This is a genomic window from Chitinophaga sp. CCNWYY40 (assembly GCF_037483205.1).
Taxonomy (GTDB): domain Bacteria; phylum Bacteroidota; class Bacteroidia; order Chitinophagales; family Chitinophagaceae; genus Chitinophaga; species Chitinophaga ginsengisegetis.
The window spans coordinates 1-57,671 of record NZ_JBBHLF010000012.1; the positions used below are offsets into that span (position 1 = coordinate 1).

Here is a 57,671-nt window from a genome sequence, read left to right on the forward strand (position 1 = left end):
TGTAGAATTCTTTCTTTACAGATTAACTAAACTCTATGCCTAAATTTACACAATCCCCCAACTTTTCAACTTGATCCCATTTTTGTTTTTCTTAATCCTACATGCTTTGGGAATATATATAGGAAAACGCCTCAATACTACGTATATAGAATGCGCATAGCTGGACTATCTTCACTATGATTACTATTTATTTGTTAACCCTAAAAATTAGAAGATGGTATTTGCAACAATGACCAGCATGAAAGCTGCGTCCGGTACACAACCTCAGGAAGTTGTTACGCTACTTGGTTATTATACGCCGGGAGATGGTGGCGGTGGATCCTTCTATTGGGATACCAGTAGTGGATTATCGGGTAACGACGGCACCATTGTACAGGCGCCGGGAGGATACTGGGTCCGGTTGATGGATGAACCAGCATCTGTAAAATGGTTTGGAGTTAAAGAAGATGTCCAGGGACCTGATCTCACGGACAACACGCAGCGGCTGCAACGATGCCTTGATAGTTGTATGAGTATTTTGTTTGATACAGGTAGTTACTCAGTTAATGCAACGCTCAACGTTAAAAGCTACAGGCATATTGACTTGAACGGAAGCACTTTGAAATTTGTAAATGCCACTGCAGGTGGTGCATTATTAAGGATTCAGCAACAGATCAAGATTACCATCATGAATGGTACGTTTGTAGATAATACTGCGAACACGTCTCTAGGCATATTTATTATTGGAGATCCAAATGCTACAACCCAACTTCCTGCCAGTGCCTATGCCTCAGATATTGTCATTGACAGGATCAGTATGTTGTATTTTGCTAAAAGTGTGGTACAGGAAAATGCTACCAGGCGCGTTAATATATTGAACAGCAACTTTTATTGTCAGAATGGAGTAGAATATCGGGGCAAGACAGTGGAGAATGTAATAGATGGCACAGTGATCTATTGCTCAGCCAGTGTAACTGGCTGCTTTGGTATTGGACTTTTGGGCAGACCAGAAGGAGCTATCCTTTATCCGGAAGGGTTAACAATTACCAACTGCACCATTGATGCATTTTATAACACCTTCCATGTTGAAAATATTTATACGTTGCAGGTATGCAATAACTACCTGGGAGCCAATACCGTTAATGGGAATGCGACTTTCTATTTTACCAAAGGAGTGGCCAGCCACTGTGAGGATTTGTTGATCGAAAACAACATGATCTATGCCAGGGGAATTATTTTTAATCCTAATACGGCATCACCACAGCTATATCATGCCAGTATCGCCAACTGTATCTTTAGTGATCAGAAAGGAACCGGCGTAACGCTAAATAATTTTGCCGGTAATGTTGCCATTCGGGAATGTCAGTTTAAGGCTGCCAGCGCAACAACTACCAATGTAGCGATCGTTGCCAACAATAATAACCTTTACCTCGCTATTTCAGATATACAGATAGATAACACTTATACAACGCCAATCCAGATAAAAGGAACCGGCTCAAATAATTCTTCTATCGCTAATGTCAGTTATAGAGGAACCGGCGATCTATTATACCTGGAACAACCGGTACTACTGAGTAATAATAGATATGGAACGCTTTCCGATATTAGCTATGTTTACAAGTATCAGCCAATAACGGGCAGCTATAATCCTGGACAAAAAATAACAGGAGTTACCAAAAAATTTGCGAAAGGAGAGCAAGGACTTATCATTCTCAATGGTTATTGTACCTTAGCTACGAATAAATCAATTCTATATGTATCTGTACCGGCAGGAGTAACCTTAGCCTCAGGGACAGGATGGGCATCCAACTTCATTATGCTGCACGGCAATCAACATGTTTCTTTCAGTATCCCTTATTTTGTATTGAGTGATGTTGCAGGGGAGATCGAACTCACCAATTTTGATGAGAACACTGGCGCCGTTACATTTGATTATCATGCTTACTTTGGCGTGATGCAAGGATAGAATGGAAATCTCATTTTAGGATATACTACTTAGGATAATCGAAGATATAAGACCATTTTTCGATTATCTTAAGTAGTTACTTAACCCGCATCTACAGTCGACAATATGGTATGATAGGATTTAACACACATAGGGCTAATGATTAATGAAACATTGACTCAAAAATATATATAAGTCTTTGAAGCCAATGAGAAGAAAGCTCGATTTCTGTACTATATGGATCACTGGATGGGACAAGTCTAAAGTTGATAGGCTTGTCCCATTTTATTTTCCCTGAAAAGCCTTGTCCATAGCGTATATTACATGGGCAGTTTCATTCAGTCTTGCAGTTCCACCCCTTAAGATTGGACATGTTTAATTTCCGTTCCATAATTTTTTGATTTTAAGATAGTAGCATTGTAAGCTTCTGCCAGCTCTAGAAATACTTAATTTCTACTCTGTCTATTGTCTCACCCTTTCCATTGGGTGGCACCGCAAATCCACCAGGTTCATACCGTTTCGTTCCGCTTTTATAATACCAATTATTTAAGCCACTGATCATTTGTTTTATGTAATAAATAAATTCCTCTGTCTCTTTTTGGTATGGACTGAAATCCGGCAGATGATTTGATAATGTTACAAATTCATTTACAAGCTCATCATGAATCCTCATTCCTTCCTTGCAGGCTTCATCAAAAGGTATTTTATTATGATGCTGTAGTAATTTGATGATATTGAAAATTTCTGATTCTATTGCAAGCTCTTTGCCGATGGTTGCAAAATCGTTCTGAAGCGCAACAATGATTGATTGCAGCATAATAATACGCTGGATAACGGTATGTTTATAGATTTCATCAGGTAAAGCAAAACCAGTTGAGGGACAAATCAAATCAACAAATGGAATCATTCCTATGGAATTGGCGCGGATTAAATGAAAGAGAGGAATAGGAGGAATGCCTTTACTGATTTTGTATGGCGATTCTTCCATAATTCCATCAGTAACAAAACGATATTTATAATTCTTAGCTATCCGCTCAAGCCAGAAGTCTGGCATCCCAAGCGCAATCCACTCTTTTCTGTTTATTTGCATTTGACGAAATATTCCCTTTTCCTCCGGTCGGGGATCGTCCCCCATCATTACATCAAAAATCCGGTCTCTGAAAGCGGCTATTTCCTTTATTGGTAAAAGTTCTGCATAATCATCAGTTACAGTCATATAAATGGCAAAACGTGTTGCATGGAGAACCCTTTCCTTTTCGGTAGCAGCAGGTACCATATAGGGACCTACATCGACTAACCGCATCTTTCTGTACCTTGCCATCGCCTCTTTTGATAAGAATTGATAGTCCTGGTCATACCAATTGTTTTCTTCTTCATAGAAGGCCCCAGCAAAGGGACTTTGAAGGGTTTCCCAGGGATATATTGGCTTCGGCACACTAAATTGCTTGTTCATAATATGACTTTTAGTTTAAAATGATGAAAAGTTCGTGTTCATGTTCAATAAGTCGTTTACCAAGTCACTGCGATAAGTAAATTGGAAAAGCCTGTTCATTGATAATATTATGTTGGGTTTAGTTTTTCTTTTAGTTCTTTCGCCTCTGGAAATTCCATAGCATTGTAGCGGTCGAGCTTAGTGGATATATTTTTCCAGCCGCTCAGTACCATGCTCATATAATGTACCCAGTTGACCACAGCTTCGTGCCAGATTCCGAAATCGGGGAGCGAAGCTTGCAATGTTATAAATTCCCTGAGATCCTCATTATGAAGCCGCAGGTCTTCCAGGTAAGCCTCTTCCAATGAGATCTGGCGTTCGTTCTGGATTACCTTCACGATATTATAATAAATACTTCCTGTAGCTTCGTCTTTCATGACGGATTGCACTTCATTGAAAAAAGTCACCAGATGACACGCTAATGCCTGCAGGCGGCGAATTACAGGATGCTCATGGATTTCAGGAGGCAGAATAATTCCGGTTTCTATTTCTGTGAGCTGAAGGAAAGGGTATAGGCAGATGGAATCTTCTCTTAAGGTAATACATTCCGCTATTGTTGGGAACATTTTATTTTGTTTATACCTTAGTTCGGCTTCCAGTCCGAGAAAATACCTGCTGATCATCTGAGTAAAACGGGAAATCGATTCCTGTGGGATGAACTGTAACAGTTCCTGCCTTAATGAGGTAAGCATAGCTCCCAAAGGTATTGTTGCCTCTGCATTGCTTATTTCCCCATTCAGTATGGCAATAGATTGGATACGTACATTTTCAATGTCATTGGGTTCACTTTCTTCATAAAGATCATCATTATATAATGTCCAGAGCATTAGTCTGCAGATGGGTTTGAAACGTTCTACCGGTGCTGTGGGAAACCATTGGGCAGCAATATGTGCAGTTTTAGTTTTTTTGTACTTTTTCCGCAGATCAGGATTATTTTCATAAAGCCATAGGTATTCTCCGTCAATCCATTGATTTTCTGTAATTTCCTGCAGCTGATCTGCATTAGGATTCTTTAATGTTGGGAAGGGATACTTAAATTGGGTATTAAGTAGTTCAAGTGGGTTCATGGATTATTGTTTTTTAATTTTACATAAGCGTAATATTGATCCTGTAAAATAGGGGCGAGGCTGGACACAGAGAAGCGATGCCAGTTATGACCTATAAAAGATGTATTAGAAATTTAAGCACACATTCTTTAATAGAGCGTATATCTCTACGAATGCAGCTCAATCTTTAATTTTATCCCTTTAAAGTATCCTATAGGGGCGTAGTGATGGTTGTTGGAACTAAAGGGGTTTCACTTTCCGATTCCGGAGGGGAACAAAATTTTCATAAGTTGTAATTTTGAGGGTTTATGTATTTAGCGTTACTATACTAATTTAAATAATTTATTTAAAATAAGCTGTTTTTATTTAACACAAAACAGATGTCTAATGTAAAAATTTTTCAATGTGATTGTGAGAAGGGAGAGGAATGCGTATGCGCGCTGGCTTGGCACGCTGCCTTAATGCCAGAGCCATATTTGAAATTATATGAGGGGACGTTATACACAATTCAACACTGCGTCTTCACTTTGTAAAGCCGCCTGTTTGATGTAATCCATAAATTAGTGTAAACCCGCAGGGCGGGGTAAATTTTCCTTTCACACCAGTTTTATAAATTGTAGTAATTTTAGAGTCGAATAACATTTGTGGACAACCTGTCCACCGGAAGTTTTGATTTTGTCACCCCAAAAACAAAATTTATGAAACGTAGTTCTTTTTTAAAATTGGGACTTGCATTTGGTTCCTTTGTTATTTCTTCCTTCAAAATTCATGCAAGCGCTAAAACCAAACACCAGGACAGCAAAGGTTTCAAGGTTGATGCAGGAAAAGACAGATTCGATAAAAGCATTTCTCTTTTTGAAGGAGATACCTTTTACACTAAAGTATCCACCAAAGACACAGATGGAGGTATGTATGTTTTTGAATCAACCCGGATAAAAGAGGGTGGACCGATACTTCATACGCACTATTACACGGATGAGTGGTGGTATGTTCTGCAGGGAGAATTTCTTATCAAAGTAGGTGATAAAACGTATAATGCCAAAGCCGGGGATTTTGTATTTGGCCCGCGAATGATTCCGCACACCTTTGCGAAGATTGGTAAAGGAGAAGCTAAAGTGATGATATGCCATCAGCCTGCGGGTAAAATGGAAGAGTATTTTAAGAAAATCAGTGAAGGTGTAGCTACAAATATGTCGGAAGCAGAAAGAAATGATCTTAGAAAAGAACATGGATTTGAAAAAGTCGGACCTCCCTTATCCTATTTAAAACAGTAGAAAAGGATTGATAGATCCAAAAATTCAGAGGATTCAGATATTCAGAAAATTTTCATCTTAGAATAAAGTATCAACTATGAAACTCTCTTTTTTTCTGACATGTTGTTTTTTTATTGCAGCTTTTACATGCAAGGCCCAAACTTCAAAGGACCTAATTGGCAAATGGAAACTAGTTAAAGAAACTAAAGATGGGGTTGTTAAAACTCCAGAGGAGACATACCAGGTTTTTAATGAGGGTGGGGAATTTCAGGGAATCAATGGTAGTAAATCCCGTAAGGGTAAATGGAAGCTCTCTGAAGACAACAAGGAACTCACGATCAGTATCAGCATCGTTTCCTTAAAGTTTTCAGTTGATTACTTCGACGTTAAGAAGAGGATTATCACCAACGATAAAACCGGAGTGTTGGAATATGAAAAAGTTGATTAATATAATTTAGTGAGAAAATGGGCTTTCGGGAAGAGCCCATTTTTATTTAAAATTTTCATTGAGTGATTGGCGGTATTTAAGAGCAAGATCTCCGTTTGATCCTTGTTTTTACACTTCTTTTATTTTGCTCCCGGCTTCTTCAGGACTGATACGGATGTACTTATGGAAGTCATACCAATTCTTGTGACCACAAAGCCACTATGTACACTGCCGCTATACCTGCGAATATGATGTCGGAACCAGGAAGGTGTTACTGATTTTCGAAATGGTATTTGCATACTGGGGATCCGCTAATAATTTTTTCCATTCAGGATCAGCTACAAAAGCCGACCATCCTTTGTCGCGTTCTTCCATGTTGTTGCACGTGAGCATATAAGTGAGACGAGGCAGCTTGTCGCCGGCAATTACTTCACCAAAGAATACGGGGTTCAGTTTCGCCCTGGTAAAAATGGGGAATTCGCCGTCATTGAACATTTTAATTTTTCTTCTTACAGCATCTTCACTATAACCCTCATAGGTTCTTAATTCAAATATCCGGGATTCACCTGAGGGTACAACCATTGCAGGGAAACCATCAAAAGCAATCATCAAAGAAGAGGTAAAGCGGTTGTATATGGATTTATCAACGGGAATGCTGTTATATAAGGCACTGTTTTTAATATACTCAGCATCTGCTTTTACTTTTATATTTACCGACAGGTAATTATCCAGGGAAGCATAAGGTGTCAGTAAATAAAACTTAGCCGGTTCCGATGGCCTCCACTCCTTGAAAACGCCAACTGTTTTTACCCCGTACTTATTCAATGCAGGAATAAGCGCTGTCCTGAAATAATTTTCCAGTTGCTCCTTGTCGGCACCAAAGCGCATTTCATACTCACGCCATTCGTATACTTCTTTTTGTATTGCATACTTATCACCCACTATGGCAGGACTGAGGTTTGCTGCTAAACCTGCGGTAACCGCAAGCGAAGATTGGAGGAATTTCCTGCGTTGCATATTGGTTGTTTTAAAGTGTAAATTAGTTTGTGTGATAATCCTTCTGTCATCGCCGGTATTCCCTCAATCACGGAATTCAAGTTAAGGAAAGTTAGCAACAGAAGTTACTGAAAAGAATAATATTTTTCAAACCGGGCATTATCCTTCTAAGGAGAAGATCCCCTGCTTTGCACAGTAGTATCTACCCGGAAACAGGTAGATCTGCATCCTATTATTCAGGTATATTCTGGGCCTGCCGGATTATTTATTTTTGTATCGTCAGATAAATCTATCAGAACCATGCTTTCTCAATTTCGTAAATCGATCCTGATCTCCTCTGCTTCGTTTCTGCTGACAGTCATTGTTGGCAAGAGCCAGGCGCAGGATAAATTCGACAGTAAACTGCTGAAGAACGGTAAGTATACCCTCGCCTGTTATACTGTAAATAGCGGCAGCGAATCAGCAATCGGCACTTTTACCGTCGGTATCAATGCCTTCGGCGATAAGCTGGCACTAACTACCACCACTGCTCTTGCCGGACTGGAAGAGTGGAGAGATACCGCCGTATCTAACCTGAACAACTTTAAACCTATTTACGTCGCGTCGCATAGTACCCTGAAGGATATGGTGCTACACTTCGGAAATAACGTTACCGGCTATTATGTTGATAAGAAAACCGGGAAGAAGACCCAGATCCAGGAAGCTGGCAACCAGTACTTCGTAGATAGTTATACCTATCCGTTTATCCTGTCGTTGCTGCCACTGACTTCCGGCTACAGTACCGATTTGTCTGTGTATGAATATAAGCCCACAAATAACGGTAACCTGAAAAAAGCGGTGGTAGATGAAGTAAAGAACAGCACCTGGGTCAGTAAATACACCGGCAAACACGATGTATGGGAAGTAACCGTGGTAGAACCTACTACCGATGAAAGATCTGTTTCCTATATCGATAAGAAAACCCGCCGGCTATGGCAGATAGACATGTGGAGCAATGGCCAGCAGATTAGGATGGTGGATATGGAAACAGATTTCAACTCCATCAAGGCTCCCTTCGATAAAGCAGCAACGATGAAAATGGTGAAAGGCGGTAATTCCATTATCAACGGACAAGTGTTTGCCCGCGATTTTGATGACAACGGTACTATCTGGGCCAAAATGAAGGTAGTGAACATCCAGGCCAAGCAGGTAGCGCCCCGTGGTACACAGGTAATCCTGATCCCTTACAACGATTACTTCAAAGAATGGATCAAGGTAAACGAATCCCAACGTAAAAAGGGTCGGGAAGGTATTGGCCTGTTGGACGAAGCGGCCCAGTGTATCAAAACTACGACCGTTTACGATGATGAAGGGCATTTTGAATTTGTAAATCTCATGCCCGGCGAATACCTGTTATATACCGAGTTTGGATACGACCATTCGTACAGCCAGTCGGAAGTGGTTGGTTATACCGATCACTACATCAACGGTATGTTCCAGAGTACAACTGCCAATACGGTCAGCAGGAACTATAGTACCAACGCCGGCGCTGTAGTGAAAAAGGTGGTAACGGTAAGCAAACCCGGTGAAAAAGTGGAAGTGAAACTGAAGAAAACACGCGCCTGAGTGCAGGCAAAGATTATAAGCAAGAAAGGCCGGGTTCCCGGCCTTTCTTGCTTTATTGTATTGGCTTAACTGGCTTAGGAATTTCCCGTACTTCCACTGTGCCGTCATATAAAAGAATAGGGCAGGATTTCGCCAGCTCCAACGCTTGTTCCATCGTTTCCGCCTGAAGAACAATATTACTTACAACTTTAAGGTTACCGGAAAGAACGGTTTCTTTTTTTACTGATTTTCCTCCTCCCGACACCGTGTAGCTCTCTCCCGGAAAAGCGAAACTCAAAACATACACACTGTCGGCTTTCCATTGTGCGAGCAACTGCTCCCATTTGGGGCCTGCTACTTTTGCCTGTTCTGAACCATAAGTTTCGGGGACTCTTACCAATAAACTGTACTGTTTCATTGCATTATTTTTTGATGGTGACGCAGTAGTATTTGCCTGTGCATAAGTTTTACTTATGAATGCGAAGCAAATAATAACTGCTAATAAACCTGGTTTCATTTGTTGTAGATTTTGATACAAATGTCGGTCGGGAGGGCTCCCCATCATTGTAAAAAATCATTGATTTACGCATGGCGTGAGTGCCGGCGTGGGTGTAAATGGAATCGCCTGTCGCAAATACACCCTCAAAATGTCGCGTCTACGGGCTGTGTGATCTATTTAGCCAGCGTATTTTTGTAATGATAAAACAACAATCATTATTATAAAATTTAAGAGATGAAAATCATTATTTACCTCGCTGCATCTGCGAATGGATTGATCAGTAATAACAGGAATGTACCGGATTGGTTGTCGCCGGAATACGGAGCGGGTTTTATGGCCATAAGCCAGCGCACGCAAGCCGTGATCATGGGGAAAACAACTTATAATATTCTATCGCCGGATTACCTGCCGCTAAAAGAAGGTTCGCTGGTGGTATTAACGCATGATACAAACGCAACGCCGTCGCAATCCAATGTGTTGTTTACCAGCGATAGCCCGGAGAAAATCGTGGCAACACTCGCCTCTAAAGGGCACACCGAAGCGGTAATCATCGGCGGCACGCAAACAGTAAGCGCATTTATGAAGGCAGGATTGGTAAATGAAATAATCCTGGTGGTGGAACCGGTGTTATTTGGGAGCGGATTGCTGTTTGTTGACGATGCGGACTTTGAATATCAGTTGGCATTACTGGATGTTAAAAAATTAAACAACAACACCATTCAATTGCATTACGAGGTAAAGGATAAGCGGATTTAATTTAGCTACCACCCGGTGGCAAACAGCTTTCTTGCCGCTTTTATGCCACAATGCTGATATTGGTGATACGCCTGTGCCACCTGCTCATGAATGGTGGCAGATTTTTCCTGCTGTATCCATCCATTGATAACAGGTACCAGCGTATATGCTTCCGGAGACATCAGGTGTGTGGTCCAGATCAGGGGATGTGCGCCTGTTTGCCGGATAGCTTCGTAGAAGTAAGGCTTGCTTGCACAGGCAAAAATAGCGATGTCTCTTCGCTGGTTATCCGCTTTTTGAGGAACCTGGTTCAGCGCGAAATCCATTAGCCCGTTATGGCCTATAAATACAATTAGTCCCGCATAGCCACCGGTCCGGATAGTAGCGGTATCCACATTAATCCTTTCTTTATTCCGGCCTGCTGCATACTGCATAAAATCAGTGATGGTTTCTTTCATCTTGGCACCGTCATAAGCATCAGCGATGAGATAAACATGGGTTCTTTTGTGCCTGAAAATGATCCGTTCATATATATTGTTGTGCGGATGAGGGATTTGTTTGATGAATTGCCAGTCGGTTTGTTTTTTAAGAAAAGTCTTAACCCCGTATCCACAGCCCCAGTAGAGGTTATTCGCAGGATCCTGGCCATTCCCGATCTTTGCGGGTACTTTTACGATACCCTGATGTTTGTTATCGCAGAGCGCTACCAATACGTGGATCGATGCCGGTTGGCAATATCCTTTTAACCCGGTGAACAGGATACAGGAAAACATGATAAATCTGAGCATTGGGAAGTTTTCAACATAAGACGTAACAAATGCCGGATTCCATAAAGTATGGGGAAACCCCAGGCGATTCCTGTTTTTCGTATAGGTCAAATAACAAAGCGGCGTTTCACCAGGAAACGCCGCTTTGTCATTTGAGGTAGTTAACTGCCTACTTCTTTACAAGCTCCACCCGTCTGTTCTTCGCTTTGCCTTCCTCTGAGCTATTGTCTGCAATTGGCTGCAGGGAACCAAATCCTTCAGAACTCAGGCGGGACTTATCAATACCGGATGAAACCAATGCATCCAATACTGCTTTCGCCCTGTCTTTGGACAACTGGAGATTATGTGCATCGTTGCCGGTGTTGTCTGTATAACCGTTAACCGCAACCTTTAAACCGGGGTTTGCTTTCAACGCCTTTGTAATTTCTGCCACAGCATCTTTGCCGTCCGGCTTCAGCGTGGATTTGTCTGTGTCGAAGTTGATATATAGTATTGCTTTGCCTTTCTGATTGAGTTCTTTACTTATTTCATCGGCTTTCAGCATAGTAATAGTTTGTTTAAATCCTTCCTGCTGTAAGATATCGAGCTTGCCTTGTGCGGAATTGCCCGTCAGCTGGATATAGATATCACCTCCATTGGCCCGGCGGATGATATAAGTTTTGATATTCTCTTCTGTATAGCCGATAGAACCATCTTCTCCCAGGTAAGAAGCTCCCTGGCTGTAACGGTCGTATTCTTCCTGGGTAATTGACCCGTCAAATATCTTTACTCCACCGGCAGCTTTGATTGCTTCATCATAACTTTTCTCAAAGAATGGAAGAGACCAATCATTCTGTTTTATTTCGACAACATTACTTTTCCATATACGACCCTCTAACGGGGTCATTCTACCATCTATGGCGAAGAAAAGACGGTCAAACTTGCGTTCAACCGGTTTATTCATTGTGGTTAGTCCTTCCGGCAAAGTAAAAAAGGGGAAAGGGCCCAGTTCTTTCTCTGATACCGGAACGTCATTAATGTTAAAAGCGGTTGTTCCTTTTTCTTGCTTTTCTTCAGTGGGAGTAACAACATCTGTCTTCGGTGTAGAATCGGCAGTGGCGGCCTGTTGCTTTCCTTCATTATTGCAGGCGTATGCAAAGATCAAAGCGGAAATGCCGAAGAGTAATGATCGAATATTCATAATAGATACTTTTTAAAGATTGTATATGATGCAGGTTAATGATTCATTTTTAACGAAGCCCATCATCATTTTTTGACACCGGTAGATTTTTCATCATAGAGGTCGTTGCCTATCGGGTTATCCGCAAAGCTATTGGATGTATCCCCGAAAATATATACCCTTATCCGGTGTTTTTTTTCTCCCGGTTTCCAGGTATTTTTTGTGTGCATTTTTGCGATATGCCTTGTAGCGGGCGGCCGCAAGGCATATCGCAAAAATGCAGGTGTTTTAGAAAATGAAATTGGTGCTGAGGAAGTCGGAGCTGTGTTCATTCACAATATCTTCCAGCAGTTTTTTATTGGTGTCGTTCATCTTTGTAGCTACCAGTGAGCGGATGGAGAATGAACGAAGGGCATCATGCACAGAGAGCGTGCCTTCTGCGCTGTCTTTCCGGCCGGTGAAAGGGAACACATCTGGTCCGCGCTGGCACTGGCTGTTGATATTCACCCTGCTTACCTGGTTTACCAACGGATCAATTAACGTAGCCACTTCATCAGGATTGTTGCTGAAGATGCTTACCTGCTGGCCATGTGGCGACTCGATCAGGTAGTTGATCGTTTCTTCTATATCATCATAAGGCACTACAGGAATTACCGGTCCGAATTGTTCCTCGCGGTAGAGTGTCATCTTATCATTCACCGGGTATACCACTGCCGGGAATACAAAGGATTCGTTGGTAGCGCCACCGTTTTCATTAACAACGGCCGCACCGTGGGCGATGGCGTCATCCAGTACTTCACGGATATAGGCAGGTTTGCCGGGTTCCGCTACCGGTGTAAGTTGTACGCCTTTCTCCCAGGGCATACCGAATTTCATTTTGCTGATGGACTCACCGAGGCGGGCATTGAATTCGTCAGCAATAGAACGGTGTACAAATAATATTTTGATGGCGGTACAACGTTGACCATTATACGATAACGCACCGAGGATACATTCATTCACGGCCACCTGTATATCCGCGTGCGGTGTAATGATGGCGGCATTTTTGGCATCCAGGCTCAGTACAGCACGCAGCCGGTTCAGCTTGGGATGGTGCTTGCGCAGATCGTTGGCTACTTTACTGGAACCGATAAAGGCCAGTACATTGATTTTACCGGTAGCCATGATACCGGGTATCACGGCGGCGCCGCGGCCATATATGGTGTTTACCACTCCTTTCGGGAAAGACTCCATGAATGCGCGTAACAATGGGTAGTGCACCAGCGTACCATGTTTTGGCGGTTTGAAAAGGATGGTGTTGCCCATGAGCAACGCAGGAATCAGCGTGGTAAAGGTTTCATTCAACGGGTAGTTGAACGGGCCCATGCAGAGTACGACCCCTAATGGTGAACGGCGGATCTGTGCGATGGTGCCTTCCTTGATTTCGAAACGGGAAGAGCTGCGGTCTATTTCTTTGAGCGCATCTATAGTGGCGTTGATGTATTCTATGGTGCGGTCAAATTCCTTGATGGAGTCAGCAAAAGATTTCCCGATTTCCCACATGATCAGTTTTACGATCAGGGTGCGTTGCTCCGTCATTTTGCGGGCAAATACAGAAAGACAGTTGATGCGCTCATCCAGCCGCATCGTAGGCCATTCGCCGCGACCGTTATCATACGCCGAGAGGGCGGCATTCAGCGCTTCAAACGCCTCCTTTTCGGTGGTTAACGGGTAAGTGCCTATCAGTTTGCGTTTCAGGCCATCTGCCGTTGGAATGTTGATAGGGGAGTATACTTCACTCACCGGCCCATCCCATTGTTTCATTTCCCCGTTTACCAGGTATTCTCTCTGATGAATTTCAGAAATACGGAACTCTTCGGGTATTTCATTTTCTTCAACAAAAAGTTTCTTCAGCTCATCTTGAAAACTCATGTGTTAAAATTTTATGCGTACAAATTACACAAAACAGACCAGATAATAAACATAGAATGTTTCGATCGGGGTGTGTGGAAAATCTATAAGATAGATTTTTGGGAGATGAAAAATATTGGCTGTACCGGTGCTAACTTTTTTATTTTCAACGATTCACCTAATTTCGCCGGATGTTTTACAGGAGAAAATTAATACAGCGCATCATGGAAACAGGTCACCGCAAATCGTTTTATTATCCATTATTCACAGGAAAAGAAAAACATTTATAGTAGCTCCATCACCAGCTGCCGGCGAAACCATTTGCATATTTTATAAAACATCTTGCGCATGCCCTTGACAAAAGTTTTGATCACCGTTAAAAGTTACCCCACCGTATCTTCCCATTATGATGAACAGGTTAGCATCGCCGGTTTCAGGGAAGATGGTGTTTTTATCAGGATATATCCCATCCCTTTTTCAAAGAAAACCTATGAAGAACAATATCAGCTCTACGACTGGGTGGAGCTGGACCTGGTGCGGAACACCAGGGACTTCCGGCTGGAAAGTTTCAGACCGGTAACAATGGATGCGCCGGTAAAAAAGATAGGGCATCTGGGCACGGAAGAGCATTGGCAGGAACGGAAGGCCATTGTGCTGAAGAATGTATACCGCGACTTTTCCACGGTGATCATGGAAGCGAGACACGAAGCGTTTTATACTTCACTGGCTGTATTCAAACCTGCGCGGATACTGGATTTTGTGATAGAAGAAACGGAGCGGGAATGGAACAGCGACCGGTTGAAGATTCTACAGGAAGAGATGTACCGGGGCCAGGTATTTGAACAACCGGAAGATCCTTTTACCTTGATGGAAAAGCTACCCTGCAAATTTTCCTTCCGTTTTACCGATAGCAGAAATGAAGAAATTACCCTGCCGGTGGAAGACTGGGAGCTGGCATCACTGTATTGGAAAAGCCTGAAAAAGCAGCGTGGTGCTGATAAGGAACAGAAAGCCATTCATGAGGTCAGGAAGAAATACCTGCAGGAATATGCCAGGAATACCGATTTGTATTTCTTCCTGGGTACTACGCAAAATGCACACGCCGGTTCCAGGCAGCCGTTTACCATTGTTGGGTTGTTTCATCCTACTATGCCGCCGGCAGTGATACAGGGGAGTTTGTTTTAACGGTTGAATTCAACCGGTGTCCGTAATAGTGGTTATTGATGATGGATTTAAAAAAGTAAATTACACGGTGAAATAAAACAGCAATTATAATAACATGAACCCGCCTGACAATATTCAACTTATTGAGGGAGAAATAGCGGACTATTATTATGCTAATACCGGTATTTTATATTCCTACTCAAAAAGCACGCTGAGAACGGTGGAGAATATTTCACGCAATATTGCACTGGTAAAACAGATTACCGGGAATAAAAAAGTACCGTTGCTGATTTATCTTACTAATTCCCCTGTTCCCGATAAAGAGACCAGGAAGTTTTCAGCAGAACAGCTGCCTCATGTTTATACCGCTATGGCGATGGTTTCAAAACCAGGGTTATCAAAGCTGATCATGAATATTTTATTTAAGTTGAAAACGCCTCCTATCCCGATGAAGTCGTTTACGAATGATGCGGAGGCGAAGGAGTGGCTGCAGCAGTATCTTTAACGTGTTTGCATAAAAAAAGAGCCCCCGGTGACGGAGGCTCCTGTTATTCTTCTGATTAATTAAGCAAGATCAAACCTGTCGAGGTTCATCACTTTATTCCAGGCTGTTACAAAGTCTTTCACAAATTTTTCCTGACCATCCGCACTTCCGTATACTTCTGCATTAGCTCTGAGTTCTGCGTTAGCGCCCAACACGAGATCTGCACGGGTACCGGTCCATTTTACTTCGCCGGTGGCGCGGTTGCTGCCTTCATAAAGTTCCCTGTCTTCAGAAACTGCTTTCCATGCAATGCCCATGTCGAGCAGGTTTACAAAGAAGTCGTTGGTAAGCTGGCCCGGGCGTGTTGTGAAAACGCCATGTTTAGAACCATCAAAGTTAGTGTTCAGCACGCGCATACCACCCAGCAATACGGTTAATTCCGGCGCAGTAAGCGTGAGCAGTTGCGCCTTATCTATCAGCAATTCTTCTGTAGACACGGGGAATTTTGATTTGCGGTAGTTGCGGAAGCCGTCTGCAACAGGTTCCAGGAAGCCTACGGATTCAACATCGGTTTGTTCCTGGGAAGCATCCATACGACCGGGGGTGAAAGGAACTGTGATTGCATGTCCGGCATCTTTCGCTGCTTTTTCAACCGCAGCGGCGCCGGCCAGTACGATGAGGTCTGCCAGTGAAACCTTTTTACCGCCGGACTGGGCGCTATTAAATTCTTTCTGAATGCTTTCCAGTGTATCCAGTACTTTTTGCAGCTGTGTTGGATTGTTCACTTTCCAGTATTTCTGGGGAGCCAGGCGAATGCGGGCGCCATTGGCGCCACCGCGTTTGTCGGAGCCACGGAAGGTAGAGGCAGACGCCCATGCTGTAGAAACCAGCTCTGATACGCTCAATCCTGATGCCAGTACTTTTGCTTTTAAGGCTGCAATATCTTTTTCATCTATCAATGCATGGTCAACTGCGGGAATAGGATCCTGCCAAAGCAGTTCTTCCTGTGGCACATCCGGGCCCAGGTAACGGGCGCGGGGGCCCATATCGCGGTGCGTTAATTTAAACCATGCACGGGCAAAAGCATCTGCAAATTCATCGGGATTTTCCAGGAAGCGCCTGGATATTTTTTCATAAACCGGATCAAATCTTAAAGATAGATCGGTGGTGAGCATGGTGGGTAAATGCTTTTTGGCGCTGTCGTATGCATCAGGAATAATGCTGTCTGCATCTTTAGCTACCCATTGGTGCGCGCCGGCGGGGCTTTTAGAAAGCTGCCATTCAAAACCAAACAGGTTTTCGAAGAAGTTATTGCTCCATTTGGTGGGTGTTTTCGTCCATATTACTTCAAGTCCGCTGGTAATTGTATCGGCGCCTTTACCGGAGCCATAGCTGTTTTTCCAGCCGAGGCCCTGCATTTCAAGGTCGGCGGCTTCCGGTTCCTTGCCTACATGGGTAGCAGGTGCAGCGCCGTGGGTTTTACCAAAGCTGTGGCCGCCTGCGATGAGGGCAACTGTTTCTTCGTCGTTCATGGCCATGCGGCCAAAAGTATCACGGATATCTTTAGCAGCCGCAATTGGGTCGGGATTGCCATCGGGGCCTTCCGGGTTTACATAGATCAGTCCCATTTGCACGGCCGCGAGTGGTTTTTCCAGGTTGCGGGAGTGGATATTGCCATCTGCATTATCATCTGATGCTACTACGCCGTGATGTTCTTCCACACCGGCGGAACCATGTGCATAGCGTATGTCGCCGCCGAGCCAGGTGGTTTCGGAGCCCCAGTATACATCTTCATCCGGTTCCCATACGTCTTTACGTCCGCCGGCGAAACCAAATGTTTTGAAGCCCATTGATTCCAGCGCTATATTGCCGGTGAGGATCATTAAATCCGCCCATGAAATTTTGTTACCATATTTTTGTTTGATGGGCCAAAGCAGCCTGCGGGCTTTATCGAGGCTCACGTTATCGGGCCAGCTGTTAAGCGGGGCGAAACGTTGCTGTCCTGAGCCTGCGCCGCCACGGCCATCACCTACACGATAGGTGCCTGCACTGTGCCATGCCATGCGGATGAACAGGGGGCCATAATGCCCGAAGTCGGCCGGCCACCAATCCTGTGAGTCGGTCATAAGTGCATGAAGGTCTTTCTTCACTGCTTCCAGGTCGAGGCTTTTAAAGGCTTCGGCATAGTTAAAGTCTTCACCCAACGGGTTTGATTTGGAGGAATGCTGGCGCAGGATACTCAGCTTTAACTGGTTAGGCCACCAGTCCCGGTTCCTGGTGCCACCACCGCCAACATTGTGCTTCATACTGCCATTATGAAACGGACATTTACTGATGTCGTTTGATTCTGTTCCCATTTTTAGAAGTTTTTATGGTATTGAAAGAACACTTACCTGCACCTTTTAGTTGTGCATAATGATAAAGTTATGATATAGAAAGAATAATCACAATCAATTAATTTCTATATTTCAATAGTTAAAATCTATTTGTGGGTGGGTGACTTATTAACGGGGTGGGGGCTATCTATTACTTCGCGGATACTTCTCCGGTGCGTCGGACATGGGTAGCGCATGGACTATCCATGCACTATCTATACTGTTCGCATGCACTCCTCATGCACTCCTCATGCACTGTTAATGCACTCAGGCAGGCAGAGGCCGCTAGAAATTACGTTTAATCCTGCAGGCTTTTCAGGTAAGCCGGATAGTCTGTTTTCATCAGTAGTTCGTCGGCGTTCCGTTTGGTGATGATCACATTATGCATATCGGACCATGCGGTTCCCATAGCGTCCACTCTTTTCTTTAATTCTTCAAGCGTGATGTCCCTGCAATAAATAGTTGAACCGGGCTGCTGCTTCCATGATTGGGCAATAGTACCGATGTCGAAAGAATCGAAGCCTATTTCGTTGACCAGTTTAATTACTACTTCCTTTGCAGCGGTATCATCGCCTGAAACCGCCAGTGCGATGCGGTTTTGGGCGCCTTTGGGCTGGCCTTTGCTTTCCAGGCTTTCTATCACGATGGAATTAAATACTTTAACAATGGGAATGCCCAGTTGCTCCTGTACCCACAGGCTATCGATGCCGCCTTGAATAAGCGCCGGTATGATTCCGTCGCGCAGGGTGGGGTAATAATTTCCCGTGTCAATAACCACCACGTCATCGGGTAGATTTTTAAAAATGTTTTTGGGGAGATCGGGGATACTTTTTTGAGGGATGGCAACGATGATCACCTTTTTATTTTGGGTGACTTCTTCTACCGTAGCTGGGGTTGCCCCAATGTTTTCAGCCAGTTGTTTTAACGATGCGGGGCCGCGGGAGTTGGCGATGGAAACGGTATGTCCCAATGCAACCAGTTTTGATGCCAGCCAGCTTCCGATAGCGCCCGCGCCGATAATTCCTATATTCATAAGGTTGTATTTTATGCGGGGATATTTTCTTTGGGATTCGGCTGACCTTTGCCCGTAGTGATCAGGTTGCGCAAACTATCGTTGATATAGTGGGTCCATGCATCAAAGCAAATATTATAACATTCATAGGCCGGTACCAGTCCCCGGTGCGTGAAATGAAGTTGTGTTTTGTTTTCTTTTTCAGAGATCTCAAATTCAATTTTTGTACCGGTCCATTCTGTTTTATCTTCCGTGAAATTGAAGTAGTTGTCCAGTACCAGCCAAACGGCTTTTTTATCCGGGATCACTTCTATTAACTTCATGGTACACTTGTGAACGTCTTTGAACTGATAAGTAAATTCATCATTGAGCCGGGTGGTACCGCCTTCAATATTTTCGGACCACCATCCGCGAACATTGTTGATGGCATTGAATACTTCTGCCGGCGTCTGATCTGCCAGAAGTATAGTGTTAAAATCTGATGCAGTCATTTTGTTGATTTTTAATTGGATAACTTGTTATTTAATAAAGTCTCTAATTTTTTCAGTTTCGTAGTCCAGAACTTATCGAAGTAGGAGATCCAGTGCTGCAATTCCTTAAACCCATCCTGTTTCAGCGTGCAATACCGTTCCCGGCCAATATCCTGGATAGAGATAAAGCCTGCGTTGTGCAATATTTTAATGTGCTTTGAAACGGCGGGACGGCTCATCTCAAAATTGTCTGCCAGGCTGTTGATGGTCAGACTATCTTCTGAAAGCAGCATCAGCATCTTCCGCCTGCTCGGATCGCCGATTACCTGGAATACGTCAAGCGTTGGTGTTGTCATGTTGTGCCTTGTTTATACGTTCCGCGATTTTGTGAATATTCTTAAGCCAGCCATCAGTCAGTGCGTTGAGCATACTCAGGTTTTCTTCTTTCGTGAAACCGCTGTGCTCCAGGAAAAGCTCCGTGCCGTTGTCCTTTGCTTCCAGTTTCCATAGTACTACGGAATCCAGTGTGATTTTACCATCGCCGGGGCCGCACTTCCACGAATAAGAGAGCCTTTTAAAAGGAACAACCTCTAATACCTTACAGTAAAAGATCCCGTCGAAATCGAGGCTGGGTACCGGGTTTGTTCTGAACTGAAAGTCGAGTCCCACGATGGGCTGAAAATCATTCTTCATCAACCATTGCTCCATCAGCTCCGGTTGGGTAAGGTAGTTCCAAACCGTTTCAGCCGGATGCGGGAAGAAGAACTGGTGTTTAATTGTCTTTATCATAATAAGTAACTTTAAGGTTACATAAAAGTATGTGTAACTTTTGAGTTACGCAAATATTTTTTTAGAGATGGCAGAAGAGCGTGATAAACACCAGCTGTATGGCTGATATTTTTTTGGGTGTCGGACGAACAACATTTATTAAATCTTTGTTAGCAGGTAAGAATTCCAGCTAAACTGGCTTAAATTGATAACAGCTGAAAATTTATCACCAAATAAATAAAGCCAAACAAAATGAGTAAGATCACAGTAAAAGACGGTACCGAAATTTATTACAAAGACTGGGGAACAGGCCAGCCTATTGTTTTTCATCATGGCTGGCCTTTGTCCGGTGACGACTGGGACGGGCAAATGATGTTTTTCCTGGAGCAAGGCTACCGGGTTATTGCTCATGACCGGAGAGGTCATGGAAGATCCAGTCAAACCGCCAATGGCCATGATATGGATACCTATGCGGCCGATGTAGCGGAGCTTACAAAGGCGCTTGATTTGAAAGACGCCATTCACGTTGGGCATTCTACAGGCGGCGGGGAAGTAATCCGTTATGCTGCAAAATATGGTAAAGGCCGTGTGGCAAAAGCGGTCCTCATCAGCGCAGTAACTCCGCTGATGGTGCAAACAGCCAGCAACCCCGACGGCGTACCATTATCCGTATTTGATGAGATCAGAAAAAATACCGCCACACAACGTACCCAGTACTTCCAGGATTTTACGCTGCCATTTTATGGGTACAATCGTGAAGGAGCAAAGATATCGCAGGGTGTGAGAGACAATTGGTGGCGCCAGGGCATGATGGGAGCTATCAAAGCACATTACGACTGTATTAAAGCTTTCTCTGAAACAGATTTTACGGAAGATCTTAAAAGCGTGGATATTCCCGTGCTGGTACTGCATGGTGAAGATGACCAGATCGTTCCGTTCCCGATTTCCGGAGCAAAGGCGGTGGGCCTGTTAAAAAATGGCAAACTCATTTCCTATCCGGGATTCCCGCACGGTATGCCCACTACTGAAGCTGCCACGATCAACAAGGATCTACTGGCATTTATCAAATCATAACATAGTAAGATATCAGCACCATACAGGTCAAAAAGCGTGATACATTCATTCGGATTGTATCACGCTTTTTTGTTTGCTGGTTTGCGGGAGCCGGTAAAATTAGTTTGATATTTTTCCCGCAAAGGATTATCTTGTTATCTTAACATCTAAAGCCACTTTGCTGCCGGGTACTTTTTCATATGATGAGGAGAAGCTAGTTATAGAGATCTCGGAGGGAGATGAAGAGGCCTTTACCCGTCTGTTTTACCATTACGGTGCTATTATTCATCCCATTGTACTTAAAATAGTAAAAGATGAAGCCGCTGCTGAAGATGTGGTAGCCGAAGTATTTCTAAAGCTCTGGATAAATAGAAAAGGGCTGACCGCTGTTACCAACCTTTCCGGCTACATCTACCGCATGGCAACTAATTTCTCCATCAATCACCTGAAACGTAATAAAACGGAGGCGCATGTATTACAGGATATGTACCTGGATGTACCGAGCCATGAAGCCACCGCTGAAGAACAGTTTACTGTACAGGAACTGAGAAAGTCGATCCACAAAGCGGTAGACGGGCTACCCGAACAGCGCCGCAGGATCTACGAGTTAAGCAGGGAAAAGGGGCTGTCGCGAAAAGAGATTGCCGACCTGCTCCAGATTTCAGAGAATACCGTAAAAAACCAGCTGCGTATTGCATTGCGGCATATACAGGAGTCTATACTAAAAGATCAGGGAACTTTAATAGCAGGCATCTTTTTTATGGAGATCATCATGCATTAACGTCATATTCCCAACGCCTATCTACCTGCCTGTTTTTAGCACGGCGCCTGCAACAAACACTTCCTATGTATTATTCTTAAAAAAAAATGTAACCCGGAGGAGTACCGGTATTCATTTTTTGTGTCTATTACTAAGAACGACCTGGCCCGCCGGGATAAAACGTACACTGTGATACAGGACGACCATATAAAACAGTTGTTAGAACGATATATAAATGATCTGTCCACGGAAGAGGAGAGGCTACAACTATTGGATATCATCGACTCCCGCCCTGAGGTGGACTGGTATGCCCTGCTGGCGCCTGCGTTTACAGAAGCCGGTGCTGATAAAGGGTTTACACCTGAAAAGTGGCAGCCGGTACTGGATACTATTCTGAAATATCCGCCAGTGGAGAAAAAGACGCGGGTGGTACCCCTTTTCAGAAGATGGTGGTCTGTGGCAGCTATGCTTGCCATACTGCTGGGCGCAGGGTGGTGGTTTTATCGCTCCGGCAATACCAAAGTTACTCCCCCGGTGCTAGCCATAGCTGATATACCGCCGGGCAGCAATCGCGCCGTACTGACGCTGGCCAACGGGCAGGAGATCACCCTGGATAGTGCCCACGGTAATATTGTTCAGCATGGGAATTTTAAAGTGAACAACGACAGTGGTATGCTGAATTACGAGGGAAAAGCGAATGTGGCGGAATATCATACGTTGTCAACACCACGGGGAGGGCAATACAAGCTGCAGCTTCCGGATGGCACCAATGTGTGGCTGAACGCGGCTTCTTCCATTAGCTACCCCACTGCTTTCACCGGCAGGAAGCGGGATGTTGCCATTACGGGTGAAGTATATTTTGAAGTAGCAAAAGATCCCGGCAAACCTTTTAATGTACAAGTGAACCAAATGAATATAACAGTATTGGGTACGCATTTTAACATCAATGCTTACAGCGACGAACCCGATGCTAAAACAACATTACTGGAAGGCGCGGTAAAAGTAAGCGCCGGCAACCAAATGAAAATACTTGCGCCGGGCCAACAGGCGCAGTTAGAAAAAAATAATACGCTCAGCGTCATTGAAAATGTAAACGTAGAAGATATAATTGCCTGGAAAAACGGGTATACTGTTTTTGAAAATGCCGATATCCGGACTATCATGCGGCAGGTATCCCGCTGGTATAATGTAGATGTTGTTTTTGAAGGGAACATTCCTCAAAGGCAGTTCGCAGGGGGCATCTCCCGGAAATCCAGCCTGGCAGAACTTTTAAAGGTACTGGAATTTGCCAACGTAAACTTTGTAGTGGAAGGGAAAAAGATTGTCGTAAAACCGTAGCATATATTTCGCTGCCGTTCCCTTCTCCGGTAACACGAATATTTTAAGGAAGTATTTTTTAAGTCATGTGAATAACTAATATCAACCAAAAGGCTTGCAAAAAAAAGCCGGAAGCGTTCGCGGCGCATCCGGCAAGGCTTTGGGCAACCCTTTTTCCAACAAGGCGTTTGAAAAAGTAAATTAATTATGAACCCAAAACAGTTCAAAACTATGAATTTTTATTCATTACAGGTCCCTGTATTTTTTAAACATAACAAAAAGCTGACTAAGATTTTTCTCTTAAAGACAATTACGGTATCAGTATTGTTATTTGCGGGCATCTTCGCAGGTACTGCAGCAACGGCGCAACAAATTACGCTGAATGAAAGGAATGCGCCCTTGAAAAAGATATTCAATCTTATCAAAAAACAGGGCGACTATATCTTTTTTTATGAGAAAGGTGTGCTGGATAAAACAGCTCCGGTAACCATCAATGTGAGCAATGCCGGTATCCGTGACGTACTTGAAATTTGCCTGAAAAACCAACCATTATCTTACATTATCTCCGGTAATAACATCGGCATTAAAAGAAAAACTGCCGGATCAGAAGGCGCCAGTGGTGAAACTGCGGCGCCGGCAGCATTGCCCGACGAAGACATCCTTATATGGGGGGTGGTGGTTGATTCAGTTAGCAATCCTAAACAAGGTGTAACTGTTACCAGCATATCCGGCGGGTCGCACCAGAAAACATTTGCGGTTACCAATGCAGACGGAACTTTTGAAGTATATGGGCAAAAGGGCGATAAGCTGGTATTCAGCGCCATTGGGCACAGGAATGTGGAAGTAAAATACAATGGGGAAGTGAGCCTGAAAGTAACGATGAAAGTGGCGCCCATAGAGATGAATGCCGTAGTGATCGATGACATTGACATGAGCCGGAAAAGAATACCCTTTACAGACACCATCGACATGACGCACCGGACGCACCTGAACCTGGGGCAGTTATTACAGGGCAGCATCCCCGGTCTCACTTTGCAAAATTCTTCTCAAAGCCAGCAGACATTGCAATCCATCGATTTTACCGGAAGGGGGGTGCCCGTAACAGGTACCTACAAGCCAACCATAGCCGCTTTGCGGGCACACTATAACCAATATCAAAGTGTCTATTCGTCAACCGGTTATCCCACCTTTGATTCGTGGATCAATTCTATGAAAGGTATAGATGGCGTTCGTTTTAATTACAGCACTTCCGTTGGTAATAACGGCCTGATTCCGCAATTAAGAGGAGTAAGCGGATTTAGTGGTAATACGTCGGGTATGCTGATCATCATTGATGGTTTTGCGCAGGATGGATTTCCCGCGAACTACCCGATGACCAATATAGAATCTGTTAAAGTGATCAAAGATCCGGAAGAACTGACCAAATGGGGACCCAGGGCCACGGGAGGCATTATTATGATCACCAGCAAGCGCGCTGTGAAGGGAAAATTACAGCTCAGCTATAGTTCCAACTTAAATTATGCAGCGGCGCCCCGGTTTAACCGCAGTAAACTACGTCTTGCTTCTTCCGCCGATATCGTGGACTATTTAAGGTCCGCATCCGATTCGGGTTTTATGGTGCTGGGAAGTAAAAATGATCCACGTGCAGCTTTTAGTCTCAATTCTGCTGAGCGTATATTCTATGGGTGGCAGATAGGCGCCCTGTCTGAGCATGACTATAATACCCAACTGGATTCGCTGGGCAGGCTATCCAATGAAAGCCAGTTGAGGCAGCTGCAACAAAACTCCTTTAATCAAAACCAGATGCTCACCCTTTCAGGAGGCAGCAATGCCTGGCGTTTCAGGGCCGCCGGCATCTACAATACCACCCGTTCTACCGCCCTGGGCAACTACAGCCGGATGTTCAGCCTGAATATGAACAATGACTTCTTATTATTTAAAAACAAACTGCGCGCGCAATGGTATATAAATGTTTCCCAAAACACAGCCAGGACCGGTGCTAACTCCGACTTTCGCAGTTTGCAACCTTACCAGTTGCTCGTTGATCCGGTAAGCGGAAAGTATGTATACGATTATTCCACCTTTAACCCGGATGCCAATACCGCCCTTAAGAAATACGGGTATGAAGACTATGGCGCCAATGTGCTGGAGGATGCACGGATAAACAGTCAGATCAGCAAAAACCTCCAGGTGCAGTCAAGGCTGAATACCGACTGGGATATCCTGCCATCTCTCCGGTGGTCCACTTCACTGCAATATGATCTGCTGAATGGCAGAACAGAAAACCTGCTGGATGCTGTTTCCAGCCCGGCCAGGCAGCTGGTAAATGAATACGGAAGCCCTGTATTCGACGACTATGGCGCCGTTACGGGCATTGATTTTTATGTGCCCCGCGGTGGCATAATGAAAAAATCATCTTTAAAAAACAAGGATTGGAACCTGCGATCGGCTTTGCTGTTTAACAAGAATTTCGGGAAGCATTACTTTTCTGCATCAATTGGCGGCGGCGGTTTTGGTAATGCGTCACGTAGTCCTTCTTATGCCACCATCTATGGCTATAATAAACAAACCCGTCAGGGCCAGGCGGTGCTGTTGCCCTCTCCGGACCCCACAGCAGGTGTTCTTAACTTGTTTAGCCTGCCCGACAGGTATTGGGAAGGTACCTATGGCAGAATGGTTTATCCAAATACATTACTGACTCCGGCAGCGGGCGATACCATCATCTCACGGGGGCTCAACTGGAACGGCAGCTTTTCTTATTCCTATAACGATACCTATATACTGAATGGCAAGTACAATACAACGTTAAGTCCTAACTATGGCAATCCCCGTCCCTATACCAACCTTACCAACTACTCCGCGGATGCCACCTGGCGTTTAAGCAGGCAGCCTTTTTTCCAGGTTCCTTCCTGGATCACCAATGTGGCCCTGACTGCCGGCGTGGATGGAATCAGCCTTCCCGGTTTACCCACGCAAATTACTGCCCAACGGGATCTTCAAAGCAACTGGAATAACTACGGGGTTTGGGTTGTCAATTTCACACCAGCCCAGCAAAGCGGGCAAAGTTCATACAACGTGTATGAGAAACTGGGGATAGGCCTGTTGGAGGATCGTTATACTTTTGATATCAGCTATAATAGTTTACGCATCAATAATAACAATAGCGGAGACAAAACCACCAGCGGCTACGAAATAAAAAATTATGTGGGTGCAAACGCACGGGTGAGGCTAAGGCAGGGGCTCCTGCATTTATACGCAGGTTATGGTTATTCGCTGGACGGGAATCCCCAAACAAATATGAGGGTTGCTTATGACATCGCCAGGGAATCCTATTTTCATGCCGGCGCCATCAGCAAATTGCTGGTGGATTTTACCCTGCAAAATATCAGTGCCTACCAGGGTATGGAAATAATGGCAGGTACCAACGCTCCTTTATCCGGTGGCGGATTCACCATGGCGGTAAATAACAGCTTCGGGCAGCTTCCGCCAACGGTAAAAAACATGGAAGTGCATTCAACGTTGGGATTAGCCAATGACCGTTATCTTTTCGATATCCGCTATTACCAGACAAACACGGCCGGGCTCAATAATTTTATTCCTGTTCCTACCGATCCTTCTACAGGGTTAGGAACAAAAATCAGTTATAGTGAGATCGTCAAAAAAGGAGTGGAGATGTACCTGCAAATAAAAGTACTGCAGCAGAAAGATTTTAAGTATGTGATTACCCTTAATGGCGCCTATAATAAAAATATTGCGAAAGATGTACCCCTGGTAAATTTCTCACAAACCTCACGCTACCTCACAGACTATCGTAATGGTTACAGCACAGAGAATCTCTGGAGCTATCGCTGGGCCGGACTGGATGCTACCGGGAGTCCCAGGATATATGACGCCAAAGGGCAAAGTACTGCCAGTCCTGACAGCGCCACACTGGCTTCTTCACTGGTCTACAGCGGTGTTACCCGTCCGCCTTTTACAGGTGGCCTCATACAGGAATGGGACTATAAAGGTTTTTTTCTGAGGGCAACACTGCTGCTCAATTTTGGTCATGTGATGCGGGAATACCTGCCGTCTCCGTCGAGAACGCAGGATAACAGCCTCCTGATCCGGGATCGCTGGCGGAAGCCGGGAGACGAGGCCTTTACAGATATCGCAGCGATGTCGGGTAATGGAGATGAAGGCAGTACCCGGAAATTCATCATTCAAAATTCTACCAACAGTATTATGTCTGCTGATAACATCCGTCTGCAGGAAGTGCAGATAGGCTGGCAGGCGCTATCCGGTAAAATGCTGCAGCGTTATTTTATCAAGGATCTCACCGTATCCCTGCAAATGCTGAATGCTGCTTTATGGACCAGCAACAGGCTGCATGTAGATCCTGAAACCGTGGCCAATACAGGGGAGATAGAACTACCTAATACCCGGCAATATATGTTCAGTGTTAATATGAAATTTTAAACAAGCGACAACAAATATGAAAAGAAAATTTCTCCGGCATAGTAACCTGTCAGATTTCCTGCTGCGAAGCATGGATGTAAGAGGAGTGATGATGGCTGCGCTTTGCGTACTCCTGTTCCTGTTGCCTGGTTGCAAAAAATTCTTTGATGTGCGTCCCAACACCACCAGCATCAATCCTACCACCATCAGGGATTTTGAAGAGATGCTGAACAGTGATTCCCTGGCGCTGTGCAATTATCTGCTGGCGGACTTCATGAGCGATGATGTGCGGCTGGAAGATGTACACCTGTCTGCCGACGCCGTTTCATCCTATACCCGGTCTTATTTATGGGAACAAACCATCTGGAAACCAGGTGAGTCCGACTTTATGTACAACGCTTCATATACCCGTATTCTGCAAATGAATATTGTATTGGAGCGGATCGGCCGGGCAACGGGGAGTGAAGAACAGAAAAGTGTGATTCGCGCGCAGGCGCAAATTAACCGCGCATGGTATTATCTGCAATTAGCCAGTTTGTATGGATCAGATTACCAGGCGGCAACAGCCGCCACTGATCTGGCTGTTCCTTTGGTATTGCTTCCTGATGCCAGTGACCAGCCGGTAAGGGCCACTGTACAACAGGTGTACGACCAGATCATCGCGGATCTGACAGCTGCAGTAGCTACACCCGGTTTGCCCGGTATGGGGCAGAATGTGGTGCATCCCGGTAAAGCAGCAGGGTATGCATTACTGGCAAGAATTTATCTGAATATGGCTAAATACCCCGACGCACTCAACGCCGCGCAATCAGCATTAACCATTAACAGCCAGCTGCTGAAATACAACCGGGATTATGTAGCGCCTTCCAGTTTGCTGGATCTGTCGAAGAATCCTGAAATATTACTTGCCAGGCTATGTGTGGATTATGATTTCTACAATATCCGGCATACTGCTTTTCATATTAGCCCTACACTTCGTGCCGTACTGGATAGCAATGATATAAGGTTACTCGGCAATTTCGCAGATGGCGGTCTTTATATCAACGGCGGCAACTTTAGTGCAGTGGCATTTAATTATAGCCTCGGCGTGCCGGAGGTAATGCTGATAAAAGCCGAATGCCTCGCCAGGCAGGAAGATGCAGCAGGGGCACTGGCGTTAGTCAATGAGCTCAGAAAAAACCGCCTGATTACCTATGAGCCGCTGGGCAGCACCACAGATGTACTGACCACGGTATTACAGGAAAGAAGAAGAGAACTCTTCTGTTATGGTGGGCTACGGCTTTTTGATCTGAAACGGCTGAACAGGGATAGCCGCTTTGCACAAACCCTGCAAAGGTTCGCCGATAACGGTACTACGTTGAAGGCCACATTAACCGCCAATTCACCGCGTTACCTGATGCCTTTTTCTCCTCTCATTATTGCTAATAACCCCGCTATTATACAGAACCCACGGTAAAATAAGCGTCATGATAACGATGAACCAGTCGATAGAGAATCAGTTATTTCCAATCAAAGAAACGGGAACAGATCGTATGTGTTTTGAAGACGAGGCGGGATTTAGTGCAATCGTACAGCATCATTCTGCCAAGCTGCTCACCATTGTTACTTATATCACCAGGAACCGGCAAACAGCAGAAGATATTGTACAGGAAACTTTTCTGAGGTTGTGGGAAAAGCGTGTGACAATAACGCCTGATAACCTGGGTGGCTGGTTGTACAGAGTAGCCACTAACTTAGCTATGGGGCATTTGAAACGAGAATCCTTCAAAACCAGGGTGTATGCTTCTTTGCGCACATCACAACAGGAATTTGCCACTGAAGTGGAAGAACGTTTGGTACAAAAAGAAAACAGGATTGTTTTTAATAAAATATACACCCGCCTGCCTGAACAACAACAGGCCGTATACCATCTGAGCAAAGTGGACGGGCTTACCAGGGATGAAATTGCGCATCATTTAAAGATCTCTCCACATACGGTTAAAAACCATCTGAGCAGAGCCGTTCAGTTTATAAAAGAACACATCGGCGGTGTTACCCTCTTCTTTTTATTTTTTGTTTTTAACAATATATTTTTTAATCGCACTAGTACAAAAGCTGCGTCTGATAGTTTATATACTATACAGCAACAGGCAAACAGCAAACCAATATTCCCTTTAAAATCAGGTGCGTCTGAATTAATGAAACTGAAGCTGAAATAAGGCAGGTCATTAATCCGGACGGGTGAATGAATTCATGGAGCATTTCATGAAAAGGAACTTGCTATGTCTGTTGACAAAGAAATTATTCAACAATTAAATAAAAAACATGAAAACAAGAACACTCTTACTGGCCGCTATGATGATTTGCGGAACATTTGCTGCAAAAGCACAACAGGACAGCACAAAACAATATCAGAAAATAGAGCAGTTGTTTGCTGCGATGAACCTGGAACAAGCCTATATGCAATCAGCTATTGCAGCGGCAGATCAAACTGCTGCGGGTTCAGCGCAGCTGGCTGGCAAAAAGGAAGATGTACGTGCTTTTTTTATCAGGTATGCATCGTATCCTGCCTGCAAAAATGACTTGCTGAAGTTGTATGCAAAATATTATACCACGGAAGAAATAGAGGTGCTGACAGCATTTTACAAAACATCGGCCGGAAAGAAACAGCTGACCACTGCCGCCCAGTTACAGATGGAATCCGCGCAAATGATGAGTGCCAATCTGCAGGCACACGCAGAAGAATTGAATAAACTGAATGCTCCTGCTGTCGGCGGTCCTCAGAGCCGTTAGTTTACCGTATAAGCCGCCGCCGTTGCGCGGAGTATTTAACAAGCAAATTGTCAAACGAATATTTTATGACTTCCATTTTAAGAACGGAGAATCTTTCTCACCGGTATAACAGCACCTGGGCCATACGCGACATCAATATTGAGGTGGAACAATCAGGTATTGTAGGATTGCTGGGCTCAAATGGCGCGGGCAAATCCACCACCATGAATATTATTTGCGGTGTGTTGAATCAAACGGAAGGAAGCGTGTATATCAATGGTATTGATCTCAGAAAATATCCGGAAGCAGCGAAGAAAGAAATAGGATTTCTGCCACAGAATCCTCCGTTGTATACAGATCTTACGATCGACGAATACCTGACCTACTGCGCGCAACTCAGGCTGATGGATACAGGTAAGATCAAACCGGCCGTGGAGGAAGCGAAGGAACGTTGTGGTATCACGCACTTCAGCTCCCGGCTTATCAAAAACCTGTCAGGTGGTTACCGTCAGCGGGTAGGCATTGCGCAGGCGATTATTCATAAGCCAAAACTTGTGGTGATGGATGAACCCACCAACGGACTTGATCCCAACCAGCTGATTGAAGCGAGAAAACTCATCAGGGAAATAGCCATTGACCATTCCGTGCTTTTGTCCTCGCATATCCTGTCCGAAATCAATTTGCTCTGCAAAGAGATTATCATGATAGAGGCGGGCCGGATGGTGTTTTCAGATAGTATGGACGCATTCAATAATTACGTGCAGTCAAAAATTATGCTCTTACGCATGGAAAACCCGCCGCCGAAAAGCGACCTGTTAAGAATACAGGGCGTTACCCAGGTGGAATTTCTGACGAACAAACAAGCGAGGGTTTATTTCGATGGCAGTCATGAAGATATTTCGGAGCGACTGATCACAGCGAGCGTGGAACAGGGATGGAAATTAAAAGAGATAGCGCTTGATAAGGGGCTGCTCGATGATGTTTTCAAACAACTATCCTCCCAGTCTCCACAATAAAGCGCAACTAATGAAGACGATATTTCAAATAGCAAAGAATGAGCTTCGTAACCTGTTCTATTCACCAATAGCCTGGTTTCTACTGATTGTTTTCCTGGTGATGTGCGCGTATTTTTATACAGGCACCACCTATTCCTGGGCGAAACTCGCCCACCTGGCGTATTCCAATGATCCTAACTGGGTTTACCGTGCCACGGACTCTGTAACTTCGAGTATTTTCCTGGACAACGACGGTATCCTGATTAATGTATTGCAAAGTATCTATTTGTTTGTACCCCTTCTTACGATGGGCATCATTAGCCGGGAAATCAACAGTGGTACCATTAAACTGCTGTACTCTTCACCGGTTAAACTAAGCCGGATTATCCTGGGGAAATATCTTGCCCTTATGATCTATAACCTGCTGCTGGTACTTATCCTCAGCATTTTTATTATCTCCGGGTTTTTTGATATCAAATCGCTGGACTATGGTCCCCTGTTATCAACGTTGCTGGGGTTTTACCTGTTGTTGTGCACTTTTACGGCCATAGGCTTTTACATGTCCAGTTTAACGGCTTATCCCATTGTGTCCGCGATTGCCAGTTTTACGGTGTTTTTTGCATTAATGAATATCGGGCGCTTATGGCAGCAGTATGATTTTGTAAGAGACTTTACCTGGTTTCTTTCTATTGCGGGACGTACTGAAAAAATGGTGACCGGTCTGATTACTACCAAAGATGTGATCTACTACATCATTATCATCTACCTGTTTGTCAGTTTTACATTATTAAAATTGCAGGGCGAAAGGGAAGCCAAACCCTGGTTTGTAAAAGCCGGCAGGTACGTGGCGGTGGTTCTGTCCGGCCTGTTGATAGGTTACATTAGTTCGCGTCCCCGCTTTACCGGGTATTGGGACACCACCGCCGGGAAAACGAACACACTCCTTCCGCACTCACAAAAAATTATTAAATCGTTCGACGACGGCCCGCTTGAGGTAACGCTTTACACCAACTTACTTGGCGCAGGCGCACAGGCCGGCCTTCCGGAATGGCGCAATGTTTACCTGGAACGCTGCTGGGAAAATTACCTTCGTTTTAACTGGAACATCCACTTTAAGTATGAATATTATTACGACGCTGACAGCACCGGTGTGGGCGGCACTATTTTTAAAGAGTTTCCGGGAAAGAGCCTGGAACAAATAGCCCGTGAGGTAGCAAAAGTGTTAAAGGTGGATGTATCCAACTTTAAGCCCCCGGCAGAAATGCGCAGGCTCATTGATCTTAAACCGGAAGGCTACCGCCTTGTGATGCAATTGAAATATAAAGGCCGCGCTGTTTTCCTGCGGACATACGGCAATGGCGACTGGCCCCGGTCCCCGAACATGGATGCCACACTGGAACGGCTGCTGGGTACTAAAATGCCGAAAATAGCCTTCATCAGCGGAGAACTGGAACGTAGCATTTATAAAAACGGAGAACGGGAGTTTTTCCAACAGACAATAAGCAAAGATAATTCCGGTGCATTGGTGAATATCGGTTTTGATGTGGACACCGTTAACCTGGCTACACAGGACATTGCGCCTGATGTGACCACCGTAGTGCTGGCCGATCCTAAAATGGATTTAGGCGCCCCTGTATTGAACAAACTTAAAAGTTATATAGATAAGGGAGGCAATATGCTGATAATGGGCGAGCCTGGTAAACAGCATATTCTGAACCCCCTGCTTCAAAAGACAGGCTTTCAGTACGTGAACGGCAAGCTGGCGCAGCCCGGCTATAATAACGCGCCGGATATGGTGATGCCTTATATGACGGCGACAGGGCTCAGTATGGCGAAGGAAAACCCTGCCTTGCCGATGAATCGTTTATGGACCAACGGGGTGTATGATGATTCGCTGAAATTAGAGATGCCTTCCGCTATGGGAATTGTTAATTCCGGGGACAGTGGTTTTGCCGCAAAGCCGTTGTTTGCAACGGTTCCCGGAGCCGTATGGTCAAAAGCCGGAAAATTTGTGACAGACTCGGTGGCCCCGGTATTCAGTCCGCAGGAAGGCGACATTCAGATCAACTCTTTCCCTACCTGTATTCAGCTAACGCGGCAGATCAATAACAGGGAGCAACGGATGATTGTGTGTGGAGATGCCGACTTCCTCAGCGACCAAAAATCATACTCCAGTTGGGTGAGCAGGACATTCTACTGCTGGCTGAATGATAGCCGGATGCCCCTTTACTCAAACTATCCGTATGCCAGCGACAATATGCTTACTCTTAGCCCGGCCAGGGCAACGGTACAGAAAATAGCATACCTGTGGGTATTGCCTGGTATATTATTATTCCTGAGCACCGTATTGCTGATCAGGAGAAAAAGGAAATAAATAAGCGCACCAATGAAGTTATTATTTAGAATTGCAAAGAATGAATTCCGGTACCTGTTTTACTCACCCATTGCATGGTTTCTGATCATCGTGTTTTTGGTGCAATGTGCGCTCGTTTATACGAGTCCCGTTTACGACCTGGCACTTTACCAGGACATGGTGCTGAAAAACAATCCCAGGCCAACAATATCGATGGCGGCGGATTCATTAACCCTGAAGGTTTTCCTGGCGGGTGGCATATTTCTCCGTGCAATAGGAAATCTGTATCTCTTTATTCCTTTGCTCACGATGGGGTTGATCAGCCGGGAAATCAATAATGGAACTATTAAGTTATTGTATTCCTCGCCGGTTCAGTTGAGGCAGATTGTGCTGGGAAAGTATCTGGGCATCATGCTTTACAGCCTGCTGCTGATAGCGATTATCGGAATTTTTATGATCACCGGCTTTTTCAATATTAAAAATGCTGATTACGGCGTATTGTTTTCCGCCGCCCTGGGTTTTTACCTGATTGTATGTGCTTATTCGGCTATTGGATTGTTTATGTCCAGCCTTTCCACTTACCAGATCGTATCAGCGCTCGCCAGTTTTACCGTGATCTTTATTCTCAGCCGGATTGGTGGCCTGTGGCAGAAATATGATTTTGTAAGGGACCTTACCTATTTCCTGTCTCTTCAGAACCGCACCGGAAAAATGTTGCAGGGGCTGATTACTACGAAAGATGTTATCTATTTTATAGTGGTTTCGTGGATGTTCGTTGGCTTTACGCTGATAAAACTGCGGAATGCCCGGGAAGTTAAGCCCTGGTACATAAAAGCGGGCCGGTTTGCAGGCGTTTTTGCGGTAACCCTTATGACCGGCTACATCACTTCCCGCCCTGCACTCACCGGTTACTGGGACGCCTCCGCCACCAAAATGAATACCATACATCCCCGCACACAACAGCTGCTGAAGGAAATGGGTGATACCACGCTGGAAGTTACGCTGTATACCAACCTGGTAGACCGCCTGGTAGCCCACGGACTTCCCGAGGTGCGGAACGTAAGTTATCTGGGCAATTTCTGGGAAGCTTATTTACGTTTTAAACCAAACATCTCATTTAAGTATGAATATTATTACGATACGGATGCGAAAGGAACAGACAGTGCATTGTATAAAATGCTTCCGGGTAAAAACCTGAAACAGATTGCAGCGGAATATGCGGATGCGATGGACCTGGATCTGTCGATGTTTAAAACGCCGGAAGAAATGCACAAGCTGATCGACCTTAAACCGGAGGGCTATCGCCTGATCATGCAATTAAAATACAAGGGACGCACCGAATACCTCCGCACTTTTGAGGATGATTTTGTATGGGCCGACGAGCAGAACATGAATGCAGCCCTCAAACACTTATTGTATGGAGATATACCAAAGTTATTATTTGTGAGCGGTGAACTCGAACGCAATATTTATAAAATGGGGGAGCGGGAATATGCTTATCATACCACTTCAAAACCAGCCCGCCATGCTTTGATAAATGTGGGCTTTGATGTGGATACCATCAACCTTACCACGCAGAACATTCCGGCCGGGATTACGGCGCTTGTACTGGCCGACCCCAAAATGGACCTGAGCCCGGCTGTGTATGAAAAGCTTAAAAATTACATCGATGCAGGTGGTAATATGCTGATCACCGGTGAACCCGGCAAACAATATGTACTCAACCCGCTGCTTCAGCAAATCGGCGTGCAGCTGATGAATGGGCAGCTGGTACAGCCAACTTATAATGAAACCCCGGATAAGGTAAAACCCTATCTGACAGCAACGAGTGCCGGTCTTGCTGAAGAACCCGCGATGCTGGTATTACGGGAGAGACTACAGGCGCACTTGACAGGCGATTCAATAAAAATACTCATGCCGGGCGTTGCGGGAATTTCCTATACCAGGGATAGTGCCTTTACGGTGGCGCCATTGGCTATGACCAGTCCGGATCGCGTATGGCTGAAAGCGGGCAACCTGGTGACGGATTCCACGCTTCCTCCGTTTAATCCGCTGGAGGGAGATATCAAACAGGCTTCCTTTCCCACCGTTGTGCAATTAACAAGGTCCGTTCGCGGGAAAGAACAACGGATCATTGTATGTGGCGATGCTGATTTTTTGAGTAACCGCCGGTTGGCGGAGAGCTTTTTCGGCAATGCGCTTCATAGCTGGTTAAACTATAACCAGTTCCCTGTTTATACACCGCGTCCTCAACCGGAGGATACCCGTCTGCAGGTCAACGCAGAAGTGGCCGGTTTGCAGAAAATCATCTACATATGGGTGCTGCCGGGTGTGATACTGTTAATAGGCGTCATACTATTGATTCGCAGAAAACGGAAATAACGATTCGCTTACTAAATACAAATAAGATGTTACGAACCGACGAACAAACCATAGAAGACCTGGGGATATTTGGAAAAAAAAGCGGCAGCGGGATTTATGATATCTACAACCGCTCACATACCAGGGGCGGCGAAGCCTTACTGGAAGAGATGTTCCGCAGCCCCTTGTCCGATAAGGATGCCATCAACAGGCGCAGCAGTATCATCGAAGATTTTGCACGACTGGGCATGCCCTTTCCTTACAATGCCTCGCTATTTGACATGGCGGAAAAGTATCTTATCAGCGGTGAAAAGAATTCAAAAAGCAAGAACGACCCAACCTTACTCGGTGAAAAAGAAATACAAAACGGCGTGGGAGCGGTAATAGAACTTATTCGTCTTACAAAAAAATTCGTGGAGCAGCACGATGTGAAAAACATAGCTGCTTACGCAGCCGAGTGTGAAGCGATTACCCGGCTGCTGGCCGATCCTGTTTTTGAACCTGTACTCAAAGAACAACCCAAAGGAAAATTATCCTATGGTGCGGTAACGGCGTATGACGCCTTGTTCAGGGTAAGCGACCGGGCCAAAGTAGAAAAACTGTTAGGCCACATCTACTACCTGGACGTATATATGTCCGTTGCCGGAACAGCTACAGAAAGGAATTTTATCTTTCCAAAAGCATTAGATAAAGGACTGTGTGAACTTAAACTCGAAAGTGTATACCATCCCGCGTTAAAGAACCCGGTAGGCAATGATATTACGATGAACGCCGCACAGAATGTTATTTTTCTGACCGGGGCCAATATGGCCGGTAAATCCACCTTTCTTCGTTCACTGAGTACCGCCCTGTACCTGGCCCATATGGGTTTTCCGGTGGCTGCAAAGGGCATGACGTTCTCCGTGATGGATGGTATTTATACCACGGTGAACCTGCCCGATAACCTGGGTATTGGCGCCAGCCATTTTTATGCGGAAGTGCTGAGGGTTAAAAAAATGGCGACCGAGTTAAGCACCGGCCAATCATTTTTTATTTTGTTCGATGAGCTGTTCCGCGGTACCAACGTAAAAGATGCTCATGAAGCCACTGTTGCTGTTACGAATGGCTTTGCAACAAAACAAAACAGTATGTTCATTATTTCCTCGCATATAGTGGAAGCAGGAGAGGAGCTAAAGAAAAAAAGCAATATCGACTTTCTCTACCTGCCCACACGAATGAACAACCACGTGCCGGAATATACCTACACATTGGAAAAAGGCATTACAGACGACCGGCACGGCATGGTGATTATTCGTAATGAAGATATCCTGAACATACTGGAGAAAGGAAAGAAAAAAAGAGCGCCGGAATCAGCATCCCGCCAGGTGAAACCAGTATGAAATGCTTTCACCCCATCTGCGTAATGGTAAGCAGGAGAAACAACTGGCAACTACCATAGAAGCGCTTCGTAGTACTGGTAAAAAATAATAGTCGTATGAGTTTTGGAATTGACAAACAAACCCTTGATGAACTGAATCTGCTGGGCAAGTACCGTCAGGGATCAGTGTATCATTTATTTAACCGGGTAAAAACACGCGGCGGAGAGCAATTGCTTGATAACATGTTCCGCTTTCCTTTAGATAATGAAGCCACGATCAATGAGCGTAGCAGCATCTTTCAATATTTCCAGCAGGCAAAGCTCTCTTTCCCCTTCGATGTGCAGCAGGTAAGCCTGATGCGGGAGTACCTCGACATGGGTGCGAATAAAAATGCTGCGCTGGTATTGGCCGGCACGATTATAAAAAAATGGCTTTCTACGCTCACAAGGGACGAGCAGTATAAAAAAAATGTACAGGGATTACAGGCTACTATTATCACCCTCAACAAGTGCCATGCTTTTGTAACAGCCATGCATGCGGAGGGAAACCCCTATTACCCCCGCATACAGGCAATTAAGAACATCTTATCTGATAAGCGGATAGCGCTCCTTCGCAATATCGACATCTACCAGGCATTGCCAATAAAAACCTTAGCCAGTTACGACCACTTATTAAAAGGAAGGTTGTACCAGCAAATGGAAGACATCTTACAATTTATTTACGAAACAGATGTATACATTTCAGTAAGCGCGGTGGCGGCGGAGAAATCATTCAGCTATGCCCGGGCGCTGCCGCCGGAAACAAACGTGCTGTCGGCTTCAGGGCTAGCCCATCCATGTATCGACGGAGCCGTGGGCAACCGGATTTTTATGCATGCGGACAGTAATGTATTATTCCTCACAGGAGCCAACATGGCGGGCAAATCCACGCTGATGAAATCGGTGGGTATTGGATGCTACCTGGCGCATATGGGATTCCCGGTGGCGGCTGCGAAAATGGAATTTTCCGTCAGGGAAGGATTGTATACTTCCATCAATGTGGCAGACAATATCGGTCTTGGCTACAGTCATTTCTACGCCGAGGTAGTGAGAGTGAAACAGGCCGCAGAAGCGGCAGCAAGCGGGAAAAGATTACTGCTCATGTTTGATGAGCTGTTCAAAGGCACGAATGTAAAAGATGCTTACGACGGTACGCTCGCTGTAACAGAGGGTTTTTCCGATTACCAGGATTGCCTGTTCATTGTTTCCACGCATATTATTGAAGTAGGCGAAGCGCTGAAGTCCCGCCACAATGTTCACTTCGTGTATATGCCCACGGTAATGGATGGAGCGTATCCCCGCTATACTTACCAGCTACAGGAAGGAATTACGGAAGACCGGCAGGGGATGATGATCATCCGCAATGAAGGTATCCTCGAACTGCTGTACAACAAAACTCCGGACAAATCATCATGAAAAAAAGTACGTTCTTACTAACAGGTATCATTATACTGGGCGGACTGCTACCTGCCGTGGCGCAAACTTCCGCTATATACACCGATTACCAGCATTACTTCAGCGACATAAAATTTGGGTCTCCCGGCAAAAGCGCTATGATGCAGGATTTGAAGGACAGCGCGGCCTTGCTCACAGACGAAACACCTCCGGCCGGTGATAAAATCAAACTTCTTTCCGCCACGACCAAAGTACTGGCCGATGAAGAGATTTATGCCAGGAGAAAAAACAGCGTATTCATTGTAGGAAAACTGCAGAAGGCAAAAGACAGTACAGACGCACTATCATTCGGTTTAACAGGCACCGCTTTTGCGCTGAACCCGGATGGAATATGCGTAACCAACTATCACGTGTTGAAAAGCATAATTGTAAATGATAACCCGGAGGCTGCGAAAGACAGTGTCTACTTTATTATTGCCCATGATAAACAGGTTTATTTCATAGAAAAGATACTTGCCTATTCTCAAAATAATGACCTGGCCATTTTTAAGGTGAACACAAATGGTACACCGCTCCAACCAATACCAGTTGGGAAGCCTGCAGAAGTGGGAACTGCCGTTTACTGCATTTCCCATCCTACCGGTTATTTCTACTACTTCAGTAAGGGTATTGTAGCAAGAAATGTGACCATCGGTGCCCGGCAGGCTGCGGCGGGTTATAATCCCCTGGGTAAACCGCCCATCCGGATGGAGATTACTGCCGACTATGGCGTGGGTTCAAGCGGAGGACCGGTACTGGATAAACGCGGTAATCTTATCGGGATAGTTTCCTCCACACTGCCGCTGGGAGCCGTTGTGAAAGATGATGCCGGTAATGTTACGGGGCATCAGCAAATGGTGATAAAAGATACTTTGCCTGTGAGTGCATTACAGGAGTTGCTGGGCAATTAAATCTTCCAAAGAGAAGCTGGTAATTTCCAGATAATCTTATATTTAGATGTGAGAATAGAAGATAGTTACCTGAAAACGGTTACATCACCGGGCGTCATTTTAGGGTAATTTTCTGTGACAACGGATAGCACTATAAAAAGCAACGTATGAAATTTCTTTCCCTGCAACCATTTGTTCCTTCGGGAAGTGATTTTGAAAGATCAAAGCAGCTATTTTCAGCGTTAGGGTTTAACATCAGTTTTGAAGCACCAGGTTATGCCGGTTTTGAGAAAGATGGCTGCCGGTTTATTTTGCAGCACTATGATGTTCCCGATTTTGCGCAGAATTTTATGATCACTGTAGGGGTTGAAAATGCAAGTGAATTCAGAAGTGAGATGATTGAAAAAAAACTGCCGGAACGGTTTGGAATACGGATCGGGGAAGTAATCCAGCAGCCTTATGGAAAAGAAGTGAATATTATTGATATAGCCGGTGTATGCTGGCATTTTGTTGAATAATTTATTTGTATTTTTAGTTTGATCCTATTGTTTTTTAGTTTGCAAAACCTACAATATGAACAAGGAAATACAAGCCTACAACGATTCAATGTCAGCTGCAGATAAGGCGATATGCGAAAAGCTGGCCCGGGAAATTGACAAACACCTGGCTGAAGCAGAAAATAAAATCTGGCACCGGCACCCGGTGTGGTTCCTGAACGGAAACCCGGTTGTTGGCTACAGCAAATTAAAAGACAGCGTGCGCCTGTTGTTTTGGAGCGGCCAGTCGTTTGAAGAAGAAGGGCTGCAACCGGAAGGTTCCTTCAAGGCTGCTGAGGCCCGCTACACAAATGTAAAACAGGTAAACACAGATTTGCTGAAACGATGGCTTGAGAAAGCCGCAAAGATCCAGTGGGATTATAAAAACATCGTTAAACGCAAAGGCGTATTGGAACGATTGCTTTAGCTTCCTTTACACATTCACCCGCTGCAATAACTTCCTGCTTTCCTTACTCACAAAGGTGATCGGCACAAACTTGTCTGTAGGCGCGCCGATATAATATACGGTCCACTCCGGATCGTGGTGCGACAACATTTCACTGATACAATCTGCCCGGTGCCCCATCGGGTTGGAGCAATCGTCCCAGTAAAACAACTCCACCCGGTAATGCAGTTGTTGCTTCTGGTTGTTAATGGTTACTTCAACTTCTATCTCCTGCTTACCCGGGAGTGGTGGAATTGGAATGACAATGTGGCTCATGGTATTGATGTTATACAAGCGCTTCCACAAGAAGGTTGCCATATCCGGGCAGTATGCAACATATATCACTTATGTATAACTGTTTTCTGTAATTGTTCATGCGCGGGCGCTGCGTGTCCGGAAACGGACAATCTGAAAAACAGCAGGTCAATGAAGTGTTCTATTTATTGAATAAGGAATTGGGCGGATACCCGAAATAATTTTTAAATGCACTTGAAAAATGGGAGAGGTTTTCAAAGCCCACTTCAAAATAAACATCAATAGGCTTCCGCTTCTTCTCCGACATCTCGTAATGCGCCAGTTGCAGCCTTTTTTCTGTGAGCCATTTTTGCGGTGTGGTATGATACGTCTTTTTAAAATCCCTTCTGAAAGTAGCCAGACTGCGGCCGGTAAGGTAGCCAAAGCGGTCCATCGTCATGTTAAACATAAAGTGCCGCTCCATAAAGTCGGAGAGATTTATTTTGCCCGGCTCTTCAAAGTCGGCCAGCAAGCCATCCACGCTTTTGTCAATGGACCTCAGGATACTGATAGCTTCCTCAATTTTAATAGCGGCGATATCCGGCGGCAGGTTTTCACCAAGATCAAAATAGGGGATCAGCGAAGCAAGGCAACTTTCCAGCAACGGGTGTTTGGAGAAGCGATATACTTTTGGATGAGATACTATTCTGCCCACTGCTTTATGCCTGGCATAAAAGTCCTTCAGCCGTTCTTTGGTTAAATGCATGGCTACCGCTTTGTGCGGCGCGCCATCTTTCGGGTAATTGATAACAGTGGTCAGCTGGTTACGCGGAATGAGAAAAATATCGCCGGAATGGAAAGTATAGGTCGCATCGGCCTGTATAATTTTTGTTTCACCTGAGATAAACCAAACCAGGATATGGTGCTCAAAGATCACTTCTGTTTTGAACCCCTTGCCTTTAAACTCCGACAGCTTAATATCCGGCGTAATATATTTCGTTTCAAATTCCATTTTTCGAACGATAGATTTATGGAAGAAAATAAGCCGAATATATGAATTCGGCTTGTGATAGAAGATTTTAATCAGTTGACAGGGAACGCAACGCCTGTTAGTTTTTCCGTTAGCGCCCACAGCTTCCTAGCATTTTCAGCATCAACCGAGTAAGGTTGCACGCCTCTCAGCGACGATGGTTCATTATAGTTGTGTACAATATTTCCTTCATCCAGTACGGCTACGTCGGCATCCTCGCAATATACGCCGCCCAAATCATTTAATTGAGGGGTGGTGGCACACCATACCTGTGTAGCAGCGCCCTGTTCAATACTTTTGAGTTTGGCGGCCACTTCCGGTCGTATATTCCCGGCTTCGTCATGTGTGCCCATTTGCTGAAACAAAGCCATTGGGGCAACGCGACCCAGGTCGGTTCCATTTACCGATCCGGGATGTACGGAAAAAGCGCGTACGCCAAAAGCCTTGCCGCGATGGTCCAGTTCTACTGCAAAAAGATTATTGGCAGTTTTGGATTGTCCATAGCCCTGCAATGTTTCATACGCCCGGTTTGTAAAATTGGGGTCCTCGAAATCAAATGGCGCCATCTGGTGACCGTAAGAAGATACATTTACCACACGCGCGCCACGGGCCTTTTTCAAAGCAGGCCAGAGTTTTGCCGTTAACTGAAAATGACCTAAGTGATTGGTGGAAAGTTGTGATTCATAGCCCCGTTTATCGCGCTGTAAAGGCACCCACATAATGCCGGCGTTATTAATCAGTATATCGAGGGTATCATTTGTGGTGAGGAATTTTTCTGCAAAAGCATCGATAGATGCCGGGTCCATAAGATCCATTGTGTCGATGGTTACATTATCTATCCCTTTTAAATTATTGGCTGCTTTATGGATATCGCGGGCCGGCACGGTTACTTTTGCCCCGGCGGCAACAAACGTTTTCACAGTTTCAAGCCCTATACCTGCATAACCGCCGGTAACAATAGCTGTTTTACCGGTAAGATCAATACCTTTTATAACATCATGCACCGTTGAGGTAGCGTTGAATCCGGAGTGGAGGGGTTGCTGAAGAGCGCCACTATAATTGTCTTTTAAATTCATAGTTTTAAATTTTATGAGACAAAGCTAGTGACCGCGTGACGAAACCGTTTTGTTTAAAACGTCAAAGTACTTTGTTTAAAACGTCATTTCCCGAATGTCAGCATAAGTACACAATTGCCCAGATCCCGGTGATAAAAGGAAGCGCAAAAAACAGGAAGCTGATGGCCATCCAAACGAATGGGTATCAATTGTTGCAGCGTATTGATAAGAAAGGATTCCATTGGCAGTAATATAACTTTTTGCGAAATTAGTTCAAATCAATCTTTTCCTATATTGCAGTATGAAAATATTGTTGATAGCCCTAACGTTAACCGGCTTCTGCAGCTGCTACAATAGTACGGAAAGCCATGATGAAAGCCGCGAACTGGTACCCAATCCTGAAGGATATCAGAAAGATACAGTTATTCAGTCACCAGTAGACTCCGTTCAGCTGATGGATACTGTTGGTACGAAGAAGCAGGCCGTCCAATAACTATCGGAGAAACGATTTTTTAAGTATTGAATCCATTAATATTTTAAATATGACCGAGAAAACTATTTTTTATTCCGAATCGGATAACCCGGAAATGATTAAAGCCTTTCATAAAGCCCAGGAAACATTCAGGTATTTCTGGAGAGAGCTTTCCTGGGAGTATCGCAGAATTGTTCCTGCATTGGATCTGGCTTGCGTAAAAATAGCCTTCATGCAAAATGTTGCACATCAAACAACTCCTGCGGTAGAGCATATGTGGATTAATGAAGTGGAATTTGATGGAGATATGATTAGCGGTGTGCTCATAAATGATCCAACAGAGCTGACAAATATTAAGAATGGCGACTTTGTTGAAGTACCACTAAGTCAGGTCAGTGACTGGTTATTTAGCAGCCAGGGAGACACCTATGGAGGATTTACCATACAGCAGTTGAGGTCCACTATGGGGGAGGCGGAACGTAAGGAACATGATGAGGCCTGGGGATTGAATTTTGGGGACTACCATAATATTCAGCTCGTTTATGGACAAAAGGAACACCCGGAGCATCTCATTGATCACCCTATGAGTATTAATATGAAGGATAGCCTGATAAAATTTCTACAAGAACATCCGGATGAAATAACTAATCAGAACGAAGCCGGGTATACGCTTTTACACAGGGAAACAATATCAGGTAACAGGAGTTCCGTTGAAATTTTGTTGCAGCTGGGTGCGGATAAAGCTATTAAAACCGGTAATGGAAAAACAGCATTGGATTTTGCAAAGCAGGTAGGTTGGGAACACCTGGTGCCATTGCTTCAGTAACTTTATTTTAAACTATCATGAAAGAACTGATCACCAACAAAGATTACGAGGGAATTAAAAGGGCGCTTACTGAAAATCCTTCACTGGCCAATGAAGGAATTCCTTTTGATGAAAAGAACATTACTAAGGCACATCCGCTGCACCGGATCTGTGATGGCGTATTTGCCCATACCTATACTGATAAAGAAGCGGTGGAAATGGCCCGGATATTTTTAGCGCATGGGGCAAACGTCAACGGCTATGAATTAACCGATGGACAGGATACGCCGCTGACTGCAGCTGCCAGTTTGCATGCGGAGGAGACAGGCATTTTGTATATAGAAAACGGCGCCGCTATTGATCATGCAGGCTGTCATGGCGGAACCGCTTTGCATTGGGCTGCCTGGGTGGGAAGTGACAAGCTGGTGGAAAGACTGATCCGGGAAAAAGCAGACATTCACAAACGATGTGTTGATTTTAAAGGCACCCCGCTCTTATGGGCCGTTCATGGGCTCAAACATGGAGGTGCGGAAAACAGGCGTCACCAGGTTGAATGCGTGCGGCTGCTGCTGGCCGCCGGCGCTGATAAAACGGTTCCTAATATAGAGGGCACCACTCCATTGGAGTTTCTTGATGAAACGGATACGGAGTTAATCGACCTGTTAAAATAGCGGGGGCTTATTTTTGCCCGATTCCTGCAAGCGCGCTTAATTCAAATTCAAAAGCGCCTGGTCCGAACCGTTGAATAAGTTGTTGCTCCAGTTCATTGGCCACGCGATCATAGTCCGCCGGGGCTTTTTCTTTTACCTGCCTGCCCAGGGGATGGTGATGAAAATAACTGGTTACAATATGTTTGGGTGAGTTGGCATGTCCTTTAAATTTCAGGTACACTGCTTTATGATGGGCAAATCCGGCCTGTTTAAGATAGGTGTTTAACAGGTTTGGATCATGTAATGCGAACGGCGTATGGAAGCGGCTTGTATCCTCTCCTTCAAACAGGGGGATTATTATTTCGTCGATCAGCAGTTTAAATAATCCCATGCTGGCCGTATGATCCCAGGTGGTGAACACAAAATGGCCACCGGGTTTCAGCACACGGTATGCTTCGTTTACACCGCCTTGCTTATCCGGCAGGAACATTAACCCGAACTGGTTCACTACGAGTTCAAAAGACTGATCCGCGAAGGGTAATGCCTGTGCATCGGCCAATTGAAACGTTATAGCAGAATGCCCCAATTGCTGTTGCGCCAGTTCCAGCATATCAGGGTTAATATCTGTAGCCGTAATACTGGTAGATGCAGGGAAGCTCTCCCGGAGATGTTTGGTGAGCCTGCCGGTGCCGGATGCTATTTCCAGGATAGATTGTGCCGGAAGCGTAACAATATGTGGCAGCAACGCTTTGGCCGATGGTTCAAAGATGAGGGGACCCAGGTGTTCCTCATAGTTGGAGGCGTCGTTGCCTGTAATTTTATATACTTCTTTACTCATGATTTTTATTTTAAACAGATGCAGGTTAAGATTTTAGATAGTAAAATAGCATTTTAATTTATCAGATCAACAGTTGATTGATCACAACCCGGACTACCCAGATTTAATAATTATATAAAATTGCAGTCTCCGCGGGTCATCACCGCCTTATTACCTTTGTGCGTCAAAACCCAAGCTTTTATGGATGCTGATCAGGAAATTGAATTGTTCCGTCGAATGAAGCAGGATGACGTACAAGCGTTCAACCTTTTGTTCAGAAAGTACTGGGAAAAGCTTTATTTGTTCGCTTACAGAAAGCTCAACGCCGAAGATGACGCCAAGGATATAATACAAAATATTTTCATCTCCTTCTGGCTCAAACGAAACCAGATTACTATACAATCCTCAGTAGAGGCTTATCTTTTCAGCATCGCCCGTTATGAATTACTCTCCTTCATTTCCAGGGCAATAAAGTCAAGGGAAAAGCAGGAAATACTTATCCATACCATTCTTCCGGCATTTGAAGAGCCGCTTACTCCTATGGAAACAAGGGAAATAGATCAGCTGGTAAAAAATGAAGAGGAAAAGCTGCCCAAAAGGATGAAAGAGATTTTTAAGATGGCCCGTGAGCAGAACCTCTCGATCAGGGAAATTTCGTTGCAACTGCAACTTTCAGAACAAAGTGTGCGTAACCAGCTGAATACCGCCATTAAAAAAGTAAAAATAGGACTGGGCGAGGCGGTACTGACCGCAATACTCCTTAGTCAGCTGTAGATAATTCCCTTCTTTTACCCTTGTTAACAATTTCGTAATACTTCCCGGATAGTTAAAATGTTGCGTTTTGTACGCTTATGTGTAAGCATAGCTATATGAAACTATCTGAACTGGAAATTTTGATCGATAAATACCTGGCAGGCAGGGCGTCGGATGAAGAAAAGAAACGGATTGAGGACTGGCTCGATCGCCCAACAGACGACACCACCGGGTTATCTCTTTTAAAACGGGAAGAATTGGCGCAATACTTCTGGGGTAACATCATGGCCGGCATCGATGTTCCGGAAGGAAATAACCCCCTTTCTCCGCCTCGCAGGGGTATTGTTGCGCTATTCAGTCACATAAAGAGAAAGTATCCCGTAAGGATAGCCGCCACCCTGTTGCTGTTGGTGATGGCTGCCGCTATCGTTAAGTATATCACAGCAAATCATCATACTGCATCTACCTATATCTCCATAGCAGCAAAAGAGGGCCGTGCATTCCAATACCAACTCCCGGACGGATCAAAAGTCTGTCTTTTCCCCGGCACTGTGATACAGATCCCCAACAATTACAATCAATCCGACCGGAAGGTAAAAGTGACCGGCCGTGCATTTTTTGACGTACAACAAAATGAAAGCGCGCCCTTTTATGTAGAAGCCGGAGAACTGCAAACCCGCGTATTGGGAACTTCTTTTGAAGTAAATACACTTTCCCCCAAACATCCCACTGTTGTGGTAAGCACTGGTAAGGTGGCGGTGTTGTATAAGGGCCGTCAACTTTCCGAGCTTACTGTAAATAAGCGGTTGAGTGTTGATGTATCGCGGGCAGGTCCTGTTAGTAAAGTGGACAGTGTTAATGCCGTCAGTATCTGCAGCTGGTGGAGCGGTGATTTTTATTTCGACCAAACACCTTTGCCGGAAATGTTGCAAACCATCAGCCAGTGGTATAAGATGCCTGTTACCATCGAAGGCGACAAATGGAAGGCTGAAAAAGTAACCATGCGTTTCGAAACCGGATTACCTATCCGGGAAGTGATGCATCTCCTTTCTGAAACTTTAGGAAGCAATTACAAAGTAACCGGACAGCATATTATCATCTATTAAAAGCTCCCGGTAAACAAAACCAACAATATAAACTGTAGAAACAATCATAATGCGGCACAGAAAATTTACCCGGCATTTTATTCTTATGCTCTTTTCAGTAATGTTCCTGTTACGGTTTCCTGCACAGGCGCAGCAACAAAAAGTCCGTCTGCAGAAAGCAGCACTGACAGTGGCTGAACTGACAAAAACTATCGAAGCACAAACGGATATACGCTTCTCTTATGGTAGTGAGGTCATAGAGAGATTACCTGCACCTGTAAAATTCAAAACACTCGCTATTTCCCTGCAAGACGCGCTGGACGCTATCCGGGATCAAACCGGTATTGAATACAGCGTCTTTTCGCCGGTTAAAATTATTTTAAAGATCGATAAGAAGAACGAGCTGAAGAAAAATGGTTTGGAAGATGGAAGCCTTACCATTCGCGGCCTTATTACCGATGCAGAAAATGGTTTTCCTTTGCCCGGTTCAACTATTACTATAGCAACTTCCAGGAAGGGAACGGCCTCCAATGAAAAAGGGATGTTCAGTCTTCAGACAGATGGTGGTAACACCGTGCTATTGATCAGTCACGTGGGGTACGACCGGCTGGAGGTGCCGGCTACCAATAATACATTTCTGAATATTAAGCTCGTATTATCGAAGAACCGGCTTAGTGAAGTAACGGTGTCCGCTATACGAAACCACAATACAGATGCCGCCCTGCTATCTGAGAGAAGAAAATCGGCTGTTATTTCAGATGGTATTTCTGCGCAGCAGATAGAAAGAACGGCGAGTATCACCACTACGCAGGCGCTGCAAAGGGTAACCGGTGTATCGATCACTGACGACAAGTATGTGGCTATCCGCGGCCTGGGTGACAGAAGCGTTATTGCTGAATTAAATGGCGCCCGGCTCTCCTCTGCAGACCCCGACCGCAGTACCGTTCCGCTCGATCTGATCCCGGCAGGTTTGCTGGACAATATCACCGTTTATAAAACATTGTCCCCCGACAGGGCAGCCGATGCGGCGGCGGGTATCGTAGAACTGAAAACGAAATCCGTTCCCACTAAACGGACATTGGAGGTAGCGGCCCAGATAGGGTTTAATACTAACATTGGTCTTAACGGGCAGTATAACGGGTTTTATAACGATAACGTCGGCTTCCTCGGACAGAAGGTGAAAACGCACTCGCTCTCCGGCGATTTCTTACAGCTGTCGAACCAATACCCCGGTGGTTTGATACAAATGCAGGAGCTGTTTATCCAAAGCCGCGGCAATCCTGCGCTGGCAAAGGAATCCATGCGTATCAACGGCATCATGCAAGGCATGGATCCGGTACTTACTACCAGCTATAAAAATGCTACACCCAATCAGCTGTACAGTATTTCATTTGGCGACTCTTACAAAGTTTTCAACGGGCATAAGTTAGGGCTTATTCTGAGTGCCAATTATTATCAGCGGTATGAGGGCATTTATAATGGAGAACGGAATCAGTACAGTTTGTACCAGGGCGTGGTTACCGGGTCCAGCAAGATCTTCAAACAACTGCATATTCCGGATTTCATTACACCTGCGTACCCGCGACTGGGCCATTATATTGGCTACAATGAGAACACGGGTAAGCGTACTATCAATTATGGCGGGCTGGTTGGCCTGGCTTACCAGTTTAATCCCCGGCATGTGGTACAATTCCAGTTTGTGGGCAGCCGCGGGGCGGAAGCAATTGCCAGTAACCTTACCGGTGAGTGGAAAAACACCGGGCTTAATTTCCCGGTATACAATATCATCAATCAGCTAAAATTATCTTATCGCACATTTGATACTTACAACGTACAGGGCGAGCATAAAATCCTGAACAGGGAATGGTCGCCCCGCATTACTTATAATCTCAGTACTTCCAAAACTGTACAGGACGAACCTGATTTCCGCTCCAGCAACTATGCGCAGTTAAGAACGGTGCAGCAAATGAATCCGAATGGAGCCGGCATTGGTTCAGACACGTATGCTTTTGTTACCGGGTTAACACATGGGCTGGGAGATAGCTATTCGAGCGCTATCGTTGCAGATCCCAATGGCCGGCAGTTCCGAACGCTGAATGAAGACAACTATAACGCGAAAGCAGATCTGACCCAACCGTTTCTTGTTCGCGGCCTGCAACAGGTAATCAAAATCGGAGGCGCCTTCCTGAGACGTGAACGCGATTACCGCGAGAATATACTAGGATTACCGGGTAGTAATCTGGGCGGTGGCGGTGATCTGTTGGGCGCCGTGAAAGGGGATATCAACCAGTTGGTGTCTACACGGTATATAGGCATGAAAGATCCTGGCGCCTACGATGAGGAAGGACAGCCACGGGTTGGAGGATTTTTGTATCAGATTAAAAAATCCCCCAACAATTACACCGGTTCATATGAAACAAGGGCATTTTATTTCCTGGTTGATTCACGTGTCACTTCCCGGTTACGTGTAGCCGGTGGCGTACGTTTCGAATCTACCGTGATCAAAGCCAGTGTAGATACCAGCCAGGTGTTTCTGCCACCGTTGCTGGACCTTGCTTCCAATTTGCCCGGCGAAAATATCAGGAATGTGACCGACAAACCTTTTTCAAGTTATTGGGTTGATTATAAACCTTATTATTCCGCCAACATCACCTATGGAGTAGGAGATAATATGAATGTAAGACTGGCTTACAGTACTTCACTGGCAAGACCTGAACTACGCGAGCTAACAAATATTTATTCCTTTGACCCGTTCCAGTTTGCAGTAGTAGGGGGTAACCCGGGTTTGCAAAACCAACTCACCAACAGTATGGACTTCCGTTGGGAATGGTTTACAGCGCCGAATGAAGTATTGGCTGTTTCTGCTTTTTCCAAATCGATCCGGCATCAGCTGCAGAAAGTTTTTAACTATAAATCCCAGGGTAATTTATCTACCTCACCGGAGTTTCCGCTGATTAATTTCCAGAATGACCCTAATGAAGGCCGGGTATATGGAGCCGAATTTGAATGGCGCCGTAACCTGGGTTTCGTCACGCCTTCTTTAAAAAACCTTTTCTTTAATGCCAACATCATGCTGGCAATGAGCAGGATTGATAAAAGCCCGCAGCGGCTGGAAGCCTCGCGCATCAACGATCGCCGGTCACCGGCCACCAGCCCGGTTTTTGAACAGGCGCCCTATTCCATCAATACTGCGCTGGATTACAATAATCCAAAAACACAAACCAATATATCCTGCAATTTCAATATAGTAGGGGCAAGACTTGTACAGGTACAATTGGATGGCACACCGGATATCTTTGACCGCCCGGTACCCATCCTGGATCTGGTGTTTTCACAACGGTTAGGAAAGTATTTCCAGGTGAAAGGTTTTGCTAAAAACATGCTTGACCCCTACTATAGGCAGGTATATACCAACGCAGGTAATAATGGTAAATATCATGGCAGTACATATGTATACCGGCAATACAAACGGGGTTCGGAATTTTCATTAGGTGTTGCGTATAAAATTTTATAAAACCAATTCTAAAATAAAAGTGTCATGTACTGTTATCAGCAACGTCGCTTCGTATACCTGTTGTTCCTGCTTTTTTTAAGTATAGGAACAGGCTGTACAAAAATAAAATCATCCCCGGCGATACCAAAGGATAATCTGCTTACCCTCACCAACTCCAACATCCGTTTATTCAATATCAGTCAGCGTGATCAGAGCGTGGTGGTCAATAATATTGTGCTGGCCATGCAACGTACAAATCCCACTGAAGAGCTGAATATTTCTGCCATCGGCAAACAGCTCTTTCCTGGTGGTATCTGGAAAAACAGCACCTCCTTTTCTATACCCACGGTATTACTCGATAAATCCGGTGGCGCCTATCTTTCCCTACCTACCACCGGTACTGAGATAACGTTTAAAGATACTTTGATAAAAAACGACCCGGTGAATCCAATGGATTTTTATCTGTTGCCTACAGGAAAAATAACCAGCTTTCCCCGCAACAATACGCCTCCGGTCAATCCACAAAATTTTAAGATCCGCATCGTGAACCTGGGCGACCCGAATTCTGAATTTAATGCAGGCGGTCCGGTATCGCTCACCTTTGCAGATGGTACCGCTGTTGATCCACAGTTAAATGGCATTGCAAACGGTGCGTCTTCCGGGTATGCTGAAGTGCCATACGGCGCTTACCAGTTTAAATTATTCGCAGGAGCAGGAGGGGCAGCAGATTTTAAAAGACAGCTGGTGACAGACAATATCCTCCCGGCATTCAACTATTGTATACCCGGTACCTTACCACAGGAAGGTTTTATGCCGCCAGTGGTCACCTTTAAGCCAGGCGGGGTGTATACCGTCATGGTAATAAACAGTGTTTTTACCTACGATTACATTTGCGGCGGAACGCCCAGCCGGGAGTCGAAGAAGGGGAATGCTTACCAGATCATTACCGATCTGGACCCCGGCGTTAATCTCACTTACGCCAGGATGAATGCCATTAATACGATCCCGGGGAAAAAGATTACGATAAAGGTAGATGGAGTACCATTAGGTGAAGGCCCGCTCGATTATATCGGCAACATCTTCCGGGATAAAGCCATTCCGGCTATCTATCATACCGTGATACAGGGAAGTCATACTATCCAGGCGGTGGATGAAGCGGGTAATACGCTGGCAGCAACAACGCTCCAGCTATATCCCTTCGACAACTATACCATATGGGCGCACGCCGGCAATGACGGAAAAGTGCAACTTGTTTTTACGGCCAATGATATGACCAATACCATTTACAAAACCGGTATTGAAGTAACAGGCGCCCTCGGACCTGATGACGGTACGGATGGTGACCGCCGGCGACGCAGGTTTACTTATGCCTGGCAAAGCAGGTTCATGAATTTCTGCAACGAACAACCTTCCATCACCTTCACTAATAACGGGCAGCTTTTCCTGCCCGAGTATATTTATCCCGATACCCTTCGTTTTCCGTCGGCTTACCGTAATCTGGCGCCAGGTGTTGTCCCTCCAAAAAACGGCAGCATTATCTACGATCTCCAGAATATCATGGCGTATAATGCGGATGGAACCCCCAATCATGATTTGAGCGTTGACTATCGCAACTTCCCCGCTAAGATCTGGGTGAATAATACGGCCGGCGGGCAATCACCGGGCGTTTTACTCACCGGCATTACACCAGTTACCTGTATCAACACATTTACGGCCAACGATAGGATGTACTCGGGACCCGACAGGAAACCAGCTGCAGAAAACGGGATCTATACGATGGCACTAGTGGGCGGGCAGGCCGGCGCTCCGGCCAGGATAATTGTTATAAAACACAATAAATAAATGCATTCATGAGAACCAAAATAGCATACCTGTTTTTTATAGTACCGCTGATATTACTCCTGACTGGTTGTTATAAATACAAAGAGCTGGACCTGGAAGAAAATCCTTCTTATATGAGGGTGTTCAACTCCGTATCTGTTACACCGGATGTTTTACAGGGAGGTGCTGTTTCTTCTTTTTTTACCTTCCTGATGGATCCCGAAACAGATGCAGATGGTATACCTGTTAACGCTGCTACTATGGGCGATTTTCTTACCACCAGGCAATTGTACAGCGCCTCGCGGCCTATCAATTCCGGTAATAGCTCTGAAGGGCAATATGTGATCGACAAGAATGGAAGAAAAATATACAGCACCACCCCGCTGAATTTTGAGTACCCGGGCAATGCGCATGTGCTGACGGCCACTTCCATGAATGGATTTGATCTTTCGGCATGGGCACAAATTCCTTCCGGAAAACACCGCATTGTGTTTGTGAACCGCCCCCGGAATAGTATTGCCTTTCCAAACCTGTCGAAGGAAATAAGAAGCCAGGTATTAGTAGATACGATAGTGGATTTCCAAAAGGATGAAGTATACACGTTACAGATCCTCAGCCGTGACCTGGATAAGAACCAGTTTGGATTGTATGTAAGAAAAGAACAGTTCATTCACCAGGCGTTTGAAGAAGACAAAATTTATATTGGATTTACCAACCTATCTGGTGTGATGCCTAAGTTGGCAGAGCTTTTCTTTACTTCCAGCTTTCCTGAAAAAGTGAGTATAAAGTACAGTTATAAGGTGCAGGAAAGACCGGGGAGCGTCAACTATGTAACGCTGCCGGGTTACAACGATAATTACTACGCCACGCTGACGAAGAAAATGGATACGGATATCAACTATATGATGCTGCCATTGCTGCCGAGGGAGTATTTTTTTGAGAAAGATACGTTGCGCAATTATTACAGGGTAGATCTTTTAGCTACAGATTTCAGGGCGCCTCATACATTGCCTTTTGCTGAATTTACTTTCGGAGATGGCGACAGGCCAGGAAAAATAACCACGGTGGTACAGTACACGGCGAATCCGGCTGTTTATAACACCTACCGGTATGAATCCTTTCTCTCCGGATTGTCGCAGCCGATCAATATAAACGTGGCGCCCAATCTCAACTTAATCACCAGTGCAGGGAATAAGTACCACATATCCGCCACCCTCAATATCATGGAAATAATATACGACAGGATTTACATGATGCAGGTGCAACGAGGATTTAACCAGATTCCCCAGTAAAAAATAATGAAGAAAACGATGCGAAATTATATCAGATACATTGTTTCCTTATGCTTGCTGTTAACAGCAGGGTGTATCAAAAAGGAACCAATAGCAACAACACCTCCCGATAGTACTGCAGCCAGTTTGAGAAGCCTGCTTACCAATAACTTTTCCTTCAGCCTGTTTTATGAAGCAATGAGAAGAGCAGGAGTAGATACGTTACTGGACAATGAAAGCGGTGGCTATACGATAATGGCTCCGGATAATGGCGCCTTTGGTCTGTCCGGTATTACACCCGACAGTTTGCAGCGGATGAATCCGGATGATTTACGGAAAATGGTCCTGTACCATGTAATACCAGGAAAGATAAGCAGCACGGGTATTCCACAGGCACTGAACTTTCCTTATGGCACTTTGGCCCATGATACGCTGTATACTTCCACCACAGCGCTGGACACAAATTTATACGTGAATGGCATTGCGGTAGTTAAAAAGAATATCTATGCACGGAATGGTGTCATTCATGCACTGCAGTATGCGTTGACCATTCCCGCCAGTTCTGTTCAGACTATCCTGGAGCATAATCCTGACTATAGTTGCCTGGTGGCCGGGTTGAAGAAATTCGGTTACTGGGAGGAGCTGAAAACGCGGAAGCCATGTGTAATACTGGCTCCTACCAACGAAGCCTTTGCCTTACATAACTGGGATGTAACTGCCATTGATGATATGCAGGTGGCCGATTATAAAAAGCTGGTATTCGGCAGTTATGTGCTTAGTCCTGCTTTCTTTTTTATCCGTGATGTGAGAATGGCGCCTCCGGCCGGACCTTTTCTAAAGGAAGATGTATTGCTTTCCTTCCAGACTGCATCTTCAGGGGAAGGTATCCGCATCAAAGTGCTGCCGCTTAATTACCGTGATCCTGAATTCAGTTTACGCAATATTTTTTATGGCGACTGGTTCGATCTTTCCTATAACAACCCCGGTCAGCTGGCAGTTAATGGCGTTGTTCACCGGGTGAACCAGCTGCCGGTAATACCCGACAGCGCCCGGATTCGATAATCTTAACCACACATGGTATGCACCTGAAAGATATAATAAACAAACGGGCCGCAATAATACTTTGCATGGGCCTCATAATAATGGCAGCCGGCTGTATCAAACCATCCGACTCTCTTATTCAGCCATCCACTTCGCTAAAGTTTGACAAGGGAAATTTAAAAAAAGCGCTCGAAGGAGTGGATTCACTGGGGCTTTTTTACCAGGCGCTGAGCAGGGCAGGATATGCCGGTATGCTGGATACCAATAACATGTACACCCTTTTTGCGCCGGGAAACAGGGCGATGGAGTCGGCAGGATTAACGGCAGATAAGATCCGGCAGCTTTCGCCGGATTCCCTGCGGAAAATTGTTGGCTATCATATTTTGCCAGGCACTTACGATAACGCCGCGTTTGAAGGTTTGCCGGTAGCAGCTTTCCTACCCACCCTGAAGATAGATACCATCCTTGTTCCGCAGCAGAAGTTTATTGTAAAGACGGCTTACTTATCCGTACAGAAAGGAGACGGGTTGTATCTCAATAGTTATGCAGTGGCCGACAATACACCGCCCGTTAGCTGCTCCAATGGTTTTATTTACCCGGTTGGTAAATTGATCAGCTCCGCACCGGTGGATGAAAGCAAAACAATCTGGGACGTTATTCAAACTGATCCTGAATTGAGCATGTACCGGGATGCCACTATTCTCCTGGACAGCATCAAGAAAAGCGAAGCTTATTTCGATGGGAATCTCTTTTTTGATATTCTTTCCCCTCCTGTTGACATACCCCTGTTTTCGGACCGGAAAACAAATTCCGTGGATGGATCTATCTATTCAAGAGCTACGCCGGCAGTACTGGCGCCTACCAATCAGGCATTCAACGATGCCGGGTTCCATTCCATTGATGATCTGAGAGCATTTGCATACAGGTATCCCTTTGGTGTGACCGCCTGGACAAGTGATGATTACAGTGAAGTGATGTTCACCTACCGGTTCTCTTCCTTAGATACATTGCTGGCACAAAACATATTGCCAAGCTCCGCTGGCGATCCAGCATCGAAGTATCCGGTCCGGATTTTATACAGTGATCTGCTAAAAGGAAAGATCAATAACGGCATCTTCAACAGGATGACCCGTGTTATTTATGGGGGGATTGCGTCTTATATAAAGTATCCGTACGATCTGCAGTTCTCTGCCAGTAATGGGATTGCCTATGTACAATGGCGCAGTAATTCCGAAAAAATAATGATACCACGGGATGCCGATCCATTGAAGCCGGTTAATAATTATAACCTCGACAATGGCGTGATTTATAAGGTTGGTAAACTCTTTTATCCTTTCAATTAAGAAATAAGTTTTTTATGATGCCTCGGAAATTACAATGGTTGGCGGCGCTGCTTTTTGTGCAGCTGTTGCCGGGATGCAGTAAAGATCCTGTTTCAACCGGTAGGGAAGAAGTAGACAGAAGCCGGATCGGTTATATACTGGAAGATAATTTCAATTTCACTGTTTGCAATAAACTGCTCGTTTACTCCGGGCAAACGATGGTGCTGAAAGAAAACACTGCATCTACTTTCCTGGCGCCGGACAACAATGCTTTCCTGACACTGGGACTGGTACTATCGAATTTTCCTTCTCCCCAATATGGCAAGGACTGGTGCACCGCGATGGCTATTTACGGAACGCTGCCTGGCCCCCATCCATTCCGGGTGATGCCGTTGGGGGATAATCAACCCATATTGTCGGGCAGCGGGCATAAGATATATGTAAGCCGCTATTTACAGGGAACGGATACCGTTACACGGGTAAACGGAGCTGAAGTATCGCAGGTTGATGTAAAGGCCGCCAATGGATATCTCCAGGTGCTTACCCAGGTAATGCAACCGGAGAGCGTGAGCAATATCCCGGACTTCCTGCTGGGAGATACCACACTTACCCTTTTTGCGCTGGCAATACAACGTAGTGGATTGATGCCTTTGCTGCAAACAGGTGAATATACCGTAATAGCCCCTGTGAACAAGGCAATGCGGCTGTATGGCGCCATTAAACCCGGACTTAATCTAACTACCCCCGACAGCATTATTGCCGCCAACCCGGCAGAACTGATGGCGTTGATCAGGTATCATTTGCTGCCAGGGAAAAGCTTTCTTGACAGGGTCCATCGCCAGGCGGATACTTCCGTCAATCGTTCGCTTACTACACTGAACGGGGAGAAAATAATGATAGGAGGAGATGTGCAAACGTATAATTCCACCACTTTCTCAGGTAATAATAATAGCACACCTGCGAGGATATACCGGTTGAACGGTGAATATTTTAATCACGCCAATTTTCCGGCGGGCAATGGTGTAGTACATCATATCGATAACATACTT

The 57,671-nt window shown here is 45.1% G+C and carries 49 protein-coding genes (1 of these 49 running past the window's edge); 33 read left to right on the plus strand and 16 right to left on the minus strand.

All coding sequences use genetic code 11. The annotated features are described in order from the left end of the window. Positions 1-214 precede the first annotated feature (214 nt). Complete coding sequence (locus V7S65_RS31715) at positions 215-1,945, plus strand: hypothetical protein (RefSeq protein WP_336389609.1); 1,731 nt, start codon at positions 215-217, stop codon at positions 1,943-1,945. 415 nt (positions 1,946-2,360) lie between these two features. Here the strand turns inward: V7S65_RS31715 and V7S65_RS31720 are convergent, their stop codons facing one another. Both V7S65_RS31720 and V7S65_RS31725 read right to left on the minus strand, forming a co-directional pair. Then, positions 2,361-3,377: a terpene synthase family protein gene (locus V7S65_RS31720; RefSeq protein WP_336389608.1), complete on the minus strand. Its 1,017-nt coding sequence runs from the start codon at positions 3,375-3,377 to the stop codon at positions 2,361-2,363. Positions 3,378-3,484: 107 nt separating this feature from the next. Then, positions 3,485-4,483, minus strand: coding sequence for a terpene synthase family protein (locus V7S65_RS31725; protein ID WP_336389607.1), 999 nt, complete (start codon positions 4,481-4,483; stop codon positions 3,485-3,487). Positions 4,484-5,160: 677 nt separating this feature from the next. On the opposite strand from V7S65_RS31725, the gene V7S65_RS31730 reads away from it, so the two are divergent. After that, positions 5,161-5,736, plus strand: a complete 576-nt coding sequence (locus V7S65_RS31730) for a cupin domain-containing protein (RefSeq protein ID WP_336389606.1) — start codon at positions 5,161-5,163, stop codon at positions 5,734-5,736. Positions 5,737-5,812: 76 nt separating this feature from the next. Continuing rightward, a complete protein-coding gene (locus V7S65_RS31735; protein ID WP_336389605.1) occupies positions 5,813-6,163 on the plus strand; it encodes a lipocalin-like domain-containing protein in 351 nt (116 codons plus the stop codon). Positions 6,164-6,376: 213 nt separating this feature from the next. Here the strand turns inward: V7S65_RS31735 and V7S65_RS31740 are convergent, their stop codons facing one another. Then, positions 6,377-7,159: an NIPSNAP family protein gene (locus V7S65_RS31740; protein ID WP_336389604.1), complete on the minus strand. Its 783-nt coding sequence runs from the start codon at positions 7,157-7,159 to the stop codon at positions 6,377-6,379. Positions 7,160-7,438: 279 nt separating this feature from the next. On the opposite strand from V7S65_RS31740, the gene V7S65_RS31745 reads away from it, so the two are divergent. Next, positions 7,439-8,743 (plus strand): DUF3108 domain-containing protein, encoded by a 1,305-nt coding sequence (locus tag V7S65_RS31745; protein ID WP_336389603.1) that lies wholly within the window; start codon positions 7,439-7,441, stop codon positions 8,741-8,743. 52 nt (positions 8,744-8,795) lie between these two features. On the opposite strand, the gene V7S65_RS31750 is transcribed toward V7S65_RS31745, so the two are convergent. Beyond that, positions 8,796-9,239, minus strand: coding sequence for a hypothetical protein (locus tag V7S65_RS31750; RefSeq protein WP_336389602.1), 444 nt, complete (start codon positions 9,237-9,239; stop codon positions 8,796-8,798). 216 nt (positions 9,240-9,455) lie between these two features. On the opposite strand from V7S65_RS31750, the gene V7S65_RS31755 reads away from it, so the two are divergent. Continuing rightward, positions 9,456-9,977, plus strand: coding sequence for a dihydrofolate reductase family protein (locus V7S65_RS31755; protein WP_336389601.1), 522 nt, complete (start codon positions 9,456-9,458; stop codon positions 9,975-9,977). 5 nt (positions 9,978-9,982) lie between these two features. Here the strand turns inward: V7S65_RS31755 and V7S65_RS31760 are convergent, their stop codons facing one another. From V7S65_RS31760 to V7S65_RS31770, 3 genes are all read right to left on the minus strand, one after another. Then, positions 9,983-10,744, minus strand: a complete 762-nt coding sequence (locus V7S65_RS31760; RefSeq protein ID WP_336389600.1) for a hypothetical protein — start codon at positions 10,742-10,744, stop codon at positions 9,983-9,985. A 148-nt stretch (positions 10,745-10,892) separates the two neighbouring features. Continuing rightward, on the minus strand, positions 10,893-11,903 hold the full coding sequence (locus V7S65_RS31765) for an OmpA family protein (RefSeq protein ID WP_336389599.1): 1,011 nt from the start codon (positions 11,901-11,903) through the stop codon (positions 10,893-10,895). A gap of 267 nt (positions 11,904-12,170) precedes the next feature. Beyond that, positions 12,171-13,793, minus strand: a complete 1,623-nt coding sequence (locus V7S65_RS31770; protein WP_111579707.1) for an NADP-dependent glyceraldehyde-3-phosphate dehydrogenase — start codon at positions 13,791-13,793, stop codon at positions 12,171-12,173. A 327-nt stretch (positions 13,794-14,120) separates the two neighbouring features. Here V7S65_RS31770 and V7S65_RS31775 point away from each other — a divergent pair, with 327 nt between their 5' ends. Together V7S65_RS31775 and V7S65_RS31780 are read left to right on the plus strand one after the other, a co-directional pair. Continuing rightward, positions 14,121-14,957, plus strand: coding sequence for a hypothetical protein (locus V7S65_RS31775; RefSeq protein ID WP_336389598.1), 837 nt, complete (start codon positions 14,121-14,123; stop codon positions 14,955-14,957). 94 nt (positions 14,958-15,051) lie between these two features. After that, positions 15,052-15,441 carry a SpoIIAA family protein gene (locus V7S65_RS31780; RefSeq protein WP_336389597.1) on the plus strand — a complete coding sequence of 130 codons (390 nt, stop codon included), beginning with the start codon at positions 15,052-15,054 and terminating at the stop codon, positions 15,439-15,441. A gap of 59 nt (positions 15,442-15,500) precedes the next feature. Here V7S65_RS31780 and katG read toward each other — a convergent pair whose 3' ends face one another. The 5 genes from katG to V7S65_RS31805 all read right to left on the minus strand — a co-directional run bounded on the left by katG (position 15,501) and on the right by V7S65_RS31805 (position 20,066). Then, positions 15,501-17,777: a catalase/peroxidase HPI gene (katG, locus tag V7S65_RS31785; RefSeq protein WP_336389596.1), complete on the minus strand. Its 2,277-nt coding sequence runs from the start codon at positions 17,775-17,777 to the stop codon at positions 15,501-15,503. A gap of 316 nt (positions 17,778-18,093) precedes the next feature. Continuing rightward, positions 18,094-18,828: an NADPH-dependent F420 reductase gene (locus V7S65_RS31790; protein ID WP_336389595.1), complete on the minus strand. Its 735-nt coding sequence runs from the start codon at positions 18,826-18,828 to the stop codon at positions 18,094-18,096. Positions 18,829-18,839: 11 nt separating this feature from the next. Continuing rightward, a complete protein-coding gene (locus V7S65_RS31795; protein WP_336389594.1) occupies positions 18,840-19,298 on the minus strand; it encodes an SRPBCC family protein in 459 nt (152 codons plus the stop codon). An 11-nt stretch (positions 19,299-19,309) separates the two neighbouring features. Further along, a complete protein-coding gene (locus V7S65_RS31800; RefSeq protein WP_336389593.1) occupies positions 19,310-19,633 on the minus strand; it encodes an ArsR/SmtB family transcription factor in 324 nt (107 codons plus the stop codon). Further along, the gene (locus V7S65_RS31805; protein ID WP_336389592.1) at positions 19,614-20,066 is read right to left on the minus strand and encodes an SRPBCC family protein; all 453 of its coding nucleotides are present in this window, start codon (positions 20,064-20,066) and stop codon (positions 19,614-19,616) included. Before V7S65_RS31805 ends, V7S65_RS31800 begins: the two co-directional genes overlap by 20 nt. Before the next feature lie 231 nt (positions 20,067-20,297). Between V7S65_RS31805 and V7S65_RS31810 the strand changes: the two genes are divergently transcribed. The 15 genes from V7S65_RS31810 (at position 20,298) to V7S65_RS31880 (ending at position 40,755) form a co-directional block, all read left to right on the plus strand. Continuing rightward, positions 20,298-21,119 carry an alpha/beta fold hydrolase gene (locus tag V7S65_RS31810; protein ID WP_111579716.1) on the plus strand — a complete coding sequence of 274 codons (822 nt, stop codon included), beginning with the start codon at positions 20,298-20,300 and terminating at the stop codon, positions 21,117-21,119. A 157-nt stretch (positions 21,120-21,276) separates the two neighbouring features. After that, entirely contained in the window at positions 21,277-21,879 is a 603-nt protein-coding gene (locus V7S65_RS31815; RefSeq protein WP_159454456.1) for an RNA polymerase sigma factor, read from the plus strand. Between the two features lie 120 nt (positions 21,880-21,999). Further along, entirely contained in the window at positions 22,000-23,196 is a 1,197-nt protein-coding gene (locus tag V7S65_RS31820) for a FecR family protein (RefSeq protein ID WP_336389591.1), read from the plus strand. 210 nt (positions 23,197-23,406) lie between these two features. Next, positions 23,407-27,633 carry a SusC/RagA family TonB-linked outer membrane protein gene (locus V7S65_RS31825; protein ID WP_336389590.1) on the plus strand — a complete coding sequence of 1,409 codons (4,227 nt, stop codon included), beginning with the start codon at positions 23,407-23,409 and terminating at the stop codon, positions 27,631-27,633. Positions 27,634-27,649: 16 nt separating this feature from the next. Beyond that, entirely contained in the window at positions 27,650-29,068 is a 1,419-nt protein-coding gene (locus V7S65_RS31830; protein WP_336389589.1) for a RagB/SusD family nutrient uptake outer membrane protein, read from the plus strand. Positions 29,069-29,078: 10 nt separating this feature from the next. Beyond that, positions 29,079-29,810, plus strand: coding sequence for an RNA polymerase sigma factor (locus V7S65_RS31835; RefSeq protein WP_111579720.1), 732 nt, complete (start codon positions 29,079-29,081; stop codon positions 29,808-29,810). Between the two features lie 106 nt (positions 29,811-29,916). Next, a complete protein-coding gene (locus tag V7S65_RS31840; RefSeq protein WP_336389588.1) occupies positions 29,917-30,384 on the plus strand; it encodes a DUF2059 domain-containing protein in 468 nt (155 codons plus the stop codon). Between the two features lie 65 nt (positions 30,385-30,449). Continuing rightward, complete coding sequence (locus tag V7S65_RS31845) at positions 30,450-31,379, plus strand: ABC transporter ATP-binding protein (protein WP_079472896.1); 930 nt, start codon at positions 30,450-30,452, stop codon at positions 31,377-31,379. Positions 31,380-31,389: 10 nt separating this feature from the next. Further along, complete coding sequence (locus V7S65_RS31850) at positions 31,390-33,732, plus strand: Gldg family protein (protein ID WP_336389587.1); 2,343 nt, start codon at positions 31,390-31,392, stop codon at positions 33,730-33,732. A 12-nt stretch (positions 33,733-33,744) separates the two neighbouring features. Then, positions 33,745-36,093 (plus strand): Gldg family protein, encoded by a 2,349-nt coding sequence (locus V7S65_RS31855; RefSeq protein WP_336389586.1) that lies wholly within the window; start codon positions 33,745-33,747, stop codon positions 36,091-36,093. Positions 36,094-36,119: 26 nt separating this feature from the next. Then, a complete protein-coding gene (locus tag V7S65_RS31860) occupies positions 36,120-37,451 on the plus strand; it encodes a MutS-related protein (protein ID WP_336389585.1) in 1,332 nt (443 codons plus the stop codon). A 95-nt stretch (positions 37,452-37,546) separates the two neighbouring features. Then, complete coding sequence (locus tag V7S65_RS31865; RefSeq protein WP_336389584.1) at positions 37,547-38,884, plus strand: MutS-related protein; 1,338 nt, start codon at positions 37,547-37,549, stop codon at positions 38,882-38,884. Then, positions 38,881-39,813 carry a S1 family peptidase gene (locus tag V7S65_RS31870; protein ID WP_336389583.1) on the plus strand — a complete coding sequence of 311 codons (933 nt, stop codon included), beginning with the start codon at positions 38,881-38,883 and terminating at the stop codon, positions 39,811-39,813. Before V7S65_RS31865 ends, V7S65_RS31870 begins: the two co-directional genes overlap by 4 nt. A gap of 146 nt (positions 39,814-39,959) precedes the next feature. Beyond that, positions 39,960-40,310, plus strand: a complete 351-nt coding sequence (locus V7S65_RS31875) for a hypothetical protein (RefSeq protein ID WP_336389582.1) — start codon at positions 39,960-39,962, stop codon at positions 40,308-40,310. A 55-nt stretch (positions 40,311-40,365) separates the two neighbouring features. After that, entirely contained in the window at positions 40,366-40,755 is a 390-nt protein-coding gene (locus tag V7S65_RS31880) for a DUF1801 domain-containing protein (protein WP_336389581.1), read from the plus strand. Between the two features lie 6 nt (positions 40,756-40,761). Here the strand turns inward: V7S65_RS31880 and V7S65_RS31885 are convergent, their stop codons facing one another. The 3 genes from V7S65_RS31885 to V7S65_RS31895 all read right to left on the minus strand — a co-directional run bounded on the left by V7S65_RS31885 (position 40,762) and on the right by V7S65_RS31895 (position 43,113). After that, entirely contained in the window at positions 40,762-41,091 is a 330-nt protein-coding gene (locus V7S65_RS31885; protein WP_200817378.1) for a hypothetical protein, read from the minus strand. Positions 41,092-41,209: 118 nt separating this feature from the next. Further along, the gene (locus tag V7S65_RS31890; RefSeq protein WP_111579729.1) at positions 41,210-42,019 is read right to left on the minus strand and encodes an AraC family transcriptional regulator; all 810 of its coding nucleotides are present in this window, start codon (positions 42,017-42,019) and stop codon (positions 41,210-41,212) included. Between the two features lie 71 nt (positions 42,020-42,090). Then, positions 42,091-43,113 (minus strand): SDR family NAD(P)-dependent oxidoreductase, encoded by a 1,023-nt coding sequence (locus V7S65_RS31895; RefSeq protein WP_336389580.1) that lies wholly within the window; start codon positions 43,111-43,113, stop codon positions 42,091-42,093. A 280-nt stretch (positions 43,114-43,393) separates the two neighbouring features. On the opposite strand from V7S65_RS31895, the gene V7S65_RS31900 reads away from it, so the two are divergent. Genes V7S65_RS31900 through V7S65_RS31910 form a run of 3 tightly spaced genes read left to right on the plus strand, consistent with a single transcriptional unit; the run spans position 43,394 to position 45,040 of the window. Further along, complete coding sequence (locus V7S65_RS31900; protein ID WP_336389579.1) at positions 43,394-43,585, plus strand: hypothetical protein; 192 nt, start codon at positions 43,394-43,396, stop codon at positions 43,583-43,585. 49 nt (positions 43,586-43,634) lie between these two features. Beyond that, positions 43,635-44,390: a DUF2314 domain-containing protein gene (locus tag V7S65_RS31905; RefSeq protein ID WP_336389578.1), complete on the plus strand. Its 756-nt coding sequence runs from the start codon at positions 43,635-43,637 to the stop codon at positions 44,388-44,390. A 17-nt stretch (positions 44,391-44,407) separates the two neighbouring features. Further along, on the plus strand, positions 44,408-45,040 hold the full coding sequence (locus V7S65_RS31910) for an ankyrin repeat domain-containing protein (protein ID WP_336389577.1): 633 nt from the start codon (positions 44,408-44,410) through the stop codon (positions 45,038-45,040). 7 nt (positions 45,041-45,047) lie between these two features. Here the strand turns inward: V7S65_RS31910 and V7S65_RS31915 are convergent, their stop codons facing one another. Beyond that, positions 45,048-45,857 (minus strand): class I SAM-dependent methyltransferase, encoded by an 810-nt coding sequence (locus V7S65_RS31915; protein ID WP_336389576.1) that lies wholly within the window; start codon positions 45,855-45,857, stop codon positions 45,048-45,050. A 180-nt stretch (positions 45,858-46,037) separates the two neighbouring features. On the opposite strand from V7S65_RS31915, the gene V7S65_RS31920 reads away from it, so the two are divergent. From V7S65_RS31920 to V7S65_RS31955, 8 genes are all read left to right on the plus strand, one after another. Then, a complete protein-coding gene (locus V7S65_RS31920) occupies positions 46,038-46,610 on the plus strand; it encodes an RNA polymerase sigma factor (protein WP_336389575.1) in 573 nt (190 codons plus the stop codon). A 95-nt stretch (positions 46,611-46,705) separates the two neighbouring features. Beyond that, positions 46,706-47,695, plus strand: a complete 990-nt coding sequence (locus tag V7S65_RS31925; RefSeq protein WP_336389574.1) for a FecR family protein — start codon at positions 46,706-46,708, stop codon at positions 47,693-47,695. A gap of 85 nt (positions 47,696-47,780) precedes the next feature. Then, positions 47,781-51,188: a TonB-dependent receptor gene (locus V7S65_RS31930; RefSeq protein WP_336389573.1), complete on the plus strand. Its 3,408-nt coding sequence runs from the start codon at positions 47,781-47,783 to the stop codon at positions 51,186-51,188. A gap of 24 nt (positions 51,189-51,212) precedes the next feature. Further along, positions 51,213-53,009: a hypothetical protein gene (locus tag V7S65_RS31935; protein WP_336389572.1), complete on the plus strand. Its 1,797-nt coding sequence runs from the start codon at positions 51,213-51,215 to the stop codon at positions 53,007-53,009. Positions 53,010-53,017: 8 nt separating this feature from the next. After that, positions 53,018-54,280, plus strand: a complete 1,263-nt coding sequence (locus V7S65_RS31940; protein ID WP_336389571.1) for a hypothetical protein — start codon at positions 53,018-53,020, stop codon at positions 54,278-54,280. Positions 54,281-54,298: 18 nt separating this feature from the next. Then, complete coding sequence (locus V7S65_RS31945; protein ID WP_336389570.1) at positions 54,299-55,321, plus strand: fasciclin domain-containing protein; 1,023 nt, start codon at positions 54,299-54,301, stop codon at positions 55,319-55,321. A 65-nt stretch (positions 55,322-55,386) separates the two neighbouring features. Further along, positions 55,387-56,643, plus strand: coding sequence for a fasciclin domain-containing protein (locus V7S65_RS31950; RefSeq protein WP_336389569.1), 1,257 nt, complete (start codon positions 55,387-55,389; stop codon positions 56,641-56,643). A gap of 14 nt (positions 56,644-56,657) precedes the next feature. After that, positions 56,658-57,671 carry the 5' portion of a fasciclin domain-containing protein gene (locus V7S65_RS31955; RefSeq protein ID WP_336389568.1) on the plus strand. It continues 9 nt past the right edge of the window, so the window shows 1,014 of its 1,023 coding nt (coding positions 1-1,014); the start codon lies at positions 56,658-56,660; its stop codon lies beyond the right edge, outside the window.

Excerpts from the sequence above, each read along its gene's own strand:
- V7S65_RS31755 (WP_336389601.1), top strand. The coding sequence starts at position 9,456 with ATGAAAATCATTATTTACCTCGCTGCATCTGCGAATGGATTGATCAGT.
- V7S65_RS31910 (WP_336389577.1), top strand. The coding sequence starts at position 44,408 with ATGAAAGAACTGATCACCAACAAAGATTACGAGGGAATTAAAAGGGCG.
- V7S65_RS31925 (WP_336389574.1), top strand. The coding sequence starts at position 46,706 with ATGAAACTATCTGAACTGGAAATTTTGATCGATAAATACCTGGCAGGC.
- V7S65_RS31850 (WP_336389587.1), top strand. The coding sequence starts at position 31,390 with ATGAAGACGATATTTCAAATAGCAAAGAATGAGCTTCGTAACCTGTTC.
- V7S65_RS31945 (WP_336389570.1), top strand. The coding sequence starts at position 54,299 with ATGCGAAATTATATCAGATACATTGTTTCCTTATGCTTGCTGTTAACA.
- V7S65_RS31795 (WP_336389594.1), bottom strand. The coding sequence starts at position 19,298 with ATGACTGCATCAGATTTTAACACTATACTTCTGGCAGATCAGACGCCG.
- V7S65_RS31780 (WP_336389597.1), top strand. The coding sequence starts at position 15,052 with ATGAACCCGCCTGACAATATTCAACTTATTGAGGGAGAAATAGCGGAC.
- V7S65_RS31800 (WP_336389593.1), bottom strand. The coding sequence starts at position 19,633 with ATGACAACACCAACGCTTGACGTATTCCAGGTAATCGGCGATCCGAGC.
- V7S65_RS31915 (WP_336389576.1), bottom strand. The coding sequence starts at position 45,857 with ATGAGTAAAGAAGTATATAAAATTACAGGCAACGACGCCTCCAACTAT.
- V7S65_RS31930 (WP_336389573.1), top strand. The coding sequence starts at position 47,781 with ATGCTCTTTTCAGTAATGTTCCTGTTACGGTTTCCTGCACAGGCGCAG.
- V7S65_RS31895 (WP_336389580.1), bottom strand. The coding sequence starts at position 43,113 with ATGAATTTAAAAGACAATTATAGTGGCGCTCTTCAGCAACCCCTCCAC.
- V7S65_RS31775 (WP_336389598.1), top strand. The coding sequence starts at position 14,121 with ATGCCCTTGACAAAAGTTTTGATCACCGTTAAAAGTTACCCCACCGTA.
- V7S65_RS31855 (WP_336389586.1), top strand. The coding sequence starts at position 33,745 with ATGAAGTTATTATTTAGAATTGCAAAGAATGAATTCCGGTACCTGTTT.
- V7S65_RS31745 (WP_336389603.1), top strand. The coding sequence starts at position 7,439 with ATGCTTTCTCAATTTCGTAAATCGATCCTGATCTCCTCTGCTTCGTTT.
- V7S65_RS31845 (WP_079472896.1), top strand. The coding sequence starts at position 30,450 with ATGACTTCCATTTTAAGAACGGAGAATCTTTCTCACCGGTATAACAGC.
- V7S65_RS31810 (WP_111579716.1), top strand. The coding sequence starts at position 20,298 with ATGAGTAAGATCACAGTAAAAGACGGTACCGAAATTTATTACAAAGAC.
- V7S65_RS31870 (WP_336389583.1), top strand. The coding sequence starts at position 38,881 with ATGAAAAAAAGTACGTTCTTACTAACAGGTATCATTATACTGGGCGGA.
- V7S65_RS31905 (WP_336389578.1), top strand. The coding sequence starts at position 43,635 with ATGACCGAGAAAACTATTTTTTATTCCGAATCGGATAACCCGGAAATG.
- V7S65_RS31735 (WP_336389605.1), top strand. The coding sequence starts at position 5,813 with ATGAAACTCTCTTTTTTTCTGACATGTTGTTTTTTTATTGCAGCTTTT.
- V7S65_RS31825 (WP_336389590.1), top strand. The coding sequence starts at position 23,407 with ATGAATTTTTATTCATTACAGGTCCCTGTATTTTTTAAACATAACAAA.
- V7S65_RS31950 (WP_336389569.1), top strand. The coding sequence starts at position 55,387 with ATGGGCCTCATAATAATGGCAGCCGGCTGTATCAAACCATCCGACTCT.
- V7S65_RS31835 (WP_111579720.1), top strand. The coding sequence starts at position 29,079 with ATGATAACGATGAACCAGTCGATAGAGAATCAGTTATTTCCAATCAAA.
- V7S65_RS31765 (WP_336389599.1), bottom strand. The coding sequence starts at position 11,903 with ATGAATATTCGATCATTACTCTTCGGCATTTCCGCTTTGATCTTTGCA.
- V7S65_RS31865 (WP_336389584.1), top strand. The coding sequence starts at position 37,547 with ATGAGTTTTGGAATTGACAAACAAACCCTTGATGAACTGAATCTGCTG.
- V7S65_RS31790 (WP_336389595.1), bottom strand. The coding sequence starts at position 18,828 with ATGAATATAGGAATTATCGGCGCGGGCGCTATCGGAAGCTGGCTGGCA.
- V7S65_RS31725 (WP_336389607.1), bottom strand. The coding sequence starts at position 4,483 with ATGAACCCACTTGAACTACTTAATACCCAATTTAAGTATCCCTTCCCA.
- V7S65_RS31940 (WP_336389571.1), top strand. The coding sequence starts at position 53,018 with ATGAGAACCAAAATAGCATACCTGTTTTTTATAGTACCGCTGATATTA.
- V7S65_RS31875 (WP_336389582.1), top strand. The coding sequence starts at position 39,960 with ATGAAATTTCTTTCCCTGCAACCATTTGTTCCTTCGGGAAGTGATTTT.
- katG (WP_336389596.1), bottom strand. The coding sequence starts at position 17,777 with ATGGGAACAGAATCAAACGACATCAGTAAATGTCCGTTTCATAATGGC.
- V7S65_RS31760 (WP_336389600.1), bottom strand. The coding sequence starts at position 10,744 with ATGCTCAGATTTATCATGTTTTCCTGTATCCTGTTCACCGGGTTAAAA.
- V7S65_RS31885 (WP_200817378.1), bottom strand. The coding sequence starts at position 41,091 with ATGGCAACCTTCTTGTGGAAGCGCTTGTATAACATCAATACCATGAGC.
- V7S65_RS31935 (WP_336389572.1), top strand. The coding sequence starts at position 51,213 with ATGTACTGTTATCAGCAACGTCGCTTCGTATACCTGTTGTTCCTGCTT.
- V7S65_RS31830 (WP_336389589.1), top strand. The coding sequence starts at position 27,650 with ATGAAAAGAAAATTTCTCCGGCATAGTAACCTGTCAGATTTCCTGCTG.
- V7S65_RS31880 (WP_336389581.1), top strand. The coding sequence starts at position 40,366 with ATGAACAAGGAAATACAAGCCTACAACGATTCAATGTCAGCTGCAGAT.
- V7S65_RS31920 (WP_336389575.1), top strand. The coding sequence starts at position 46,038 with ATGGATGCTGATCAGGAAATTGAATTGTTCCGTCGAATGAAGCAGGAT.
- V7S65_RS31840 (WP_336389588.1), top strand. The coding sequence starts at position 29,917 with ATGAAAACAAGAACACTCTTACTGGCCGCTATGATGATTTGCGGAACA.
- V7S65_RS31900 (WP_336389579.1), top strand. The coding sequence starts at position 43,394 with ATGAAAATATTGTTGATAGCCCTAACGTTAACCGGCTTCTGCAGCTGC.
- V7S65_RS31715 (WP_336389609.1), top strand. The coding sequence starts at position 215 with ATGGTATTTGCAACAATGACCAGCATGAAAGCTGCGTCCGGTACACAA.
- V7S65_RS31730 (WP_336389606.1), top strand. The coding sequence starts at position 5,161 with ATGAAACGTAGTTCTTTTTTAAAATTGGGACTTGCATTTGGTTCCTTT.
- V7S65_RS31770 (WP_111579707.1), bottom strand. The coding sequence starts at position 13,793 with ATGAGTTTTCAAGATGAGCTGAAGAAACTTTTTGTTGAAGAAAATGAA.
- V7S65_RS31740 (WP_336389604.1), bottom strand. The coding sequence starts at position 7,159 with ATGCAACGCAGGAAATTCCTCCAATCTTCGCTTGCGGTTACCGCAGGT.
- V7S65_RS31750 (WP_336389602.1), bottom strand. The coding sequence starts at position 9,239 with ATGAAACCAGGTTTATTAGCAGTTATTATTTGCTTCGCATTCATAAGT.
- V7S65_RS31805 (WP_336389592.1), bottom strand. The coding sequence starts at position 20,066 with ATGATAAAGACAATTAAACACCAGTTCTTCTTCCCGCATCCGGCTGAA.
- V7S65_RS31890 (WP_111579729.1), bottom strand. The coding sequence starts at position 42,019 with ATGGAATTTGAAACGAAATATATTACGCCGGATATTAAGCTGTCGGAG.
- V7S65_RS31860 (WP_336389585.1), top strand. The coding sequence starts at position 36,120 with ATGTTACGAACCGACGAACAAACCATAGAAGACCTGGGGATATTTGGA.
- V7S65_RS31720 (WP_336389608.1), bottom strand. The coding sequence starts at position 3,377 with ATGAACAAGCAATTTAGTGTGCCGAAGCCAATATATCCCTGGGAAACC.